This window comes from Alphaproteobacteria bacterium US3C007 (assembly GCA_034423775.1).
Classification (GTDB): domain Bacteria; phylum Pseudomonadota; class Alphaproteobacteria; order Rhodobacterales; family Rhodobacteraceae; genus Thalassovivens; species Thalassovivens spotae.
Genome location: CP139918.1, coordinates 2,595,219 through 2,651,611, shown reverse-complemented (window position 1 = coordinate 2,651,611; position 56,393 = coordinate 2,595,219). Strand labels below are relative to the sequence as shown.

61 protein-coding genes and 1 pseudogene (2 of these 62 cut by a window edge) are annotated in these 56,393 nt (G+C 53.1%); 17 read left to right on the top strand and 45 right to left on the bottom strand.

The window, feature by feature from the left end:
• Positions 1 to 192, bottom strand: partial view of an RNA methyltransferase gene (locus tag UM181_12680; protein ID WQC62171.1) — the 5' end (the start) only. 555 nt of this gene lie to the left of the window's left edge; the window shows 192 of its 747 coding nt (coding positions 1-192); its start codon is at positions 190 to 192; the stop codon falls past the left edge of the window.
• Positions 193 to 326: 134 nt separating this feature from the next.
• Here UM181_12680 and UM181_12675 point away from each other — a divergent pair, with 134 nt between their 5' ends.
• Positions 327 to 956, top strand: a complete 630-nt coding sequence (locus tag UM181_12675; GenBank protein WQC62170.1) for a thiamine phosphate synthase — start codon at positions 327 to 329, stop codon at positions 954 to 956.
• Here UM181_12675 and UM181_12670 read toward each other — a convergent pair.
• From UM181_12670 to UM181_12660, 3 genes are all read right to left on the bottom strand, one after another.
• On the bottom strand, positions 928 to 1,779 hold the full coding sequence (locus UM181_12670) for a lysophospholipid acyltransferase family protein (protein ID WQC62169.1): 852 nt from the start codon (positions 1,777 to 1,779) through the stop codon (positions 928 to 930). The two genes, UM181_12675 and UM181_12670, sit on opposite strands and share 29 nt — an antisense overlap.
• The gene (locus tag UM181_12665) at positions 1,776 to 2,558 is read right to left on the bottom strand and encodes a GNAT family N-acyltransferase (GenBank protein WQC64754.1); all 783 of its coding nucleotides are present in this window, start codon (positions 2,556 to 2,558) and stop codon (positions 1,776 to 1,778) included. Before UM181_12665 ends, UM181_12670 begins: the two co-directional genes overlap by 4 nt.
• Positions 2,559 to 2,673: 115 nt before the next feature.
• Entirely contained in the window at positions 2,674 to 2,859 is a 186-nt protein-coding gene (locus UM181_12660) for a DUF3553 domain-containing protein (protein WQC62168.1), read from the bottom strand.
• A gap of 30 nt (positions 2,860 to 2,889) precedes the next feature.
• Between UM181_12660 and UM181_12655 the strand changes: the two genes are divergently transcribed.
• Complete coding sequence (locus UM181_12655) at positions 2,890 to 3,498, top strand: histidine phosphotransferase family protein (GenBank protein ID WQC62167.1); 609 nt, start codon at positions 2,890 to 2,892, stop codon at positions 3,496 to 3,498.
• Here UM181_12655 and UM181_12650 read toward each other — a convergent pair.
• The 8 genes from UM181_12650 to UM181_12615 form a co-directional block, all read right to left on the bottom strand.
• A complete protein-coding gene (locus UM181_12650) occupies positions 3,488 to 4,744 on the bottom strand; it encodes a glutamate-5-semialdehyde dehydrogenase (GenBank protein WQC62166.1) in 1,257 nt (418 codons plus the stop codon). The genes UM181_12655 and UM181_12650 overlap by 11 nt on opposite strands.
• A gap of 15 nt (positions 4,745 to 4,759) precedes the next feature.
• A complete protein-coding gene (gene proB / locus UM181_12645; protein ID WQC62165.1) occupies positions 4,760 to 5,866 on the bottom strand; it encodes a glutamate 5-kinase in 1,107 nt (368 codons plus the stop codon).
• Positions 5,854 to 6,891 (bottom strand): GTPase ObgE, encoded by a 1,038-nt coding sequence (gene obgE / locus UM181_12640; GenBank protein WQC62164.1) that lies wholly within the window; start codon positions 6,889 to 6,891, stop codon positions 5,854 to 5,856. Before obgE ends, proB begins: the two co-directional genes overlap by 13 nt.
• Positions 6,892 to 6,902: 11 nt before the next feature.
• Positions 6,903 to 7,925 (bottom strand): GNAT family N-acetyltransferase, encoded by a 1,023-nt coding sequence (locus UM181_12635; GenBank protein ID WQC64753.1) that lies wholly within the window; start codon positions 7,923 to 7,925, stop codon positions 6,903 to 6,905.
• A 172-nt stretch (positions 7,926 to 8,097) separates the two neighbouring features.
• Complete coding sequence (locus UM181_12630; GenBank protein WQC62163.1) at positions 8,098 to 8,697, bottom strand: LysE family translocator; 600 nt, start codon at positions 8,695 to 8,697, stop codon at positions 8,098 to 8,100.
• Between the two features lie 92 nt (positions 8,698 to 8,789).
• Positions 8,790 to 9,059, bottom strand: coding sequence for a 50S ribosomal protein L27 (rpmA, locus tag UM181_12625; GenBank protein ID WQC62162.1), 270 nt, complete (start codon positions 9,057 to 9,059; stop codon positions 8,790 to 8,792).
• An 18-nt stretch (positions 9,060 to 9,077) separates the two neighbouring features.
• Positions 9,078 to 9,743 (bottom strand): 50S ribosomal protein L21, encoded by a 666-nt coding sequence (locus UM181_12620; GenBank protein WQC62161.1) that lies wholly within the window; start codon positions 9,741 to 9,743, stop codon positions 9,078 to 9,080.
• Between the two features lie 177 nt (positions 9,744 to 9,920).
• The gene (locus UM181_12615; protein WQC62160.1) at positions 9,921 to 10,730 is read right to left on the bottom strand and encodes a DUF2059 domain-containing protein; all 810 of its coding nucleotides are present in this window, start codon (positions 10,728 to 10,730) and stop codon (positions 9,921 to 9,923) included.
• A gap of 400 nt (positions 10,731 to 11,130) precedes the next feature.
• On the opposite strand from UM181_12615, the gene UM181_12610 reads away from it, so the two are divergent.
• Complete coding sequence (locus tag UM181_12610; GenBank protein WQC62159.1) at positions 11,131 to 12,207, top strand: 2'-deoxycytidine 5'-triphosphate deaminase; 1,077 nt, start codon at positions 11,131 to 11,133, stop codon at positions 12,205 to 12,207.
• A gap of 8 nt (positions 12,208 to 12,215) precedes the next feature.
• On the opposite strand, the gene scpB is transcribed toward UM181_12610, so the two are convergent.
• The 6 genes from scpB to UM181_12580 form a co-directional block, all read right to left on the bottom strand.
• Entirely contained in the window at positions 12,216 to 12,887 is a 672-nt protein-coding gene (scpB, locus tag UM181_12605; protein WQC62158.1) for an SMC-Scp complex subunit ScpB, read from the bottom strand.
• Complete coding sequence (locus UM181_12600; GenBank protein ID WQC62157.1) at positions 12,877 to 13,680, bottom strand: ScpA family protein; 804 nt, start codon at positions 13,678 to 13,680, stop codon at positions 12,877 to 12,879. The genes scpB and UM181_12600 overlap by 11 nt, the downstream gene beginning before the upstream one ends.
• A gap of 50 nt (positions 13,681 to 13,730) precedes the next feature.
• The gene (locus tag UM181_12595) at positions 13,731 to 14,726 is read right to left on the bottom strand and encodes a glycoside hydrolase family 3 N-terminal domain-containing protein (GenBank protein ID WQC62156.1); all 996 of its coding nucleotides are present in this window, start codon (positions 14,724 to 14,726) and stop codon (positions 13,731 to 13,733) included.
• Positions 14,702 to 15,625: an SPOR domain-containing protein gene (locus UM181_12590; GenBank protein WQC62155.1), complete on the bottom strand. Its 924-nt coding sequence runs from the start codon at positions 15,623 to 15,625 to the stop codon at positions 14,702 to 14,704. Before UM181_12590 ends, UM181_12595 begins: the two co-directional genes overlap by 25 nt.
• 69 nt (positions 15,626 to 15,694) lie before the next feature.
• Positions 15,695 to 17,440, bottom strand: a complete 1,746-nt coding sequence (argS, locus tag UM181_12585) for an arginine--tRNA ligase (GenBank protein ID WQC62154.1) — start codon at positions 17,438 to 17,440, stop codon at positions 15,695 to 15,697.
• Positions 17,441 to 17,530: 90 nt separating this feature from the next.
• The gene (locus UM181_12580) at positions 17,531 to 18,718 is read right to left on the bottom strand and encodes a deoxyguanosinetriphosphate triphosphohydrolase (GenBank protein WQC62153.1); all 1,188 of its coding nucleotides are present in this window, start codon (positions 18,716 to 18,718) and stop codon (positions 17,531 to 17,533) included.
• Between the two features lie 82 nt (positions 18,719 to 18,800).
• On the opposite strand from UM181_12580, the gene UM181_12575 reads away from it, so the two are divergent.
• Positions 18,801 to 19,124 carry an iron-sulfur cluster assembly accessory protein gene (locus tag UM181_12575; GenBank protein ID WQC62152.1) on the top strand — a complete coding sequence of 108 codons (324 nt, stop codon included), beginning with the start codon at positions 18,801 to 18,803 and terminating at the stop codon, positions 19,122 to 19,124.
• Between the two features lie 106 nt (positions 19,125 to 19,230).
• Here UM181_12575 and UM181_12570 read toward each other — a convergent pair whose 3' ends face one another.
• Positions 19,231 to 20,310, bottom strand: coding sequence for a hypothetical protein (locus UM181_12570; GenBank protein WQC62151.1), 1,080 nt, complete (start codon positions 20,308 to 20,310; stop codon positions 19,231 to 19,233).
• A gap of 122 nt (positions 20,311 to 20,432) precedes the next feature.
• Entirely contained in the window at positions 20,433 to 20,849 is a 417-nt protein-coding gene (locus UM181_12565) for a DUF6749 family protein (protein WQC62150.1), read from the bottom strand.
• Positions 20,850 to 21,145: 296 nt separating this feature from the next.
• Here UM181_12565 and xth point away from each other — a divergent pair, with 296 nt between their 5' ends.
• Positions 21,146 to 21,925: an exodeoxyribonuclease III gene (gene xth / locus UM181_12560; protein ID WQC62149.1), complete on the top strand. Its 780-nt coding sequence runs from the start codon at positions 21,146 to 21,148 to the stop codon at positions 21,923 to 21,925.
• Here the strand turns inward: xth and UM181_12555 are convergent.
• Both UM181_12555 and dksA read right to left on the bottom strand, forming a co-directional pair.
• Positions 21,922 to 23,079: an FAD-dependent monooxygenase gene (locus tag UM181_12555; protein WQC62148.1), complete on the bottom strand. Its 1,158-nt coding sequence runs from the start codon at positions 23,077 to 23,079 to the stop codon at positions 21,922 to 21,924. The two genes, xth and UM181_12555, sit on opposite strands and share 4 nt — an antisense overlap.
• Before the next feature lie 63 nt (positions 23,080 to 23,142).
• On the bottom strand, positions 23,143 to 23,565 hold the full coding sequence (gene dksA / locus UM181_12550) for an RNA polymerase-binding protein DksA (GenBank protein ID WQC64752.1): 423 nt from the start codon (positions 23,563 to 23,565) through the stop codon (positions 23,143 to 23,145).
• 179 nt (positions 23,566 to 23,744) lie between these two features.
• On the opposite strand from dksA, the gene UM181_12545 reads away from it, so the two are divergent.
• The 4 genes from UM181_12545 to UM181_12530 all read left to right on the top strand — a co-directional run bounded on the left by UM181_12545 (position 23,745) and on the right by UM181_12530 (position 26,789).
• Entirely contained in the window at positions 23,745 to 24,584 is an 840-nt protein-coding gene (locus UM181_12545; GenBank protein WQC62147.1) for a MoxR family ATPase, read from the top strand.
• A gap of 129 nt (positions 24,585 to 24,713) precedes the next feature.
• Positions 24,714 to 24,878 carry a hypothetical protein gene (locus UM181_12540; GenBank protein WQC62146.1) on the top strand — a complete coding sequence of 55 codons (165 nt, stop codon included), beginning with the start codon at positions 24,714 to 24,716 and terminating at the stop codon, positions 24,876 to 24,878.
• A gap of 4 nt (positions 24,879 to 24,882) precedes the next feature.
• The gene (locus UM181_12535) at positions 24,883 to 26,067 is read left to right on the top strand and encodes a VWA domain-containing protein (protein WQC62145.1); all 1,185 of its coding nucleotides are present in this window, start codon (positions 24,883 to 24,885) and stop codon (positions 26,065 to 26,067) included.
• Positions 26,068 to 26,105: 38 nt separating this feature from the next.
• Positions 26,106 to 26,789 carry a M48 family metallopeptidase gene (locus tag UM181_12530; protein ID WQC62144.1) on the top strand — a complete coding sequence of 228 codons (684 nt, stop codon included), beginning with the start codon at positions 26,106 to 26,108 and terminating at the stop codon, positions 26,787 to 26,789.
• A 35-nt stretch (positions 26,790 to 26,824) separates the two neighbouring features.
• Here the strand turns inward: UM181_12530 and pgi are convergent, their stop codons facing one another.
• From pgi to UM181_12510, 4 genes are all read right to left on the bottom strand, one after another.
• Complete coding sequence (pgi, locus tag UM181_12525) at positions 26,825 to 28,429, bottom strand: glucose-6-phosphate isomerase (protein WQC62143.1); 1,605 nt, start codon at positions 28,427 to 28,429, stop codon at positions 26,825 to 26,827.
• Between the two features lie 35 nt (positions 28,430 to 28,464).
• The gene (pgl, locus tag UM181_12520) at positions 28,465 to 29,142 is read right to left on the bottom strand and encodes a 6-phosphogluconolactonase (protein WQC62142.1); all 678 of its coding nucleotides are present in this window, start codon (positions 29,140 to 29,142) and stop codon (positions 28,465 to 28,467) included.
• The gene (zwf, locus tag UM181_12515; protein ID WQC62141.1) at positions 29,139 to 30,587 is read right to left on the bottom strand and encodes a glucose-6-phosphate dehydrogenase; all 1,449 of its coding nucleotides are present in this window, start codon (positions 30,585 to 30,587) and stop codon (positions 29,139 to 29,141) included. Before zwf ends, pgl begins: the two co-directional genes overlap by 4 nt.
• A gap of 194 nt (positions 30,588 to 30,781) precedes the next feature.
• The gene (locus UM181_12510; protein ID WQC62140.1) at positions 30,782 to 31,876 is read right to left on the bottom strand and encodes an anhydro-N-acetylmuramic acid kinase; all 1,095 of its coding nucleotides are present in this window, start codon (positions 31,874 to 31,876) and stop codon (positions 30,782 to 30,784) included.
• 69 nt (positions 31,877 to 31,945) lie between these two features.
• On the opposite strand from UM181_12510, the gene tyrS reads away from it, so the two are divergent.
• On the top strand, positions 31,946 to 33,199 hold the full coding sequence (gene tyrS / locus UM181_12505; protein ID WQC62139.1) for a tyrosine--tRNA ligase: 1,254 nt from the start codon (positions 31,946 to 31,948) through the stop codon (positions 33,197 to 33,199).
• 61 nt (positions 33,200 to 33,260) lie between these two features.
• On the opposite strand, the gene UM181_12500 is transcribed toward tyrS, so the two are convergent.
• Positions 33,261 to 33,809: a peptidylprolyl isomerase gene (locus UM181_12500; GenBank protein WQC62138.1), complete on the bottom strand. Its 549-nt coding sequence runs from the start codon at positions 33,807 to 33,809 to the stop codon at positions 33,261 to 33,263.
• On the bottom strand, positions 33,802 to 34,386 hold the full coding sequence (locus UM181_12495; GenBank protein ID WQC62137.1) for a peptidylprolyl isomerase: 585 nt from the start codon (positions 34,384 to 34,386) through the stop codon (positions 33,802 to 33,804). Before UM181_12495 ends, UM181_12500 begins: the two co-directional genes overlap by 8 nt.
• 130 nt (positions 34,387 to 34,516) lie before the next feature.
• Between UM181_12495 and UM181_12490 the strand changes: the two genes are divergently transcribed.
• The 6 genes from UM181_12490 (at position 34,517) to UM181_12465 (ending at position 41,085) form a co-directional block, all read left to right on the top strand.
• The gene (locus tag UM181_12490) at positions 34,517 to 35,710 is read left to right on the top strand and encodes a phosphoglycerate kinase (protein WQC62136.1); all 1,194 of its coding nucleotides are present in this window, start codon (positions 34,517 to 34,519) and stop codon (positions 35,708 to 35,710) included.
• Positions 35,711 to 35,874: 164 nt separating this feature from the next.
• Entirely contained in the window at positions 35,875 to 36,786 is a 912-nt protein-coding gene (locus UM181_12485) for a fructose bisphosphate aldolase (GenBank protein ID WQC62135.1), read from the top strand.
• Between the two features lie 145 nt (positions 36,787 to 36,931).
• On the top strand, positions 36,932 to 37,234 hold the full coding sequence (locus UM181_12480; protein WQC62134.1) for a septum formation initiator family protein: 303 nt from the start codon (positions 36,932 to 36,934) through the stop codon (positions 37,232 to 37,234).
• Between the two features lie 125 nt (positions 37,235 to 37,359).
• Positions 37,360 to 38,349, top strand: coding sequence for a pyruvate dehydrogenase (acetyl-transferring) E1 component subunit alpha (pdhA, locus tag UM181_12475; GenBank protein ID WQC62133.1), 990 nt, complete (start codon positions 37,360 to 37,362; stop codon positions 38,347 to 38,349).
• A gap of 18 nt (positions 38,350 to 38,367) precedes the next feature.
• A complete protein-coding gene (locus UM181_12470; protein WQC62132.1) occupies positions 38,368 to 39,744 on the top strand; it encodes a pyruvate dehydrogenase complex E1 component subunit beta in 1,377 nt (458 codons plus the stop codon).
• Between the two features lie 12 nt (positions 39,745 to 39,756).
• Positions 39,757 to 41,085 carry a pyruvate dehydrogenase complex dihydrolipoamide acetyltransferase gene (locus tag UM181_12465; protein ID WQC62131.1) on the top strand — a complete coding sequence of 443 codons (1,329 nt, stop codon included), beginning with the start codon at positions 39,757 to 39,759 and terminating at the stop codon, positions 41,083 to 41,085.
• A gap of 103 nt (positions 41,086 to 41,188) precedes the next feature.
• On the opposite strand, the gene cysE is transcribed toward UM181_12465, so the two are convergent.
• The 17 genes and pseudogenes from cysE to UM181_12380 form a co-directional block, all read right to left on the bottom strand.
• Positions 41,189 to 42,007: a serine O-acetyltransferase gene (gene cysE / locus UM181_12460; protein ID WQC62130.1), complete on the bottom strand. Its 819-nt coding sequence runs from the start codon at positions 42,005 to 42,007 to the stop codon at positions 41,189 to 41,191.
• A 260-nt stretch (positions 42,008 to 42,267) separates the two neighbouring features.
• Positions 42,268 to 46,173: a glycoside hydrolase TIM-barrel-like domain-containing protein gene (locus UM181_12455; protein ID WQC62129.1), complete on the bottom strand. Its 3,906-nt coding sequence runs from the start codon at positions 46,171 to 46,173 to the stop codon at positions 42,268 to 42,270.
• On the bottom strand, positions 46,122 to 46,601 hold the full coding sequence (locus tag UM181_12450) for a peptidase (GenBank protein ID WQC62128.1): 480 nt from the start codon (positions 46,599 to 46,601) through the stop codon (positions 46,122 to 46,124). The genes UM181_12455 and UM181_12450 overlap by 52 nt, the downstream gene beginning before the upstream one ends.
• Positions 46,598 to 47,479: a DUF2163 domain-containing protein gene (locus UM181_12445; protein WQC62127.1), complete on the bottom strand. Its 882-nt coding sequence runs from the start codon at positions 47,477 to 47,479 to the stop codon at positions 46,598 to 46,600. The genes UM181_12450 and UM181_12445 overlap by 4 nt, the downstream gene beginning before the upstream one ends.
• Entirely contained in the window at positions 47,476 to 48,108 is a 633-nt protein-coding gene (locus tag UM181_12440) for a DUF2460 domain-containing protein (GenBank protein ID WQC62126.1), read from the bottom strand. Before UM181_12440 ends, UM181_12445 begins: the two co-directional genes overlap by 4 nt.
• Before the next feature lie 16 nt (positions 48,109 to 48,124).
• Entirely contained in the window at positions 48,125 to 48,793 is a 669-nt protein-coding gene (locus UM181_12435; GenBank protein WQC62125.1) for a phage tail tape measure protein, read from the bottom strand.
• Complete coding sequence (locus tag UM181_12430) at positions 48,780 to 48,980, bottom strand: rcc01693 family protein (GenBank protein ID WQC62124.1); 201 nt, start codon at positions 48,978 to 48,980, stop codon at positions 48,780 to 48,782. The genes UM181_12435 and UM181_12430 overlap by 14 nt, the downstream gene beginning before the upstream one ends.
• Complete coding sequence (locus UM181_12425) at positions 48,973 to 49,311, bottom strand: gene transfer agent family protein (GenBank protein WQC62123.1); 339 nt, start codon at positions 49,309 to 49,311, stop codon at positions 48,973 to 48,975. The genes UM181_12430 and UM181_12425 overlap by 8 nt, the downstream gene beginning before the upstream one ends.
• Before the next feature lies 1 nt (position 49,312).
• Positions 49,313 to 49,726 carry a phage major tail protein, TP901-1 family gene (locus UM181_12420; protein ID WQC62122.1) on the bottom strand — a complete coding sequence of 138 codons (414 nt, stop codon included), beginning with the start codon at positions 49,724 to 49,726 and terminating at the stop codon, positions 49,313 to 49,315.
• A 12-nt stretch (positions 49,727 to 49,738) separates the two neighbouring features.
• A complete protein-coding gene (locus UM181_12415) occupies positions 49,739 to 50,158 on the bottom strand; it encodes a DUF3168 domain-containing protein (protein ID WQC62121.1) in 420 nt (139 codons plus the stop codon).
• A complete protein-coding gene (locus tag UM181_12410; protein WQC62120.1) occupies positions 50,155 to 50,499 on the bottom strand; it encodes a head-tail adaptor protein in 345 nt (114 codons plus the stop codon). The genes UM181_12415 and UM181_12410 overlap by 4 nt, the downstream gene beginning before the upstream one ends.
• A complete protein-coding gene (locus tag UM181_12405) occupies positions 50,496 to 51,080 on the bottom strand; it encodes a head-tail connector protein (protein WQC62119.1) in 585 nt (194 codons plus the stop codon). Before UM181_12405 ends, UM181_12410 begins: the two co-directional genes overlap by 4 nt.
• A gap of 90 nt (positions 51,081 to 51,170) precedes the next feature.
• Positions 51,171 to 52,361: pseudogene (locus tag UM181_12400) on the bottom strand (phage major capsid protein).
• Positions 52,358 to 52,972, bottom strand: a complete 615-nt coding sequence (locus tag UM181_12395) for an HK97 family phage prohead protease (protein WQC62118.1) — start codon at positions 52,970 to 52,972, stop codon at positions 52,358 to 52,360. The pseudogene UM181_12400 and the gene UM181_12395 overlap by 4 nt, the downstream one beginning before the upstream one ends.
• Before the next feature lie 72 nt (positions 52,973 to 53,044).
• Positions 53,045 to 54,235 (bottom strand): phage portal protein, encoded by a 1,191-nt coding sequence (locus UM181_12390; GenBank protein WQC62117.1) that lies wholly within the window; start codon positions 54,233 to 54,235, stop codon positions 53,045 to 53,047.
• A 116-nt stretch (positions 54,236 to 54,351) separates the two neighbouring features.
• The gene (locus UM181_12385) at positions 54,352 to 55,695 is read right to left on the bottom strand and encodes a terminase family protein (GenBank protein WQC64751.1); all 1,344 of its coding nucleotides are present in this window, start codon (positions 55,693 to 55,695) and stop codon (positions 54,352 to 54,354) included.
• A complete protein-coding gene (locus tag UM181_12380) occupies positions 55,631 to 55,972 on the bottom strand; it encodes a hypothetical protein (GenBank protein WQC62116.1) in 342 nt (113 codons plus the stop codon). Before UM181_12380 ends, UM181_12385 begins: the two co-directional genes overlap by 65 nt.
• A 333-nt stretch (positions 55,973 to 56,305) precedes the next feature.
• On the opposite strand from UM181_12380, the gene UM181_12375 reads away from it, so the two are divergent.
• Positions 56,306 to 56,393 carry the start of a hypothetical protein gene (locus UM181_12375; GenBank protein WQC62115.1) on the top strand. It continues 1,088 nt past the right edge of the window, so the window shows 88 of its 1,176 coding nt (coding positions 1-88); it begins with the start codon at positions 56,306 to 56,308; its stop codon lies off the right edge, out of view.

Below are 56,393 nucleotides of genomic sequence, written 5' to 3'. Positions count from 1 at the left end.
CGCCGCATCCAGCAACCGGCCCGCGCCACTGGCCATCGCCACCGCGCGCGTGCTGGGCCAACCATCGCGCGGCGCAACCACGCGCATTTGCTCCAAACCAAAATTCCACATCGCGCGGGCGGATGCGCCGATATTTTCGCCCATTTGCGGGCGGACCAAAACAAAATAGGGTTGACGCTGTGACTCAGGCACGGCTTAAGCCTCCTTAAATAATGGCCTTGCTCTACGCCAGAAAGACCGGGGTTTAAAGCCCCCTAGCAAAGATCAGCCATAGTCAACGCAGGCAAATCGCGTTAGCCTGACGAAAAACACTTGGAGCCCAAAACATGGCCGAAATCGAGCAGCCCCAGACCTACCTGATTAGCCCGCCCGAATTTGAACTGAGCAGCTATGCAGATTTACTATCACGAATGCTGGATCTGCATGAGATCGCTTGCGTGCGCTTGGCAATGAGCACGCGAGATGAAGGCATGATTGGCAAGGCTGCCGATACGTTGCGCGAGATTTGTCACAGCCGCGATGTGCCGTTGCTGCTGCAAAGCCATTTTTTTCTGGTTGAACGTTTCGGCCTTGATGGTGTGCATCTAACCGATGGCGCCCGCTCAATACGCTCGGCGCGCACCGAGCTGGGCAAAGACGCAATCGTTGGCGCCTTTTGCGGTATCTCGCGGCATGAAGGGTTGAATGCAGGCGAGGCCGGCGCAGATTACGTCTGTTTCGGCCCGTTAAACGAAAATGACCTGAACGCAGGAGATATCGCCGATCCAGAGCTCTTCGCGTGGTGGAGCGAAATGGTTGAAGTACCGATAGTGGCAGAAGGCGGGCTGGACACCACGAAAATTCTTCAACTCAAATCCTGCGCTGATTTCGTTGCCTATGCCGAAGAAATTTGGCAGCAGGAGGATCCAATTGCGGCCTTAGGAGCGCTTATTCACGCGCAGCACGCGCAAGGCTGAGCGCGCGCTCCTGCGTATTGCGGATATCCGCCTCTAATGTGACAGCCAAATCTTTGCGAGATGAAAAATCCGCGACGCGGCGCGGTGCATTGAAACACAGCTCAACGCGCCCATGCCGCCAAACGCTCAGCGTTTTGATGAAATGAGTGGCAAATTCCATATCACCCCACCAGCCATAAAACGCCGCTGGGCGCTGTGATGGCGCAAAGAAAGTTACGCTCACGGGTTGAATCCATAGATCTGTGCATGTGTCATCAGACGCAAAAAAAGCCTCAAACAAGCTTGACTTAAAAGGTAAAACGCGCAGCCCATCCGTTGAGGTTCCTTCGGGAAAGAACAGTAAACGATGGCCACTTCGCAATCTGGCGCGAAACATTTCTGTTTGTTGCGCAGCATCCTGCCGGCTGCGGCGAATAAAAACGGTGCCGGTGGCCCGCGCCAACCAACCAATTAAAGGCCAGGCCGAGACTTCTGCTTTAGAGACAAAATAAACCCGCGCGCAGCTGTTCAATACGAAGATATCCAGCCATGAACTGTGATTGGCAACAAAAGCGCCCGGGCTGCGCATTGGCGTGCCTGTTACGCGGCAAGGCAAACCAATAATACGCAGCGCAAACTGGCAAACAGCCACCGTAATATATGGCGTTACAGGGCGATTTTGACCAAAAATCGGGCGTTCCAGACCTCGGAGCAGCACGCTCAGCAGCAGCCCGCTTAAAACGATCGGCGCCAAGCCAAGAAGCCGCACACCAACAAGGCACCAACCGGCAAAAGAAACACCCGTTAGTGCCTCAGAATCTTCTGATCCATACCAAGTGTTCATGACTTTAAAAGATCACCCGAATAAAGCATTTTCTGCCGTGTACTGATACTGTCTCGATCAAGAATAAGGCAAACATCAACGGTCTTAAACGCGAAATCGACAAAAGCCCCCTCACCGATATACCCGCCCAACCGAAGATAGGCTTTGATCAGCGCCGGCATGGCCAACATGGCCGCGCGCCGGTCAATCCTTGCGGGTGCGATCAGATCCATCGCCTGAAACGCGCCTGGCCTTGCGGCGACCCGCAGCGCTTCGGGGGCCAAGTGGCGCGCGTGAAGCCAACTTAGTGGTTCCGCCAATTTCTGCAGATCAGTACCATGAAAACTGGCCACCCCGAACAAAACTTCGACCTTGTGCTCTGCCACATAGCGCTGCAAGGCCTGCCATAAATGATACATTGCGAGGCCACCGCGATACGCCGGATGTACGCAAGAGCGTCCAAGTTCAAGCAGGTTACGCCCAGTGGCGTATAATCTTTGTAGGTCATATTCATCTTCTGAATAGAATTGTCCGATCCGCGCCGCTTGTTCCGAACGCAAAAGCCTATAGACCCCTATAATCCCATCAAAAGGGCAGTTTTTTCGAGCCTTATCCTTCAAGATAAGGTGATCGCAGAAGGGATCAAACCGGTCCATTTCCAGCTCGTTTTGATGATCTATCTCGGCTCCAGAAGCGCCCAGCTCTTTCACAAATACAGCGTAGCGCAACCGTTGCGCCGCGCGCAAATCAGGCCTGGTTTCAGCCAATTCCACGACCAAATCAGTGTCACTCTGTAGCATCATCTAGTCGTATCTTTCGCTTATTATGCAAGTTTTGATACAATTTCGTTTCAATTTGACCGGAATCCGGCCCTTATTGATTACAACTATAGGTTTAATGCAGCTCTGATAATCGCTATTCTTGATCATAGACCTGCACAAGCGCAATTTTGGATCCATCAATGACCAACTTACCCATTTCAGAAAAATTCACGGTAATGCGACCGTTAATACGAGACTGTACTTGCCCAATACCCCAATCTGGCTGGCTGGGATGGCGTACCAGCATGCCGGGCTCTAAGAAAAGATTTAAGTCCTCCACCACACCACTCCTGACGCTGAGGCATTACCAATGATACAATCGGCATCTCATCTTGCAAGCTTGATTGGCTCGCGCATATGCCATGACCTGATAAGCCCAATTGGCGCAATACACAACGGGTTAGAGCTGATATCGCTGTCCGGTGCGGTGCAACATGAAGCCGAGATATCTTTAATCACCCAAAGCTGCCAAAATGCGGCCAGCCGAATTAAGTTTTTTCGCGTTGCCTTTGGCGTAAGCGGCAGTGACCGCCAGCTTTCAACCGATACTCTACTGGACATCTTAATACCGCTGATCAACGGGCCCCGACAAAATTTACACTGGAAAATCCATCGAAGCCTCACCCGCCGCGAAGCACAAGCGCTTTTTCTGGCGATTTTATGCATCGAAACGGCCTTGCCGCTTGGCGGCGAAATATCGGTGACCGAGCGCGGCCCACGGTTAAGCGTTGAGGGTCATTCAACCAAGATCATTGTAGATGCGGCTATTTGGGACCATTTGACAAACATGTGCCCCAAACACGCCTCGCTTCCAGAGCATGTGCAATTTCTGTTTTTGCCCAGCATCGTTCATGAAATCGGCCGCGAATTGAACGTCTGCGTACAGCCAAGCCTGATCACGATCAATCTTAGCGCCTGACAGCGCCATCCCCGCTCACCAAATATTTAAAGCTGGTCAATTGGGCCGCACCAACGGGGCCGCGAGCGTGCATTTTTCCCGTCGCGATGCCAATCTCTGCCCCCATGCCAAATTCCCCTCCATCAGCGAATTGCGTCGACGCGTTATGCATCAAAATCGCGCTATCAACCTGCGCAAAGAACCGCTGTTTCGCCGTGTTATCTTCGGTCATAATACAATCAGTATGGTCCGAGCCGAATTGGCGAATATGAGCAATAGCAGCTTCCATATCGACAACTGATTTGGCGGCAATTATGCTGGAAAGATATTCTTTTCCCCAATCCTCTGCGCTTGCGACTTGCGTTCCGGAAAACCCATCAACGCCGGCGCCAGCGCGCACCTCAACCCCTGCCTTAATGAGCGCTTGAACAACCTCAAACCCAATGGTGTCTACCACATCCTGATGGATCAACAGGCATTCCGCAGCCCCGCAAATGCCCGTGCGGCGGGTTTTCGAATTCAACACGACATCCAGCGTTTTGGCCAAATCAGCTGCCGCATCGATATAGATATGCACGATGCCTTCAAGATGGGCGAAAACCGGTACGCGGGCCTCGCGTTGCACCAAACCAACCAGGCCTTTGCCACCCCTTGGCACCACGACATCAATATAATCGGTCATGGTTAATAAAGCGGCCACCGCCGCACGATCGCGCGTGGGTACGGTTTGTATTGCCTCTTTAGGCAGCCCTGCCGCAACCAAGCCTTTGGCCAAACACGCATGGATCGCCGCCGTGCTGTGATGGCTTTCCGAGCCACCACGTAAAATCACCGCATTGCCAGATTTCAAGCACAAAGCGCCCGCATCCGCCGTTACATTCGGGCGGCTTTCATAAATCACCCCGATCACGCCAAGCGGCGTTGCCACTTTTTGAATGGACAAGCCGTTCGGACGCTCCCATTCTTCCAAGATGCGCCCAACAGGATCTTCTTGCTGCGCCACGTTCCGAAGCCCCTCGGCCATTGCCTCGATGCGCGCAGGATCCAACATCAAACGATCAAGCAACGCGTCAGACAGCCCCTTTTCACGACCAAAGACGATATCCAGTTTATTGGCTTCGATAATCTTTGATTGCGCCGCTATTACAGCATCCGCTGCCGCCATCAGGGCTGCGGTTTTTTGCGCGGCGGGCGCATAGGCCAAACTGGCCGCAGCCGTTTTCGCGCGCCGCCCCAGATCTTGCATCATTTGCTGAACTTCACTCATCGCTTGGTCCTTTCCTTACACAGCCATATCGTTGCGATGCACCAGCGCGGCGCGGGCCGGATACCCTAAAACAGCTTCAATTTCAGAGGTTTTCAAACCGATCAAAGCCGCCGCCTCTGTCGAAGAATACGAGCTTATTCCAAGCGCCACCGCAGCGCCATTGACCAGCGTAATGGCCACGCAATCGCCGCGCTCAAAACTGCCAGACACGCCAGAAATACCCGCTGGCAGTAAACTCTTTCCGCTTTTCAACGCCCTGTTTGCCCCCTCATCGATCACGATCTGCCCCAACGGTTTCATCGAAGCAATCCAGCGTTTGCGCGCCGATTGCGGATCCATTTGCGGTGCGAACCACGTGCCGGAATTGCCTGCATCAAAGCTGGTCAGCGGGTGATCCACAAAGCCTGCAGCAATGAGCATAGCGCAGCCTGAGCCTGTTGCGGTTTTGGCGGCCATCAGCTTGGTTTTCATGCCACCTTTGGACAGGCCAGAGGTGCCCTCGCCTGCCATCTCTTCAATTTGCGGCGTGATCTCTTTCACCATTTCAAAGCGCCTCGCCGATGGATCACGCTGCGGGTTGGCCGAATAAAACCCATCCACATCGGATAGCAAAACCAATTGATCCGCACCCACCGTAACCGCCACTTGCGCGGCCAGTCGATCATTATCGCCATAGCGAATTTCATCAGTTGCCACGGTATCGTTTTCATTCACGATGGGCACAACGCCTAAGCTGAGCAGAGTTTCCAACGTTGCGCGTGAGTTCAGATAACGTCGCCGATCGGCGCTATCCTCTAAGGTCACCAAAATTTGGGCTGTGGTTATGCCATGCGGACCCAATGCCTCTTCATAAGCGCGGGCCAGTTGAATTTGCCCCACAGCGGCGGCCGCCTGCGATTGTTCAAGCGCAACATCCCCCACCGACAACCCCAAGACTTTGCGCCCCAAGGCGATCGAGCCCGAGGACACCAAAACCACATCACAGCCCCGGGCCTTGAACGCAGCAACATCTGTTGCCAATGATTTGAGCCACGCGCTGCGCAAAGCGCCAGTGGTTGGATCCACCAGCAAAGCCGATCCAATTTTAACCACAATGCGTTTTGCAGCGCTTAGGGACGCCATTCCAAATCTTCCTGTTCCACTCTTGTTTCTTGCTTGCGCCCTGCGTCAATTTCATGGCGCAAGACGCGCAACACCGCCTCAACCCCCTCACGGCTGACACCCGACATTAAAAAAACAGGCCCGCCAGCAATTGCTTCCAGCTCAGCTTTAAAAAACGCACGCTCTTCATCATCCAATGCGTCAACCTTATTCAGCACGGTCACTCTTGGCTTTTGCGCCAAAGCGCCGCCATATGCCTCAAGCTCATCTATGATCGTCTTGTAATCATTTAGAAAATCACCCGAGGTTCCATCGATCAAATGCAAAAGAACCGCGCAGCGTTCCACATGCCCCAGAAACAAATCCCCCAAACCACGCCCCTCATGTGCGCCAGCAATCAGTCCTGGAATATCAGCCACAACGAACTCGGTATTATCAATCCCAACAACCCCAAGGTTTGGATAAAGCGTGGTGAACGGATAATCTGCGATTTTGGGCCGCGCATTCGATGTGGCCGCCAAAAAGGTTGACTTGCCTGCATTGGGCAGGCCCAAAAGACCTGCATCCGCGATGAGCTTCAGCCGCAACCAGATTGTGCGCTCAATCCCCTCTTGCCCGGGATTGGCGCGGCGCGGCGCTTGGTTGGTTGAGGATTTGAAATGCAGGTTTCCAAAACCGCCATTGCCGCCTTTTGCCAAAACAATCCGATCACCCACTTCGGTAAGATCAGCAATCACCGTTTCTTGATCTTCATCCAAAATTTCCGTGCCGGCAGGCACCCGCAGCAGGATATCATCGCCCGACGCCCCCGAGCGTTGTTGCCCCATGCCAGCGCCGCCATTATTGGCAAAGAAATGCTGCTGATAACGAAAATCGATCAAGGTGTTCAGCCCGTCAACCGCCTCGGCAATCACGGATCCGCCTTTGCCACCATCACCGCCATCAGGCCCGCCATATTCGATGTATTTTTCCCGCCGGAAGCTTACGCAACCACCGCCACCCGAGCCAGAGCGGATATAGACTTTCGTCAGATCTAGAAATTTCATGTGCTGGGTCCTTATGCGGGTCGCATAAGGCGATATCGGGTTATGGGCGCAGGCTCAAGCCTTGCCGCCGATTTTCCCATCTCGCTGGGATGTGACTGCACCGGTATTGGCATAAAACCCGTTTTTTGCAACACGCGCCCCGAGCCGGGATTATCCTTAAAATGATCTGTAGTGATGGCCTCAAGCGGATAGCGCCGGAATAAAAAGGCACAAAAGGCATTTACAGCCTCGCTCATAAGCCCCTGCCCCCATTGCTTTGGATGTATCGCATATACAAGATCTGCCGCAACCGGTGCGCTCAATGGGGCCGCGCGAAAGCCGATCATCCCGATCACGTTCTGGGTTTTATCCGCAAGCGCAAACAGTCCATTCCACGCGCCTTTCCAGCGCGCCGCCTCAATAAACCGCCCCACGAAGCCGCGCGGCAAAGGATGTGGAACAATCGCGAGGTTCCGTGCAACTTGCTTTTGAGCAAGGCAGCCAAACAACGCATCTTGATGTACTTGGGCAAGCGGAAAGATTTGCAACCGCTGCGTTTCGATGAAAACAGGGTTTAAAAAATGCCATTGATCAGGGGTCAGCGCCATCGGTTGCAACGGAACCGATTGGCGCAAGGCTTTTGAATAGCTTGCCACCGGCAGACCATTTGGCGCAAAGCCATTTTTTGCCAATACACGCATAGAACGCTGGTTTTGCAATCGCACGCTTGCCAAGAGCGGGCTGGCCTGCGGATCAGAAAAGTATTTTTTCAAAACCAAATCTGCCGCTTCAGAGATCAGGCCTTGGCCCCAAAAGGCCGGATCTAACCAAAATCCAAAATTTGGATACTCTTCAATCAGACCAATAAATTCTTCCTTCAGCGTGATCGCCCAAACCTGCCGATGTGGATTATCCTGCAGAAGATTGAAAAACCCTTTGGCATCACTTGCGGTATAAGGAAACGGCAAAATCGGCACCCAATAAGAGATCGCCGGATCAGCAAGAATACGCACCATCTCAGCGCAATCCCTAAGCTCCAAAGATCGTAAAACCAAACGGTTTCCGGTCAAACATAAACCCAACGCCTAACTCCAAACCAACACACAAAAAGATAAAACACGTCGATTGCAGCCTATACCATAAGTCCAAAAAATCCAATCTCTGCGTTAGAAGCGGGGGACAGAAAAACCTTGCGCGATTGCAGGCTTTTTCTCTTCTTGACCAGGGCTAGCCGCCAAGTAGCAGCGCATAACCCACAAAGCCCACCGTCAGCGCCGCAAGAGCGCGCATAAACCAACGTTCGGCGCGCTGGCCTGAGATCAGAGAGGCGATACGATCGCCAAAAAACGTCCAGATTGGGTGGCATATCAACTGAATACCCATCAACGTAATGGCAATCCAAAACGTGGCTTGCAGACTGGGCGTTCCGGGATCGACAAAACTGGTAAACCCCGCCACGATCATCGCCCAAGCTTTAGGGTTCAGCGGATGTACCCATAAACCGGCGATAAAACCTGGCGCCGCCCCAGCGCCTCCGTTTGTCGATAACCGCATATTCGCCACCCGCCATGCGAGCCAAATAATGTAAGCCGCCGAGATGAATTTAAGCGCCACAAACAGGCCAGGCAACGTATCAGATAAGCGCATGAGGCCAAACCCAATCGGCCAAATGATCAGCTGCTTGCCAAGCACCACGCCCGCCACAAACGGCAGCGCCGCGCGGAACCCATAGGCGGCCCCTGTGCTGAGCATGGCCATATTTGCCGGACCCGGCGTTGCAATTTGTGAGGCGGCAAAGGCCGCAAAGGCGCCCAGAGAAACTGCCATTTTTATCCTTCCAAACGCCTCACGATAAAACCAAAAAAAGGGACCGGCAATGCCGATCCCTAAATCATCAAAATGTAAGGCAGCGATGCCGTTTATTCAGCCGCTTTAGCCGCTGGCAAAACAGAAATAAACGTGCGGCCTTTGAACCCTTTGTGGAAGGTTACATTGCCTTCAGTGGTTGCAAAGATCGTGTGATCCTTGCCTTCACCGACGCCCTCACCCGGCCACCATTTATTGCCGCGCTGACGCACGATAATATTGCCAGGGATCGCCAATTGACCACCGTAAAGTTTCACACCAAGGCGACGTCCGTCTGAGTCGCGACCGTTGCGGGATGAACCGCCTGCTTTTTTATGTGCCATCTGATCGTGCTCCTTTTCTTATGCCAAATCTTTGGCTTGGGCGATCCAGCCCTCTTTTTCGATCTTGCCCTTCAACGCCAGTTCGGCATCCACGGAGGCAACATCTTCTGGGCTCCAGCCGGCGATCTGTGCAAAGCTGGTAACGCCACCGGCAACCAATTTCTTTTCAAGCGCTGGGCCAACTCCGGATAATTTTTTCAAATCATCGGCAGCTTTATCAGCGGCAGGCGCGGCGGCTTTCGCAGGTGCCGCTTTCGCCGGGGCCGCTTTGGCTGCTGCCTTTGCGGGCGCTTTTGCGGCTTTCGGGGCCGCAGTCGCCGCCGGTGCAGACCCTGCGCCTAAGGCCGCTTTTACGCCAGACTTGCCGGCGCCTGAGGCCAGAATTTCAGTGATCCGCAACAGCGTAAGCTGCTGGCGATGCCCTTTGGTGCGCTGCGAGCTATGCTTCCGGCGACGCTTCACAAAGTTAATCGTCTTGTCGCCTTTGATCTGATCGACCACATCCGCTTGCACAGCAGCATCTGCCACCATAGGCGCCCCAACAACCGGGCTTTCGCCACCAATCATCAGTATATCGTTAAATTGAACTGTCTCTCCAGCATCTGCAGCCAGTTTTTCAACGCGGAGCATATCGCCCGATTGAACTTTATACTGCTTACCACCGGTTTTAAGAACCGCAAACATATAGTCTTCCTTTTATTGCCGCGTTCTTTGGCCTCCCTTTCGGGACGTTTTGGCTGGCAGCCACCTCGAACAGCGCGCCCGATCAGGCGAATGTGAGATCAAATGCAAATGCATCCAATGAAGCCGCGCTTATTGAGCAGTTGTTGTGCAAAGTCAAGGCCCTTGCAGCGGGCTTTTCTATAAATCCTGCGCCGAAAGCGCAGAGGCCGTAAATTGCCCCAGCTGCTCTGCATTTTCAGTGGTTAATTTATTAAACGTGTCAAACAAGGCCGCGTTCAAGGCCATTCCCTCGGGCGATGTTTGAAACGCAAGATAAGCGGTTAGCTCAGCATCGGAAAGCGGCGAATACGCCATATGCATATATCCCAAAAGCCACTCTTCAATTTCTTTGCTCAAGGCTTCTTGATCCGATTGCATCAATGTAAAAATTTGCCCCTGATCAAGCTTTAAAGCCTCGGCCTGTGAAAGGGCCTCCAGAAAGGCAAACCGCGCTTCGAATGCGCCGGCAAGGTTTTGTTTGACCCAATCCATCTCTTTGATCGCAGAGCGCAAAACCTGTGGCCGCCGTTTGCCCTGAGCTTCGGCCTCAAGCACCAGCTCGATCACATATTCTTCAATGGAAGGATCGGTGATCGCCCGACGCGCGCTTACCTCTAGCTGGCTTACCTGCACCCCCAAATCGCTGTTGTAAAACGCAATGAGCCTATCAGCTGAGGTTGCAGGCAAGGCCTTTGCAAACATCGCCTTGACCCGCGAGGTCAGGCTGTTTTTATCATAAATCTTGGCAATCGAGGCCCCAAAGCTGCCCCGTGTAACGCCCTGCAGATAGGCGTCTGCCGTAGCATTTGCATCGGCAAGCCCTTCTTCGCTGACAATCTCGACCAGCTCATCTAAATGCAGCAATTGATAAAGCTGCTCAGAGGGCTGCGCAATCAGCGCCGCACAACTGCTCCAAAACAGCAATAAACTTACCTGAATGATCCGCATCACAGCCCCCTTACCTCTTTAGAGAAAGCTAATCTAATCAGCGCAAATGGCAATGCTTGCACTTTCATAGATGTTAAAAGAGCATTTAAATTAAGCGATCTTAAACCCCGCGCCATTGACCCGCTGCCGCGTTGGTTTGTTTTGCATTACCAAACAAAAGTGACATAAGGGCTATGATCTACGCGCTGCTGCATTGCATGGCGTGATCCAGAAATTTGCTAAGCTTTACAGCTTGTAAAAAGCCACGGCGCAAAATATTTCCGTCCAGCGCCAAAACCCTTCCGAAACAGTTTCTTTCAGCCGAGAGGTTGAACAGAAAAGAAAAGCCCATTGAGCAGTGGTTCTTTGTGACATATTCTGATTAAAGAGTTTGACTGAAAACCGCGTTAAAGGAAAAGACATGTCCGGTGTGCTAGCTTGCCAAGAAATTGCGGATTTGATTGAGCGGGGCGAGATTGCATCAGAGCCTGACATTATCCCTGCGCAAATCCAACCGGCAAGCCTTGACCTGCGGTTGGGAAACACTGCATGGCGGGTGCGCGCCTCGTTTTTGGCGGGAAAAAACGCCAAGGTTGAGCAGCGCCTAGCAGATTTTGAAATGCACCAAATAGATTTAAGCGCTGGCTATGTATTGGAAAAGGGCTGCGTGTATGTGGTGCCGTTAATGGAGCGGTTGAACCTGCCCCAAGACGTGCAAGCCGTCACCAACGCCAAAAGCTCGACCGGTCGCCTTGACCTGTTAACGCGCGTGATCACCGACCAAGGCACCGAATTTGACCGGATACCCCCGGGATATCAAGGCCAGCTTTACGCCGAAATTTGCCCCAGATCGTTTTCCGTCCTGGTGCGCCCCGGAATGCGCTTGAACCAGATAAGATTTCGAAGCGGCCAGGCCATTTTATCGGACAGCCAGTTGCTAGAGCTGCATAAGGCTGAAACATTGGTAAATGGTCCGGCGATCATCGATGATGGGTTGGGGTTTTCGGTCGACTTAAAACCGCGTCACGGCAGTTTGGTCGGATATCGTGCCAAGCCGCATACGGGCGTAATCGATTTGGAACAGATCGGAGCCTATGAACCGGCAGATTTTTGGGAAGAATTACACAGCGGCAACGGCCAAATTATTTTGGACCCGGGCGCATTTTATATTCTTGTCAGCCAAGAAGCGGTTCATATCCCGCCTGATTATGCCGCCGAAATGGCCCCGTTTCTGGCCATGGTGGGCGAATTTCGGGTGCATTATGCCGGTTTTTTCGATCCGGGCTTTGGCCATGACGCAGCCGGTGGCGGCGGCTCGCGTGGCGTTTTAGAAGTACGCTGCCATGAGGCCCCGTTTGTGCTTGAACATGGGCAAATCGTGGGGCGGTTGATTTACGAAAGAATGCGCTGCCGGCCCAGCCAGATTTATGGTGCCGGCATTGCATCGAATTACCAGGGCCAAGGGTTGAAACTTTCCAAACATTTCAAAGCCGCTTGACCGGCGAATTACTCTTCCTCGAACAATTCGCTTTGCTCTTCGGGCTCTTCGCTCATGTCATACTCATCCTCTGACGGACCAGATGGATCAAGCCCCATGCCTGGCCGGCTTTCGAGCAATCCGGCGGCGCGTAATTCTTTAAGTCCGGGCAAGTCACGGGCGCTTTCCAAACCAAAATGATCGAGGAAATGCGGTGTCACCACGAATGTGGTTGGCCGGCCCGGCGTCATGCGCCGCCGCCCAAATCGAATCCATTCCATTTCGAGCAATTGATCAACCGTGCCCCGCGAAACGCTGACACCGCGAATTTCCTCGATTTCCGCCCGCGTGACAGGTTGATGATAGGATATAATCGCCAAGGTTTCGATTGCCGCACGGCTCAGCTTGCGGGTTTCAACGGTTTCTTTTTGCATCAAAAAACCAAGATCAGCGGCGGTGCGAATGGCCCAGGCATCGCCAATTTTGACAACATGCACCCCGCGCCCCTCGTAGCGTTTTCTTATCCGAAGCAAAGCCTCGGCAGAATCGCAACCATGGGGCATGCGATCATTCAGTTGTTTCACCGTAATTGGCTCTGCACTGGCAAATAAAATAGCCTCAACCATCCGCTCTTGCTCGCCCATCGGGGGGGCCTCGAACAAACTTTCTGAAGGGTGGTCATCACTCAGATCAGAGGTCATTTGCAGCTCCGTCTTTCTTTCTTAATTCAATCGCGGCAAAATTCTCTTCTTGCCGAATTTCAACATGGCCGGCCTTGGCCAGTTCGAGCGTGGCCGCAAATGTTGCGGCAGTGGCGGCGCGCCGGCGCTGAGGGTCAGCCAGCCAATCATTCGGGATATAACTGGCGATATCCGTCCATTTTGCCGCGTATCCGATCAGTCCATGCATGCGTTCCAGCGCCTCTTCCATCGTGAACACGTTGTTGCGATCCATCACAAAGGGGCGGAATTCATCGCGCGTGCGGATCCGCGAATAGGCTTGCATCAAATCCAATAAGGTTGCCGTATAATTCACTTTTTTAACGCGCTCTACGGTCTCAGGCAGGCCGCGCACAAAAAAATCGCGGCCCTTTTGATCCCGCGCCATTAAGCGCGCTGCCGCGTCTCGCATGGCTTGCAAACGCTCCAATTGAAAGGCCAAATGCGCGGCAAGCTCTTCCCCGCTGGGGGCTTCATCCGAAGGGTCAGGCGGCAGCAAGAGCCGCGATTTCAAAAAAGCCAGCCAAGCCGCCATCACAAGATAATCGGCCGCCAATTCTAAACGCAACGTTTTGGCGCGCTCGACAAAGGCCAGATATTGCCGCGCCAAGGTCAAAATGGAGATTTTCATCAAATCCACTTTCTGCGAGCGCGACAGCGTTAACAACAAATCTAACGGCCCTTCAAACCCATCCACATCCACGATCAAAGCTTCCGCGGCGAGGCGGTCTTCAACCGAAAGCGTGGCGTTACTTTGAGAGAATAGGTTTTGCATAAAGATCCTGCTAACTTACGCTCACAAGCTGCGCATTGGCGGCGGTGATGTCAACCATCCTTGGCTAAGGGTGCGCTGCGTCTGTGCAAGGCCGCGAAGGCACGCCGTTGTCCCTCCGGGCTTAAAACGCCGCTTGCCGCAGCGATTTGTTGCATGTCATCCAGCCCCCCATTACAATGCAAAATCACATCGCAGCCAGCGGCCAAAGCAGCCGTGCTGCGTTCTGCCAAGCTGCCCCCGAGCGCGTCCATAGAGATATCATCCGTCATCAAAAGGCCGTCAAACCCTATTTCTTCACGGATTAACGTGATCATTTTTGGGGAAATTGTAGCCGCAAGATCGTCAATCACCTCATAAACCACATGCGCACTCATTGCCATTGGCCAGTCTTTTAAAGCAGCAAAAGGCTTGAAATCATTATCGCGCAATTCGGCCAATGACGCGCCCACCCGTGGCAGCTGCAAATGGCTATCAACACGCGCCAAGCCATGACCAGGCATATGTTTTAGAACGGGCAAAACGCATTCATCGGCCAAGCCCTGGGCCGCGGCAGCCCCCATCATAGCCACCTGTGCCGCCTCATTGGAAAAACAACGATTTTGCAAAATAGGATGTGTTTCAGCGCGCGCAATATCCAGACAGGGCGCGCAATTCACATCAATCCCGTAGCCGCTTAATTCTCGTGCGATCGCTTGATAGCGGTCTTGAATATGCGCGGCGCGCTGTTCAGCCGGCAAATCGCGGCCATCTTCAAGCGGTGGCGGCCAATCGCGCGCCAAGGGGGGGCGCAATCGTTGAACCCGCCCGCCTTCTTGATCGATCAAAATCGGCGCGTGCCAACCGACGGCAGCGCGCAAGGATGCGCAGAGCGTTTTCAACTGATCGGCGCTGGTGATATTTCGCGCAAAGAGGATGAATCCAAATGGATTGGCGCGTTGAAAAAAACGTTCTTCTTCTGGATTAAGAACCGGCCCTGCGCAGCCAAAAATAAAGGGACCAAATTCGAGTTCTTGGCCTGCCATCACCGAGCAAGAATAGGAATACAATCCACATCGCCCGCCACCATCGTTGCACAAAAGCGCTTTGCATCATCGATATCGGCAAATCCTACAGCGCGCAGGCGATAAAAATCGCGGCCGCCACTGGTGGCTTTCACGATTAAACGATCCCGCCCGCGCATAAAGCTTGAAAACCTTTTGTCCAAGCGCTGCCATTCGGCCTTCGCAACCGCTTCACTGTCAAACGCGCCCAATTGCACCAACGCTGACCCTGCTGAGATATCCGACGGGCTCAAATCACGCACTGAGGCCACTTGCGCGGCGCGCGCTGAACCGATGGGCGCCAGGTTTGATGGGCGTTTGGGTGGCCGGATTGCTTGCGCCAGCCCCACAGAGCTCTCATTGTTCTGCAATGCAAGCTTCAGCGCGTCTTCAATCGAGTCTGATTGCTTTCGTATCGTACCATCAGCCGGTAATGCTATACCGTCGCGTGCGCTGCTATCGTTCAAAAGATCATCGGGTAAATTGTTAATATCAAGCGGTATCGGCGCATTCAAAACCACGCCGGAATTTTCTGAATTTTGGGCCCGTAAGGCCCCGCTCGCCAGATCATCTTCTGACAACGAAACCGGGCTTGGCGCCAGCATCACTTGATCGGGGGCTTTCGAGGCAACTTCTTCTGCAACCCGATTGACCGATAGGCCTTTGTTCTGCGCGGAAAGCCCGCCGGGATTTTCCGGCGCCACCCGCATCGGATCTGAAGACGCCTTAATCACCGGAACACCGCTGACATCGCGCATGATTGTTTGATAGGCCCACATTCCAATGGCAATCGCCAAAGCCAAGCTAAGCCCGGCCCCGATCCAGCTGGCAAACATGCCCACGCCCAATCCTGGGCGCTGGTCGGTCTGCGCGGTCGGCGCCTCTAAATGCTCGTACTCTGCCATTATGCCCTCCGATGAAAACGCTAAACGCCTCTCCGGTCTCTCTTTTGCTCGCCGGCAGCGATGGCTTTTCTAGCGCATTTCTTCTGCCGGATTTACGCCTAGAATACCAAGACCGGCAGAAATAACAACCGCTACGGCGCGTGCGAGGGCGATTTTTGATTGCGATGCTGCAGGATTGTCTTCCTGTAAAAAGCGCAGAGCTTCAACTTCATTGCCTTTATTCCAAAGACTGTGCAGATCGCTCGACAGTTCATAAAGGTAAAAGGCCACCCGATGCGGCTCATTTCCTTTCGCTGCAACCTCAACCAAACGCGGCCATTCGGCGATTTTGCGCGCGACGCTCAATTCTGAGGGGTGTTCCATTCCGCTTAGATTGGCGCGTAGCAACGTGGCATCGTCAACCGCGATCCCTGCCGCCGTTGCGCGGCGCAAAACACTGCACACGCGCGCATGGGCATATTGCACGTAAAACACCGGATTTTCGCGGGATTGTTCAAGGACTTTGTCAAAATCAAAATCAAGCGGCGCGTCATTTTTGCGCGTTAGCATGACAAACCGCGCCACTTCTGCGCCCACCTGATCAATCACATCGCGAAGTGTCACAAAAGTTCCGGCGCGCTTTGACATCTTGAACGGCGCGCCGTCTTTATACAGTTTGACCAATTGCGTCAGTTTGACATCAAACCCCGTTTGAGCATCCGATAACGCCGATACCGCCGCTTTCATCCGCTTGACATAACCACCATGATCCGCGCCGAACACGTCAATCAATTGATCATAGCCGCGCATGACCTTATCATAATGATAGGCAATATCGGGGGCAAAATAGGTCCAACTGCCATCGGATTTCATTACCGGGCGATCCACGTCATCGCCATGTTCGGTCGATTTGAACAGCGTTTGCTTACGCGGCTCCCAATCTTCGGGCGTTTTACCTTTCGGGGGCTCAAGCACGCCTTCATAGATCAACCCTTTGGCGCGCAAACTTTCGATTGCCGCTTCGATTTTTCCAGTACCATAAAGCGATTTTTCGCTGAAGAAACTGTCCATCGTGACGCCCAGCGCGGCCAGATCATCTTTGATCAATTGCATCATCGCTTGGGTGGCAAAGGCGCGAATTTCGGCCAGCCAAATATCTTCGGGTTGCTCCAGATAGGCATCGCCAACTTCATCTTTCAGCGCCTGACCAACAGGCACCAAATAATCCCCCGGATATGTGCCATCTTCAAAGGCAACCTCTTGGCCATGCGCCTCGAGATAGCGCAAGTAAACCGAGCGCGCCAAAACATCGACCTGCGCGCCGCCATCATTGATATAATATTCGCGCGTCACATCAAAGTCCGCATAATCTAACAAATTGGCCAGCGCATCGCCAAACACGGCGCCACGCGTATGCCCCACATGCAACGGGCCCGTGGGGTTGGCGCTGACAAATTCAACATTTACCGACCGTTTGTTTCCCAAATCGCTGCGGCCATAGGCAGCGCCATTTTCCAGCACCTGCCCCACAAGCCCTTGCCAAACACTTGTGCAAAGCGACAGATTGAGAAACCCTGGCCCCGCCACATCTGCCCCGGCAATCCTTGGATCAGCCCTTAACAGAGGCGCCAATGCTTCGGCGATGGCGCGTGGCGATTGCCCCGAAGGCTTGGCCAAAACCATCGCCGCATTGGTGGCCATATCCCCATGCAGCGGATCGCGGGGCGGCTCAACGGTGACGTTTGCATAGCTTAAGCCCTGCGGAAGCTGATCGGCTGCCACCATTTGATCCAGCGCGTGCACAACCAAAAGTCGAATATCGTGAAATAGGTTCATCTGAAGCCTTCCTCTGTCTTGGCGGGGGTGTAGCACGCGCTCCGGCTAGGTCAATCGCTGTTTCGCCGCGGATCTGCGCTCTGGCCCCGTTTACAGCCGCGTCAATGCGCCTGAAAGCGCAGAAATTCGCCTTGGAGTTGCCCCAGTGACCAAACGCGCATGTTCTTGCAGGGCAAACCGGTCCGTCATGCCAGCGATATAATCGGCCACAAGCCGGGCCCGTTTGGTTTCGTCGGTGGCCTCCAAAATATCCTTGCGCCACTGTTTTGGAAGCAAATCGGTGCGCTCTAAAAATAAAGGAAACAAATCATTCAGCGTTTCTGTCACCTCTTGACGCACCAGCACCACGCTAGGCGCTCGATACATACGCTCAAACAAAAATTGACGGATAACTTTCAAATCCGTCCAAACCGCTGGTGAAAATTGTACCATTGGGCGCCCTGCGCGGCGGATATCTTCAACGTTTTGTGGGTTTAAGTCTGCCAAATTATCTGACGAAACAGCGATCACATCTTCCACCAATATTCCAAAGAAGCGTCGCAGAGCTTCATGCCGGCGCCGATAATAATTCAAATTTGGGTATTTTGCATCTACCGCAGCAAAACAGCTGTTTAACATTGGCAGATCCGCCAATTCATCGGTTGAAAACAGTTCGGCACGCAATCCATCATGCAAATCATGGTTGTTATAGGCGATATCATCGGCCAAGGCGGCCACCTGCGCCTCGGCGCTGGCAAAGCCAGACAATTCTAAATCATGCAGGCGGTTATAGTCCGCCAATGCGTAATGCAACGCTCCGGTGACCGGTCCATTATGCTTGGCAATCCCCTCAAGCGTTTCCCAGGTTAGGTTCAACCCGTCAAATTGGGCATAATGGCGTTCAAGATTTGTGACGATGCGAACCGCTTGAGCGTTATGATCAAACCCCCCAAAAGGCGCCATCAATGCATCCAAAGCCTCTTCGCCCGTATGGCCAAATGGCGGATGCCCCAGATCATGCGCCAACGCCACCGTTTCCGTCAGTTCCGCGTTTAAACCCAAAACCCCCGCAATCGTGCGCGCCACCTGCGCAACTTCGATCGAATGCGTCAGGCGGGTGCGAAAATAATCGCCCTCATGTTCCAAAAAGACCTGCGTTTTATGCTTTAAGCGGCGAAAAGCGCTGCAATGCACAATCCGGTCGCGATCACGCTGAAAGCAGGATCGAAACGTGCTGCTATCCTCTGCAAACCGGCGCCCGCGGCTTTGCGCGGGATCACAACTAAATTTTTCACCCATCGGTTTGCCTTTCTTGCCGTATCCAAAGCGAATGCCTATACTCTTATCGTACGGCCAGATCACCTCGATGGAGAGTAACATAATGAACCTGCCCCCAAAAGTCACCGAACGCGCTTTTTCTCGGTTGTCAGAAATCAAAGCCTCTGCGCAGGGTCAAGCTTTACGCGTGGCCGTTGAAGGTGGTGGATGCTCGGGATTTCAATACGAGATCAAGCTGGATACAGCCCAAGATGATGATCTTGTGCTTGGCAGCGGCCCTGAAAAAGTGATCATCGACAGCGCGTCGCTGCCCTTTTTGGAAAATGCAGTTATCGATTTTTCACAAGAATTAATCGGCGCTCGCTTCATCATTGAAAACCCAAATGCCACAAGCTCTTGTGGCTGCGGAACCAGCTTTTCAATGTAATCGGCGTGACAACCCGCAATTTCAACCAGCGACCAAACAGACCGACGCAGACAGCCTATTCGGGCTTTCTGCGCGGGCCTGCATAAAAGGCTGGATATGGAACGGGTTATTTTAAAACGGGCGTGCAGCGCGCGAAGCCGTGAAAAAACTCATCAAACTTATCGCTCGAAGCTTCGGCCAATTGCAGATCACGATAAGCTTGGGGCGATAAATCTACAGTCAAAGTACCACGCATCTTAAACCAATCAGCGCTTCTTGCATTGTCCATTTGAAAAATACTTTCGGACATTCCGCGCAGCGCTGAAACCGGTTTGGGCGCGGGGTGAAACGATAGGGTGGCGGGCTCATTCGCGCCTTCAAACAGCGGCGTCCCTGATAAGGCCGCGAGCCAACTGCACATCAAATAACTGTGATATTCATCGCCCGGCAGAATTTTCCGGGGAAACTCGGTTTTTACGGCCTTAAACCCGGCCAGCTGTTCGAACACCCAATCCTCCCAGCCCAACGGTGGTGTTTGGCCGGCAAAGCGTAACGCAATGCAAATCTCGGCAAGAAGGTCCGTGTTGTGATCCAGCAGCGCCAACAAGCCTGCAAATTCCAATGAACGGACCGCATCGGCGCTGATACCGGGGTCTTTACGCCCATATTCACTCAGATAAAAAACGATATGGGTTAATTCATACGCCGCCTTTTTATTCGGAATTGAAAAAGTCTCGGATTGATCGATAAAACCATGTAAGCGGTCAACCAAGGTCGGATCATCTCGCTGTGCGCGGCCAAGACCGCGTTTCAATAAACGCGCCGCTTCTGCGCGTTGCAAATCTGATAATTCCGCACCCACCAAATTGTGGTCTACAACCCACTCGCACAGCTTCGCAGATTTACCCTGCCCAAGCCCCAAAGCTTCCAGATCAAGCGCAAGCGATAAGATGAACCGATAATATTGCGGGAAAAAGCATAATCTATGCTCTAAACTGTCATAAAAATTTTGGTAATGGGTTAAATCGCTGGTGTTCAGCGTCACCTTGCTGGTTTCAAGCAAATTGAGCAGTTCGGCGTTTTCTTTCAGCCAAAACACATCCTCCGTGGTGCGACGGCGATTGCAAAAGCAATCTATTAAAATGCCAATACGGCCAGCCTCTTCCAAGGGGCGGATCCTTTGCGGGAAGCTAATGATGTTTGACATTTTCTTACTCCTATTTGGTCAAGGAAGATAAAGAAGCCCCGTTTTAATCTGGTTAGGTGAGGTCGCGAGGCTTCTTTAATGGGGCATTTCGGGTGGGTGAGCAAAATCGATGCGTACGGCCTTCACGATGCAGACGTGAATAAGTGAACACCATTGCCACTGTCCAAATCTGAATTTTGGCTGGGAGCTGAGGCAGAGGTGAAAAGATGCACATTATCGCCCTGAATTGCATCGCTCGCATGCTCTGGAGACGAGGCTGAGGTAAACATTTCAACGCCCTCGCCTTGAAACGTATCTCTCGCGTTTACGGGGGCTGAAGCAGAGGTGAACATTTCAACAGCTTCACCGTGAAGCGTATCATGGGCGCTGGCGGGCGCTGAGGCAGAGGTGAACATTTCAACACCTTCTCCAAGATACGCCTGCATCGGACCAAAAGGCTCTGAGGCGGATGTGAACAAATGGGTGCCCTCGCCACTATGCATGCTGGCAGTTTCTTGAGTGGCGGAAGCGGCTTGGATTTCGAATTTTTGGGCTAACATGTTTTTTTCCTCTCTAGGTTGTATAATCTATTAATTACATCTTTAGGTTGTATTGCAAGTTTTTTTTCTTGCTATTGAAGAAAATTCCTAAAATTTAGCCCGAAAACATATTTAAACCTCTGTTATATATAAATTTAAATTTTTACTTAGTTTGAAGGAATTTATAAAAAACCTACTCTTCCCGGCTCAATTTACAACTTTTAAGTGTATTAAGTGATTCTTACATCGCAGTTTCGCTTGCGAAAAACCGCAAGACACCGCTAAAGGCTCAGGGCAAGGGTAGCTTGGGGGTGAAGATGAAATTAGCAACGTTCAACATCAATGGCGTTAAAGCCAGAACGCCGGCCTTATGCGATTGGCTTGACAGCAGCGCGCCGGACATTGCTCTTCTGCAAGAGATTAAATCTGTCGATGAAGGATTTCCGCGCGATCTCTTTGAGGATCGTGGCTACCAAGTGGTGACCCATGGGCAAAAATCATTCAATGGCGTGGCTATTTTGTCGAAACTGCCGCTGGAAGATATTTCCTTTGGCCTGCCCGGGGATCCCGAAGATGTGCAAGCCCGCTGGATTGAAGCCACTGTCATCGGCAAGCACGCGCTCAAAATCTGCGGCCTATATTTGCCCAATGGCAACCCGGCCCCCGGCCCCAAATATGAATACAAACTTGCCTGGATGAAACGCCTGCGCCAACGCGCCATAGAGCTTATGGCCGCAGAAATGCCCGCCTTGATGGCCGGGGATTACAATATCATCCCTCAACCAGAGGACGCCGCCCGCCCCGAAATTTGGACAGATGACGCGTTGTTTTTACCGCAAAGCCGCGCAGCCTACCAAGCAATCACCCATTTGGGCTTCACAGATGCGTTTCGGTGCAAGCACGCAGAACCCGGCCATTATAGTTTTTGGGATTATCAAGCCGGAGCATGGAACCGCAATGACGGAATCAGGATCGATCATATTCTCATGACGCCTGCCTGCGCCGACCTGCTGCTTGACGCCGGCATCGACAAAGACATCCGCGGCTTTGAAAAACCATCAGATCACGTGCCGGTTTGGGCGCAATTAGATCTTTAGGACAGCCCCGTATCGGGGTTAAAGCGATATAACCAATCAAAACGTTTTAACATTGCGCTTGGGGCGACCGCCCCCAAACCGCGCAATGCGCTATGCGCGACCCACCGGGTCAGCGGGGCACTGAGATGATAGTTGCGGGCATTGCTTTGGGCCGTTGCAACAACCTTTTTCACGCGGGCTTGCCGCAAAAACTGATAGCGCTGAAAGCCTTGCCGCGTTGCACCATGAAGATGCAATGCCCGGCTCAACACCCAAGCATCTTCCAAGGCCATATTGGCCCCTTGAGCCAAGAAAGGGAGCATCGGATGCGCGGCGTCTCCGATTAAAACGCTGCGATCCTGAAACCAACACTCGGCCACAGGATGACGGAATAAACCCCATAAATACACCTCGGAAAGCGCGTTCAGCAACACATGTGCAAGCCCGCCAAAATCAGCAAAAGCAGCTCGAACATGCGCAGGATCATCGCGATGAGACCAACCTTCGCCCGCCCATAGGCTGCGTTCTTGTACCATCACCAAATTCACCAGGCTGCCGCCACGCAGCGGATAGCTCACAATATGCCGCCCGGGCCCCATATGCACCATCACCTTATTGGGATGATCCATGCTATTGGAGACCAGCGCGCGCCACGCCACCTGCCCGGTAAAAAACGGCGCAGATGGACCCAGCAAAGCCGTTCGCATGTTTGAGCGCACCCCATCCGCCCCAATCACCAAATCCACGGGGCTCGCTGCCGCCTCGCGGCCGAAAGCGCCAGATAAAAGATCTTGGCTGGAAAGGCTTTGCGAAAAGGCAAAGCGCACCCCCTGCGCTTTGCAGGCTTGAAAGAGGGTTTGGATAAGATCGGCGCGATGCACCAGCAAGAAATCCAGATCCGACGCGTGGGCTTTCAAATCAAGACGGCAGACCAATTTTCCGTCTTTGTAATCGCGCAAATCCACCGTTTCGGCGCGATCTGCAATATCCGCAACCGCGTCCTTCAGCCCCAAGCGGCTGAGCACGGCCAGCCCATTGGGAGAAATTTGCAAACCGGCCCCAACCTCTTTGATCGCCGCAGCCTGCTCGCAGAGGTGAACATTGGCGCCGGTTTGAGCACAGGCTAGCGCCGCGGCCAAACCCGCGATACCGCCCCCTACGACCTGGACCTGCAAGCCGTTCTCCATGTTTCACCTCAATAAAAAAGCCGATCTAGCGGATCGGCTTTTCAGGTTTCCTCAGTCGTCGCGGTGCACTTTTTCGCGCCGCTCATGGCGCTCTTGAGCTTCCAAACTCATCGTCGCGATAGGCCGTGCATCAAGCCGTTTAAGCGAAATAGGCTCACCCGTGACCTCACAATAGCCATATTCGCCCTCGTCAATGCGGCGCAGCGCGGCGTCAATTTTCGACACGAGCTTACGCTGGCGGTCCCGCGTGCGCAATTCCAGCGCGCGATCAGTTTCTTCGCTGGCGCGATCTGCAATATCTGGGATATTGCGCGTGCCGTCTTGAAGCCCTTCGATCGTTTCCTTGCTGTCGCTCATCAGATCATTTTTCCAATCCAACAGCTTTCTTCTAAAATATTCCACCTGACGCTCATTCATGAATGGCTCGTCTTCGGCAGGAGTATAGCTATCCGGAATAAAACTCTCTTGCTTCATTACTACCCCTTGGCTTGGATCAGAGTATGACATGCATGTCTCCTTCCACAACTTTTCGTTCCCATTGGCACGCACCTACCGTAACAAGACGGGCTTGTCACTACTCAATAGCAACAGATTGCAGCAAAATGATTAACCCGCTAAGTTCCGCGCAACTTGGCAAGAATATGGGCAAAAGAATGAAATTTACCGGAACCAAAAACTATGTAGCGACGGAAGATCTCACTATCGCTGTGAACGCCGCGGTCACGCTGGAACGGCCGCTTTTGATCAAAGGTGAGCCTGGCACAGGTAAAACCGAACTGGCGAAACAAGTCGCCAGCGGGCTTGGCCTGGAGATGCTTGAATGGAATATAAAATCCACCACCAAAGCCCAGCAAGGCCTGTATGAATATGATGCGGTCAGCCGATTGCGCGACAGCCAATTGGGCGAAGAACGCGTGCACGATGTGGCCAATTACATCCGCAAAGGCAAGTTATGGCAGGCCTTTGAAGCCAATAAAAAAGTGGTTTTGTTGATCGATGAGGTCGATAAAGCGGATATAGAATTCCCAAATGATCTCCTTCAGGAATTGGATAAAATGGAATTCCACGTCTATGAGACTGGGGAAACGGTGCGCGCCACAAACCGCCCTATCGTGATCATCACATCAAATAACGAAAAAGAATTGCCCGATGCGTTTTTGCGCCGTTGCTTTTTCCACTATATTCAATTTCCCAATCCCGAGACCTTGAAACAAATCGTTCAGGTGCATCATGGAGACATCAAGGAATCACTACTTGCCGCCGCGCTCACCCAATTTTACGAACTCAGAGAGCAACCCGGGCTGAAAAAGAAACCCTCGACCTCCGAGGTTTTGGATTGGTTGAAACTTTTATTGGCTGAAGATCTCAGCGCCGAGGATCTTCAGCGGGATGGTGCCAATGCCCTGCCAAAACTGCACGGGGCTTTGCTGAAAAACGAGCAAGATGTGCATTTATTTGAACGCTTGGCCTTTATGGCGCGCAGCGGCCGTTGATCGCAGCGCGCGAAAGTTTTACTTGAAATCAGCAGAGCGCGTGACTTTTACAAATAAAGGGGCTAGATCAAAGCCAGCGGAGCCTTGGCTTTTATCCTGAAAGCAACCCCCATAAAACAGAGTGTAATTATGTATCTATTGAGCGGATTATTTGGTGCCATTTTAGGCGCGGCGATCGCGCGAAAGCGCAGAGGAAAAGGGCTGGATATGGCGCAATATGCCGCTGGCTATGGAATTTTATTTGCACTGATCGGCTTGATCATCACCATCATTATTGATCGTACGGTGATCTGACGCGATGTTTCTGCCCTTTTTCGAAACGCTCAGAAAAACCGGCATTCCAGTTTCATTGCGCGAATTCATCAGTTTTCTAGATGCGGTGCAAACCGGCATGGTGATCTATGATTTAGAGGGGTTTTACTATTTGGCCCGGACCATCATGGTGAAGGATGAGCGCCATCTTGACCGGTTCGATCGCGCCTTTCAAACCAGCTTCAAAGGCTTAGAAAGCCTCAGCGATGCAGATGTCCTGAACGCGGTGGATATTCCCTCTGACTGGCTGAAAAAAATGGCGGAAAAGCATCTCAGCCCGGAAGAAAAAGCCGAAATCGAAGCTTTGGGCGGCTTTGACAAGCTTATGGAGACTTTAAAGCAGCGGCTGAAGGAACAAGAGAAACGCCATCAAGGCGGCAGCAAATGGATTGGTACGGCAGGCACTTCGCCCTTTGGCGCCTATGGATATAACCCTGAAGGGGTGCGCATAGGTCAAAGCGAAAGCCGCAATCAGCGCGCGGTTAAAGTTTGGGATAAGCGCGAATTTAAAAATCTTGATGACAGCGTTGAGCTGGGAACCCGCAACATCAAAGTGGCTTTAAAACGCCTGCGTCGCTGGGCCCGCGATGGGGCTGCGGATGAATTGGACATTGATGGCACCATCCGCTCAACAGCCGAAAATGGATATCTTGACGTGCAAACCCGGCCCGAACGCCGCAACGCGATCAAGGTGCTGCTATTTTTGGATGTGGGCGGCTCGATGGATCCTTATATCAAATTAGTAGAAGAATTATTTTCAGCTGCTCGCGCCGAATTCAAACATTTGGAATATTTTTACTTTCACAATTGCCTTTATGAGGGGGTCTGGCGCGACAATGCACGACGTTGGAACGATCAAACCCAAACCCATGAGATTTTGCGCACCTATGGTTCTGATTATAAATGCATTTTCGTCGGAGATGCGAGTATGTCGCCCTATGAAGTGGCCTATGCAGGCGGCGCGAATGAGCATTGGAATGCAGAGCCAGGGCAAACTTGGCTGATGCGCGCGCGCGCGCAATGGCCGTCGAATATTTGGATCAATCCGGTGCCAGACACGCATTGGCGTTACACCCAATCCATTCAAATGATCCAAGAGATTTTTGAAGACCAAATGGTCCCGATGACCTTGGCCGGGCTAGAGCGTGGCATGAAAGAGTTGGTGCGATAGGGCTTGTCAAGGCGGCAGCCTGAGGCCATATCACAGTCATGTTGCGATTTTCTCCTATCCTTCTGGCTCTGATCTATGGGCTGGTGATGTATAAATTTTCTGCCTGGCGCACTGCAAAAACCTTGGATCAGCAATCTGTTACCTTAATGGATCCCGCGCTGAGCCCTCTGTTGCAACGCATGGCAAAAGCGCTGGATATTCCAAAGCTAAACGTTCAAATCTATGAGATCGACCCGATCAACGGCCTGGCCGCGCCGGATGGACGGATTTTTATCACCCGTGGATTTTACAATAAATACAAGGCGGGCGATGTCAGCGGAGAAGAGTTGGCCTCGGTGATCGCGCATGAACTTGGCCATGTTGCGCTGGGACATGCACGTCGGCGTATGATCGATTTTTCCGGCCAAAATGCCGTAAGAGCCGCGTTGGGGATGGTGCTGGGGCGGGTTTTGCCTGGGATAGGCCCATGGATTGCCGGCTTGGTGGCAAATTTATTGATGGCGCGTCTGTCGCGCGGCGATGAATACGAGGCAGATGAATATGCCGCAGCTCTGATGGTCAAATCGGGATTGGGAACCGACGCGCAAAAAACGTTATTTCTGAAATTGGAAGAGCTGACAGGGCAAATAGGCAGTCTTCCCGCATGGTTGATGAGCCATCCCAAAACAGCGGATCGGATCGCGGCTATTGAAACGCTTGAACAAAAATGGGGTCTTGGGTGACAAACGGGTGCGCCGGCGCGCAGGCAGTGCTGGCTTTAACTTTGTGCGGTGCGAATATAATCAAGCAAGCGCTGCGTTGATCCATCCTTATCCGCGGCCGATGCCGCGCCACTGAGCAACTGCTCCATATCGCGGGCCAGTTCTTTTCCCAGTTCGACCCCCCATTGGTCAAAACTATTGATTCCCAAAATAACCCCCTCGGCAAATACGCGATGTTCATAAAGAGCAATAATCTGCCCCAAAACAAACGGGCTAAGCCGAGGATAGATGAGCGTGGTTGAAGGACGGTTGCCGGGAAAGACGCGATGCCGCGCCTGCCGCTCCAATTCATCGCCAATTAACCCCTGCGCTATCATCAATTGGCGGGCTTGCTCCAATGTGCGGCCGCGCATCAAGGCCTCTGACTGGGCCAAGCAATTGGCGATTAAAAGCCGGTGATGCGTGTCAAGCGATGCTTCATGGCCTTCCCGCGCAACCATAAACTCACAGGGCACAACCGCGGTGCCTTGGTGAATCAGTTGATAAAAAGCGTGCTGGCCATTGGTGCCAGGTTCGCCCCAGACAACCGGACCTGACGGATATGGCAAATCTTGACCGTTCATATCAACGCGCTTGCCATTACTTTCCATTTCGAGCTGCTGCAGATAGGCAGGCAAACGGCTCAAGCGCTGTTCATAGGGCAGCACGGCGCGGGTGGCAAAGCCGCAAACCTGATGATGCCACAGCCCCACAAGCGCGAGCATAACTGGCATATTTTGCGATAGCTCTGCGGTGCAAAAATGCCGGTCCATGGATTGCGCACCGCGCAGAAAATCGCGAAATGCATTTGGGCCAATCGCCAGCATTAAACTCAGCCCAATAGGGCCCCAAAGCGAATAGCGCCCACCGACCCAATCGGCAAAGCCAAACACCCGCTCGGCGGCAATCCCAAAAGCTTTGGTTTTTTCCTGCGCGGTGGAAAGCGCCACAAATTGCGCCCCTGGATCCGTCACATGCTGGGCCAACCACGCTTTCGCAGTTTGCGCATTGGTCATGGTTTCGATCGTGGTAAAGGTTTTTGACGCTATGATAAATAAACTGCGCGTTGGGTCCAGATTTTGTAAAATATCATGCAAATGGGCTCCATCGACGTTTGAAACGAAATGGCATTTGGGGCCATCATGATAGGGTGCCAAGGCCAAACAAGCCATGGCGGGGCCCAAATCTGACCCTCCAATCCCGATGTTTACGATATCGGTGATTGGCCCTCCGGGCCCCTGAAATCGCCCCCTCCTCAGGTCTTCGGAAAAATGGGTCATCCGCTGCAACGCCTCTTGCACATCGGGCATCACGTTATGGCCGTTCACAAAGACATCTGGCCCGTCTAAATTGCGCAATGCGCTGTGCAACACGGCCCGTCCTTCGGTTTCATTGAGCGCGGCGCCCTGAAACATGTCTAGGCGGCGCTCTTCTAATCCGCGCGCTTGCGCCAAATCCAGCAAGCCGTTGCGCGCAATCGCATCGATCCGAGTTTTAGAGTAATCCAACAGCAAATCATCGGCCTGAACTGAAAATTGTTCTGCCCGGTTTTTGGCCTCAAAAAGCGCCATAATGGGCTGTTGTTTTTGCGCATCCCAATGGCGCTTTAACGCATCAAACATCCTTATCCCCTTGCTTTTGCCTAGCGCTATGCTTGTCAGTCGGCCCAATGCACCGTGGTGCCGGCAAGCACGGCCATAATAGGTGCCTCTTGCGCAGGCAAGCTTTGCGCCTGTTCTAATGCTTGGCGTTTTTCAGCCCCAAAAATAACCAAATGTTTGTATTGCGCAGCGTTCAAAACCGCAGCAGAGAGGGTGACACGAGGCTCAGGCGCATCCGGCGCGCGCATCGCGACCAAAGGCGGCGCGCTATCGCCCAGCGCAAAGGACAGTTGATCGCCGCCCGGAAACAGCGAGGCCGTATGCATATCCGCCCCCATTCCAAGCAGCAAAACCGACAGTGGTAAACAGGCTTTTAGCTGGTGCGATAACGGCTCCATCGCGTCTTCCGGCGTTGCATAATCGGCGTAAAGCGGCACATAGCTGGCTGCCTCAACCGGGCCCACCAGCAAACGGTTGCGCAATAAGGCGGTATTCGAGCGCGGGCTATCGCTGGGCACCCAGCGTTCATCGCTCAGTAAAATATTCACCCGCGCCCAGTCCAGATCGCTTTGGCAGAGTTGGTCAAAAATTGGCCCAGGTGTGGTGCCGCCCGGAACCGCAAAACTGATCGTCGATTGGCGGGACAGCGCCTTGCGTAAATCGGCGATCAAGGCCTGACTAAGCTTTTCGACCAGCGCCGCGCGCGTGGGGTATTCTTCGAACTGATAGGTCATTTTATATCCCGCCATTTGCGACCATCACGATGCATCAGCATCAGCGCATCCTCGGGGCCAGAACTGCCACTTTCATAAGGTTTGGGCACATCATTGCGCTTTTCCCAATCTTCAATGATCGGATCGGTCCATTGCCAAGCCGCCTCCACTTCATCCCCGCGCATGAACAGCGTTTGATTGCCCCGAATAACATCCATGATCAAGCGCTCATACGCATCTGGCACTTCTTCGGCCTCAGGGCCCAACGCCTCGGCAAAGGTCATATCCAACGGAACGTCAACCAAGCGCATGCCGCCCGGGCCCGGCTCTTTGATCGTAACATCCATTGTGATGCCTTCATCCGGTTGTAGGCGAATCACCAACGCGTTGCGATGGCTGCCCGCTTCTGGGCCAAAAATAGAATGTGGCGTCTCTTTGAACACCACAGCAATTTCCGAACTGCGGGCGCGCAAGCGTTTGCCCGTGCGCAAATAAAAGGGGGTACCGGCCCAACGCCAATTCCCGATATGGGTTTTCAAAGCCAAAAAGCTTTCGCTGAAAGAGCGCGGATTATTCACATCCTGGCGATAGTTTTCTTGACCGTCTGGGCTGGCATATTGCCCCCGCACAATATGATGCGCTGGTACGGCGTCCAAGGCTCTGATCACCTTCAGCTTTTCATCGCGCACCGCATCGGGATTGAATTGTGCGGGCGGCTCCATCGCGATCAAGCATAGCAGCTGCATCAAATGGTTTTGCACCATATCGCGCATCGCGCCGGATTTATCATAATATTCGCCGCGCCCGCCCACGCCCACGGTTTCCGCAACAGTGATTTGAATATGATCAACATATTGCGCATTCCAGAGCGGCTCAAACAGCATATTTCCAAAACGGATCGCCATCAAATTTTGTACGGTTTCTTTGCCCAAATAATGATCAATACGATAGATCTGCTTTTCGCTGAAATGTTCTGACAATGTGGCGTTCAATTGCTGCGAACTTTTTAAATCACGGCCAAACGGCTTTTCGACCACGATCCGACTATCCGAAAGGGCGATGCCGCGCTTGTGCAACCGTTCGGCCAAGGCGCCAAACAGGCTTGGCGCAACCGAAAAGTAAAACGCACGCACCGTATCGGGTCGCATTTTCTTCGCCAGCTCTTCCCAGCCAGCCTCCCCCATCGCGTCGATTGCAACATAATCAAAGCGCTCTAAAAACCCGGCCAAAACATCCGCATCTGGGTTTTTGACCCCAAATTCAAGAATCGCGTCCCGCAGCATCGCCCGGTAAGTCGGCGTGTCCAAATTGGCGCGCGCCGCCCCAATAATGCGGGCCTCAGCCGGGATTTGACCCGCCGCAAAACGCCGAAACAAACCAGGAATAATTTTTCGTTTTGCAAGATCACCTGTGCCACCAAATATCACCAAATCAAACGGATCAACGGGAATAACGCGTGAAACCATGTCAGCACCTCTTTTCGTTGGGCTTTTATAACCGGCTGCCAGCCACCATCAAATAAAACAATTGTTAGCGCTAACGTAAGCCGCTTTTAGGTAAATAATCGGGCAAAGTCTATGCTGTTTTTTGACCCGCCCCGTCCGGGATCTTCAGCCCGCTTTGTTCAAAGCCCACAGGGAATATTTTTTAAACTTTCAGATTAAAAATCAAGACCCGCGATGCGCCCCCCCGAGATAGGTTGAGGCACCCCGGTTGTCATTGGAGCAGAAATGGGCAGCCCTCGAAGCACCCGCACCGCCAAATACGCAAAAGCCTGGGCCTCCAACATATCTCCGTTCAGACCAATCGCTTCTACAGGCTGCACAGGACAGGCCACTTGCGCGCAAATCGCATCACAAAGCGCCAAATTGTGGCGACCACCGCCGCAAAGGTAAAGTGCAGCGGGCGCAATTGGGCAGCGCTCAACCGCCTCCGCCACGCCAAATGCGGCAAAGGCCACCGCGGTGGCCAAAGCATCTGGCAAAGACATATCTGCCAGTTCTGCAAGCTCTGCCGAAAACGCGTCGCGATCCAAGGATTTTGGAACATTTTGAAAAAAATAAGGATGCATTTTCCAACGCGACAGCAATTTTGGATCAACCTGCCCCGTGGTGGCCAAGCGCCCCTCTTGATCGACGGGTTGCCCCAAACGATGATGCATCAGATCGTTCAGCGGGGCATTGGCCGGGCCCGTATCAAAGGCGAGCAGGGCAGCTTTTTCTTCAGGTGCCGCGCAGCTTGGGTTGAGCCATGTGAGATTGCCGACACCGCCCAAGTTTAAAAACGCCACTGGCGTGTTCAAACCCGCCCATTGCGCGCAGGCAAAATGAAAAAACGGGGCCAAAGGCGCGCCCTGTCCGCCCAGCGCCACATCCTTGCTGCGAAAATCCCAAACAACGGGCTTGCCAAGCCTTTGCGCCAAAACGTGCCCATCGCCCAATTGGTGAGTTCCCCTTCCCCTTGGATCATGGGCCAGAGTTTGCCCATGAAACCCATATAGCTCAGCCACATCAAGCATCTGATAGGCCTCTAAATGCCGCTGATGAATAAGCCCGCGCGCTGTCTCTAGCCCCTGTGCCTCGGGCCACTTCCCAAGCACCAAAGACAAAATATTATGATCAGCCGCGCTATAAGGGTGATAGGCGCTTGCCCCAAACGAGGCGATTTTCTGACCATCCGTGGTGATTTCCGCCACATCCACCCCATCCAAAGATGTACCAGACATCGCGCCAACCGCCGTTACAAGCTTTTCCACGAAGATCCCTTTTCCTTGCCCGGCTTCCGCAGTATAGAAGCGCTTAAAAATAACTATGTGAGGCCACCCATGAGCTTTCAACCCAAATCTGATTTTCTTGACATCATGATGTCTCGTGGATTTTTGGCCGATTGCACGGATTATGAGGGCTTAGACAAAGCCTTACTGGCGGGCGGGATGCCCGGTTATATTGGCTTTGATGCAACTGCCCAATCGTTGCATGTGGGCAGTCTCATTCAAATTATGATGTTGCGCTGGTTGCAAAAAACCGGCGGGCGCCCGATTACGCTGATGGGTGGTGGCACGACGAAAGTGGGCGATCCCAGCTTTCGGGCGGATGAACGCCCATTGCTGACACCCGCCAAGATTGACGAAAATATAGCCGGCATCAAAAACGCGTTTTCTTCTTATATCACATATGGTGATGGGCCTTCCGATGCGCTGATGATCAATAATGCCGAATGGTTGGATGAATTGAACTATTTGGGATTTCTAAGAGATATTGGACGGCATTTTTCGGTGAATCGCATGCTCAGTTTTGAAAGCGTGAAATCACGGCTGGATCGTGAACAATCACTATCCTTTCTTGAGTTCAATTACATGATCCTACAAGCCTATGATTTTCTAGAGCTCAACCAGCGCTATGGGTGCCTGCTGCAGATGGGGGGATCGGATCAGTGGGGCAATATCGTCAATGGAATCGATCTGACGCGCCGCGTGGTTGACAACGCGGTGTTCGGCTTAACCTCACCGCTTCTGACCACCTCAGACGGAAAGAAAATGGGCAAATCTCTTGATGGGGCGGTTTGGCTGAATGCAGATATGCGCAGCCCTTATGACTTTTGGCAATTTTGGCGCAACACCACAGATGCGGATGTGGGGCGATTTTTAAAACTTTACACAGAGCTGCCGGTCGGTGAATGTGAGAGGCTGGGCGCGCTGGAAGGCTCTGAGATCAATGAAGCAAAAGCCATTTTAGCGCATGAAGTAACCAAGCTGTTACACGGCGCAGATGCCGCCGAGAAAGCCCAAGCCACGGCGCGTGAAGTGTTTGAAAAAGGCGGCATTGGCGATGATTTACCAACCGTGAAGTTAACCGCAGAAGATCTGGGCGCTGGAATTTCGATTGTACAGTTGATCGTCAAAGCAGGATTGGTGAAATCGGGCAAAGAAGCCAAACGTTTGATCGCAGAAAATGGCGCCAAACTGGATGATAAGCCGCTCACCGATGCTGGCCTAATGCTGGATGCGGCTGCATTTGGCAGCCCAATCAAGCTGAGCGCTGGTAAAAAGCGCCACGCACTGGTGCAATTGGTGACATAAAAAACGCGCCTCAGGCAGAGGCTGAGCCCGAGGCGCGTTTAAATGTTCAAAACCGGCTGATTTAATCGGTCACTGTGACTTTCGACATACGATCGGGCACGCCCAAAACCGCGCCATTGGCGCCTTTGCCCAGCTTGATCGCATCCACCACATCCATTCCGTCAGTGACTTTGCCCACCACCGTATATTGCCCGTTCAGAAAATATCCTTCGGCAAACATGATGAAAAACTGGCTATTGGCGCTGTTGGGGTTCTGCGCACGCGCCATCCCAATTACCCCGCGATCATAGGGCGTATCGGAAAATTCTGCAGGCAGATCTGGCAAATCAGACCCGCCCCGCCCTGCCATGGAGGTGTTGCCTCCGGCTTTTCCGAATTCCACATCCCCAGTTTGCGCCATAAACCCTTCGATCACACGGTGAAACACCACGTCATCATAGGCACCCGCGCTTGCCAGCGTGGTGAGGCGCTCAACATGTTGCGGGGCGATCTCTTCAAACAAATCAATGGTAACTGTTCCCTTGCTTTGCTCGCCTGCGACCTCAATCACCAAACCCGCCGCCAAGGCCGGCCCGCTTAAAACGGCGCATAACGCGCTTAGTTTAAACATCGGCCGCCACTTTCATGCTAATCATACGATCCGGGGTCATCGGCGGCTCACCGCGCTCGATCTCATCCACCAATTCCATTCCGGTCAACACGCGCCCATAGACCGTATATTGCCGGTTCAAAAAGTGATTATCGCCGAAATTTATAAAAAACTGACTGTTTGCGCTGTCAGGATTGGCGCTGCGCGCTGCTCCGATCGTGCCACGATCATGCGGGATGCCTGAAAATTCAGCTTTCAAATTGGGCAATTCAGAACCGCCCGTTCCCGCCATCCGCAGATCAAAATCGGCTTCCATATTGCCATTTTTAACATCCCCGGTTTGCGCCATAAAACCATCAATCACGCGGTGAAAGCACACATTGTCATAGGCACCGCTGCGCGCCAATTCTTTCATACGATCGCAATGTCCAGGCGCGATATCGGGTAAAAGTTCAATCACAACGGTTCCCGATTTCAATTCAATCAAGATTGTATTCTCAGGATCTTTATAAGGGCTAGATTTTGCCGCTGTTTTCTTTGCAGCAGGCTTTTTTGCCGCCGGTTTCGCCTTCGCTTTAGATGCCTTTTTCTCGGCCATGATCGATCCTTTCTGATAACTGGTGCAGCTTCCTATGCTGGATTCCTTTGGGGAACAAGGTGCACCGCGCGTCAGATCATTTATACAGAGCTTGAATCGAATCAATTTAGTGAAAGAAAGCGGGAAATAGATGGGCTGGAAAACCTTAGATAATATGGACATATCGGGTAAAAAGGTGCTTCTGCGCGTCGATATCAACGTTCCGATGAAGGCCGACAAAGTCAGCGACGCCACGCGGATCGAAAAAATTGTTCCAACCGTGAAAGACATATTAGCGGCTAAAGCCATGCCCATTCTAATGGCCCATTTTGGCCGGCCCAAAGGCGTTGCCAGCGCCGCACTAAGTCTGAAACAGCTGATCCCCGCATTGGAAACCGCGCTTGGACAATCCGTAATTTGGGCCGATGCCACAATCGGAGCCAAAGCCGAAGCCGCCAGCGCGGCGTTGCGAGAAGGGCAAATTCTCATGTTAGAAAACACCCGCTTTCACGCAGATGAAGAAGCCAATACTACAGAATTTGCCGCCGCCCTGGCCGCGTTGGGGGATATCTTCTGCAATGATGCGTTTTCCGCAGCGCATCGCGCGCATGCCAGCACCGAAGGCCTGACCCACCATCTTCCAGCCTGCGCAGGACGTTTGATGCAAGCTGAGCTGCAAGCCCTAGAGGCGGCTTTGGGCGCGCCGCGGCGCCCAGTGGTGGCCGTGGTGGGCGGTGCAAAAGTTTCAACCAAGCTCGATCTTCTGGGCAATTTGGTCACTAAAGTGGATCATTTGGTGATCGGCGGGGGAATGGCCAACACGTTTCTAGCCGCTCAAGGCCATGCAATCGGCGCGTCTTTGGCCGAACATGAAATGACAGATACAGCGCAAAACATCTTGGCGAAAGCCAAGGCTGCCGGCTGCGAAATCATCTTGCCTTCGGATATTGTGGTCGCCCGCGCCTTTGCAGCCCATGCGCCCCATGAAACCCTGCCCGCCGCGTCCTGCCCAAAAGACGCGATGATCTTAGATGCTGGGCCCGATACGGTTGACACCATCGCTTCCGTATTCGAGGCAGCCAAAACACTGGTTTGGAACGGCCCATTGGGCGCCTTTGAATTAGAGCCTTTCGATCGCGCGACCAACGCCGCAGCGCGCAAAGCCGCAGCGCTGAGCGCAGCTGGCAAGCTTATCTCGGTGGCGGGCGGTGGAGACACCGTTGCTGCCTTGAACAAAGCCGGTGCTGCGCAGGATTTCAGCTATATTTCAACCGCAGGGGGCGCTTTCTTGGAATGGATGGAAGGCAAAACATTGCCTGGCGTCGCTGCGCTCACGCAAAAGTAAGCGAGCATCCGTATCAGGCACCCTTTTTTTTAAAAAATAATCACTTTTTTCAATATGTTGGCGCTATCATATTTGCGCTGCCACCTTTCCCTAAGATAGAAGGTGGCAGTCTGCCTGCGTTTTGAGCGGGCAGGACAACGCATTTTGAAAAAAAGGATGGCGCATTGAGCACTCTTACGCAAATGGACCAAATTTCCACGGGGCAGGGTTTTATCGCTGCGCTCGATCAAAGCGGTGGCTCCTCGCCCAAGGCGCTTGCTGAATACGGAATTTCAACCAACGCCTACCAATCCGACGCAGAGATGTTCACCCTGATCCACGAGATGCGTTGCCGGCTGATGACCGCGCCCGCATTTGATGGACGCAAAATCATTGGGGCGATCCTCTTTGAAGACACCATGATGCGGCAGGTCGGTGAGATCAGCGTTGCCGATTATTTATGGAGCACGCGCAACGTGGTGCCGTTTCTGAAAATCGATAAGGGCTTGGAAGAGGCGCAAAACGGCGTGCAAATCTTAAAGCCGATACCGGGCTTAGACGCGCTGCTGAGGCGCGCCACGGATGCTGGGATTTTTGGCACCAAAATGCGCTCTGTAATCCATTCTGCGAACGCAAAGGGCATTGCCGCAATTGTCGCGCAACAATTTGACGTCGCGCTAACGATCCTTAAACATGGTTTGATTCCAATCATCGAACCTGAAATTAATATTCAAAGCGCGGATAAAGCCGTGTCAGAAACACTGTTATGCGACGAAATTTTAACCCAACTGGGTCGGTTAAACCCTGATCAATCTGTTATTTTGAAACTGACCCTGCCAGAAGTGAACAACAGCTATGCACCCTTGATTGCGCATCAAAATGTTCTGCGCGTGGTGGCGCTTTCCGGCGGTTACACCCGCCCCATCGCCAATCAACGCCTCCGCCAAAATGCAGGGATGATCGCAAGTTTTTCGCGGGCGCTGCTAGATGGCCTGTCGGCAGCTCAAACCGACGCTGAATTCAACCAAAGGCTTTCGCAATCAATTCAGGAAATATACGACGCCTCTGTCGCGGGAGAAGACGCGAGTCTTTGCTGAAACCGGCGGCACACCCACCTTTTGCCTAGGCGCACTGCCGCCCTAGGAAACAAAATCTCGTCAAAAGTAACTTTGGGGATTCACAAGGCGAATCACCTGTGTCATAATCCGATCAAGTCCAAACATATGGGCATGACAGGCAGGTATGACGCAAACAAGAACATATTCCGGTTGGGGCCTCTTGGCCGTGGTTTCGCTGGCCACCGGCTTGGGCAGTTATTTTGCCTTTGCAGCCATTCAAGGGGAATATGGCGTATTGCGCCGCGCCGAAATAACCAGTTTCTCAGACAATTTAAGCAGCGAATTGATGCGCTTAAACACCGAGGTCGTCCAGATGGAAAACCTCACGCAACGCTTGTCGGACGAATATCTTGATATCGATCTTTTAGACGAACGTGTACGAGAAATTTTGGGCTATGTCCGCAGCTCAGAGCTGGTTGTCAACTAACGTTTCGTCAGCCAAAACCCAGTAAACACATCGTAAACACACCGTAAAAAGATTTTGCTCGCAACTTTTTTTATTTTACTGTAAGGAATGGTTTAACATTAAACTAATTTATTCGGAGGCGCGACATGGCGGCACGAAAGGCGGCAGCTAAACCCAATATCTCACCCGAAGAACTTTTGGGCTATTACAAAGACATGCTGCTGATACGGCGGTTCGAAGAAAAAGCAGGGCAACTTTACGGGATGGGCCTGATTGGCGGGTTTTGCCACTTGTATATTGGCCAAGAAGCCGTGGTTGTCGGGCTCGAAGCTGCTGCCGAAGACGGGGATAAACGTATTACGTCTTATCGCGATCACGGCCATATGCTTGCCGCAGGCATGGATCCAAACGGAGTTATGGCCGAATTAACCGGGCGCAGCGGTGGCTATTCCAAAGGCAAAGGCGGCTCCATGCACATGTTCAGTAAAGAAAAGCATTTTTACGGCGGGCATGGCATCGTTGGGGCGCAAGTGCCGCTGGGGGCAGGCTTAGCCTTTGCGGATAAATATCTTGATAATGGGCGCGTCACATTTGCCTATTTTGGCGATGGCGCCGCGAACCAAGGGCAAATTTACGAAACCTTCAATATGGCGGCACTTTGGGATTTACCCGTGATCTTTGTGATCGAAAACAACCAATATGCGATGGGAACCGCGCAAAAGCGTTCGACCTCAACGCCGGATCTATACACCCGCGGTGAGGCTTTTGGTATCAAAGGTCAGGCCGTGGATGGTATGGATGTATTAGAAGTGAAAGCCGCCGGCGAAAAAGCGGTTGCGCATTGCCGCAGCGGCAAAGGCCCATATATTTTAGAAATCAAAACCTATCGCTATCGCGGCCATTCCATGTCTGATCCGGCCAAATACCGCACCCGTGAAGAGGTTCAGAAAATGCGCGAAGAGCGCGATGCGATCGAATCTGTGCGCAGCCTTTTGTTAACGGGCAAACACACCACAGAAGAGGCGCTAAAGGCGATCGATAAAGACGTCAAAGACATCGTCAACGCATCCGCCGAATTTGCAAAGACCAGCCCAGAGCCCGACTTAGACGAGCTTTGGACGGATATCTACGCCTAAAGCATAAGGAGATTTATGATGGCAATTGAAATTCTTATGCCCGCCCTTTCCCCCACAATGGAAGAGGGCACATTGGCAAAATGGATGGTCAAAGAAGGCGATGTTGTGGCCGCTGGCGATATCATTGCAGAAATTGAAACCGATAAGGCAACAATGGAATTTGAGGCCGTTGACGAAGGTATAATTGGGCAAATTATCGTGGCAGAGGGCAGCGAAAACGTAAAAGTGAACAGCCCGATTGCAACCATACTGGCTGAAGGCGAACCCGCTGCAGCACAGCCCAGCGCCGCGCCGCCCGCCCCGTCGCAAGCAGAGGCGCCTGCGCCGGCAGCCGTGCCGGCAGCTGCGCCGGCAAAAGCGGCAACGGCCGCGCTGGCTCCGAATACCGCGCCCGATTGGCCCGAAGGCACAACGCTGAAACAACAAACGGTGCGCGAGGCTTTGCGCGACGCGATGGCCGAGGAAATGCGGCAAGATCAAAACGTATTTTTGATGGGCGAAGAAGTAGGCGAATATCAAGGGGCCTATAAAATTTCGCAGGGCCTGCTTGACGAGTTTGGAGAAAAGCGCGTGATCGACACGCCGATCACCGAACATGGTTTTGCAGGAATAGCGGTTGGTGCAGCCTTTGGCGGGCTACGGCCAATCGTTGAGTTTATGACGTTTAATTTTGCCATGCAGGCGATGGATCAAATCATCAATTCCGCGGCGAAAACGCTATACATGTCGGGCGGTCAAATGGGGGCACCAATGGTGTTTCGTGGCCCCAATGGTGCGGCGGCGCGCGTTGGCGCGCAGCATAGCCAAGATTACGCAGCCTGGTATGCGCATATTCCCGGGCTTAAAGTGGCGATGCCCTATTCGGCTTCGGATGCTAAGGGCCTGCTGAAAAGCGCCATTCGCGATAACAATCCGGTGATATTCTTGGAAAATGAAATCTTATATGGCCGCAGTTTCGACGTGCCAGACATAGAAGATTTCACGGTTCCATTCGGCAAAGCCCGAGTCTGGCGCGAAGGGACAGATGTTACCATCGTGAGCTTTGGCATCGGCATGCAATACGCGTTAGAAGCGGCTGATAAACTGACAGAGCAGGGCATAAGCGCCGAAGTGATTGATCTGCGCACCTTGCGGCCGATCGATTACGATACGGTGTTGGCCTCGGTTCAAAAAACCAACCGCTGCGTCACGGTGGAAGAAGGCTTCCCCGTTGGAGCGATTGGCAACCATCTTTCCGCTGTGATTATGCAGCGCGCCTTTGACTATCTGGACGCGCCTGTGATCAATTGCACCGGCAAAGATGTGCCGATGCCATATGCGGCAAATTTGGAGCGTCATGCCCTGATCACCACCGATGAGGTCATCGCCGCCGTTCATTCTGTTACCTACCGCTAAGGAGATCGGATCATGCCTATAGAAATTTTGATGCCAGCGCTATCTCCGACGATGGAAGAAGGCACACTTGCCAAATGGTTGGTAAAAGAGGGCGATGCTGTTGCCTCGGGAGATTTGCTGGCTGAAATCGAAACTGACAAAGCCACGATGGAGTTTGAAGCAGTTGACGAAGGCATCATTGGCAAACTTTTGGTCGCGGAAGGCACTGAGAATGTGGCCGTGAATAGCGCGATTGCCGTTTTACTGGAAGATGGTGAATCCTCCTCAGAGGTCGACGCAGCGCCCAGCGCGCCTGCAAGCCCTGCCCCGGCCGCCGAAGCAGCCACATCAAGCCCAACAAAGTCCGCAACGCTCGCCTCCTCTCCCGCATCGGCGCCCCCCGCCGCCGCAGATAAGGCAGCGGAGGGGGTACGCATTTTTGCAACGCCTTTGGCGCGCAAATTGGCAGCGCAGAACAATGTTGATTTAACCAGATTATCGGGTAGCGGGCCGCGTGGGCGGATCGTAAAAGCCGATATTGAAGCGGCAGGGAGCGCTGTGTCTGCCGACATAACAGTGGCTTCAATGGCCAGTGCGGCAAGCACAAGCGGCGCGGCCTCTGCGCCCCAATCGGCTAATTTTGAAACCATCTCTAAACTATATGCTGAGCGTGCCTATGAAGAAATCTCATTGGATCGTATGCGCAAGACCATCGCGGCCAGATTAACCGAAGCCAAGCAAACGGTCCCGCATTTCTATCTTCGCCGTGATGTTATGCTTGATAATTTGCTCGGCTTTCGCGGTGAGATGAACGCCGCGCTTGCAGAACGTGACGTGAAGTTATCGGTCAATGATTTTGTGATCAAAGCCTGCGCGCTGGCCCTAACGACGGTGCCAACCGCCAATGCCATTTGGGCCGGTGATCGTATATTGCAATTCACCCCTGCTGATATTGCGGTGGCTGTGGCCATCGATGGGGGGCTGATCACGCCCGTGCTAAAAGATGCGGATCAAAAAAGCCTCTCCGTTCTCAGCACCGAGATGAAAGATCTCGCAACACGGGCAAAGGGGCGAAAGTTGGCCCCGGATGAGTATCAGGGGGGCAGCTTTGCGATTTCAAACCTTGGAATGTTTGGCATTGATAATTTTGATGCCGTGATCAATCCCCCCCATGGCGCGATCTTAGCCGTGGGCGCGGGCAAGAAAAAGCCCGTCGTAACCGCGTCGGGCGAGTTGGGCGTAGCAACCGTGATGTCCTTGACATTATCGGTGGATCATCGGGTGATTGATGGGGCTTTGGGCGCCGAACTTTTAAATGTAATCGTCAAAAACCTTGAAAACCCAATGGCGATGCTGGCCTAACCGCCGCACGGGCTCACGCCACATTAAAAAAGCCCCGCTTTATCAGCCGGGGCTTTTTACATCTCAACCATATAGGCCCTCAAAACCCTAAGGTTTTACACTATCAGTCCAGGCTCGCCTCGCCCGAAAGCAATTGATCCATCGATATTGAAGGCGTGCTGCACCCTGCGGTGCCAACAACTTTTGCAGGCACGCCGGCAACGGTGGATTTTTCGGGAACATTATCCAGCACGACCGACCCTGCGGCGATGCGCGAGCAGCGCCCAACGTGAATATTGCCCAGCACTTTCGCACCGGCGCCAATCAACACCCCATCACCAATCTTTGGATGCCGATCTTGCTCTTCCTTGCCGGTCCCGCCCAAGGTAACGGCATGCAGCATTGAGACATTATCGCCCACCACCGCCGTTTCCCCGATCACGACCGAATGCGCGTGATCAATCATCAGACCTTTTCCAATCCGGGCATTCGGGTGGATATCGATCCCAAACACTTCGGATGTTCGAGATTGCATAACATAGGCCAGATCAATCCGGCCATCTTTCCACAGATAATGCGCAACGCGATAGGCTTGCACAGCCTGAAAGCCTTTGAAGTAGAGCAGCGGTTGCATATATCTGTGACAGGCCGGATCTCTGTCATAGCTTGCCATAATATCTGCCCGCGCCGCCAGCGCCAATTCTGGCTCATTCGCATAGGCCAGCGCACACATATCATGCAGCGCCTGTTCAGACATCTGCGCCGAGGCCAGTTTTTGCGCCAAACTATGAGAAAGCGCAGATTCAATATCTGAATGTTGCAAAATTATCTGATGCATGAAGCCGCCCAGAAGCGCTTCGCGCTGAATTGATTGTTCGGCTTCTTGTCGAATACGCTCCCAAACCGGATCTAGCTTGGCAAGATGGTGTTGTGGATCCCTCATTCGGCGCCTCCCGTTAATATGGGCCTTAAGTATAAATTTAATCCACAGCGTCAACCAAAGCAAGTCAAATGCAATACTTAAGGATGGCTAAATAATATTCTTTTTTGAATGCTTAGTACAGAATAATTAGCCGCGCAAAGATCACACGAACAGCAAAAACCCCTAACCGCTAACCTCAAGATTTTCTGAAATTGTTATATAGCCGCTCGGGCCTGGTCCAAAACGATCGGATAATTGGGCAACCTCAAATCTCAACCCATTCATATTATTTGTTTTAAATCAGAAACATACCACGCCTTTTCATAGGTCCAAACCGGTCGCTCTGGATAGGCCTCGCGCAGAACCACGCTCTGTGCCAAAATGCGAACGCGATAGCGCTCTGCAGCTTCGGCAAGCGGAATTTCACCCTCTTGCCACAAATCCGCGTCAACGCGACCGCGGCGCAGCCATGTAAATTCAATCACCGCGGGCTTGATGCGTATTTCTATATGACAGGGGCGGTAGGGCCTTAATACATTATTGAGAAATACCTGTGAGGAGCTCTGAAAAATAGGATCATCAAATGGCTTGGCAGCGGGGCCGATGCGAAAATGACGCTCTATCCCCCTTTTGATGGGTGAAACCGAAAGTTGGGGCGGCGCTTGATCAAGCGTTACAAGCAAGCTGCCACTTGGCCATTCATCGGGCATGATCGCATCGCTGCCGTGTAATCCGCGCAACAGTCCTGATAGCTGATAAACCCCGCGCCGCCGAAGCGCGGCAAATTGAAATTGTACGATTTCCCAATTGCCAGCAGATCCATCGCCAATCGCCATTTTGTTTTGCCCAGCCAAGAAGGCCTCGAGTTTTATCGAGCTTAAGGGCAGGCTTGGCATTTCAACCAAAAGCTGCGTGCCCCTATCAATCAAACCCAAAGGCCCTGCGGGCAAGGGCGAGCATAACCGTCCAATGTAACTTTGCCGCGTGATCACCTGCGCCAACGCGTAATCGTCTAAGCTATATGACGCATATACCGCGACCCGCCCAGGCCATGGTTCTGCCGAGGCTGCCACATAAGGGGCTTGGGGCTGCTCATCACCGCTAAGCGACGGCAAATCAAGAAAAGTTGCAAAGACCGGCAGCGGCGGTACAAAGCGATCAAGGCGCAGGCGATCTGCCTGATAGGGCTGCGGTTGATATAATTTGGCATCGCTGCGCACGCCCGTCAAAGTTTGAAAACTCCCCAACTCCACCCGGTCAATCCGATAGCTGTCAGACCGCCCACCCACCTCAATTCGAACCCTGTCTCCCGCACTGACCTGGCGCTGCGAAGGAGGCAAGGCAAAGCGGATAGTATCTTTTGCCAAACGCGCCTCGACAAGCCAGCGCCGCATCGCCTGACGCGCCTCAGCACGGGTTAACACCAGCCCAGTTTCGGTTTGCGACACACTCAGTTCCGAATCTGAGGCAAGCTGAACCTCTTCGCTGACCACATCATAAACGCCTTGCGCCAAAACAAAGCTTTGTTGCAGACGCCCCACCCGTTCCGTCGCGCCATCGCGGCGCCATTCAATCGGGGCTTCTAGCGCTTTACTGTCAACCAAGCTTTCAAGATCAAGCGGCCGCTCCAGACCGGCCCCGCGCTGCAAAAACCGAACAACGCCCTGCCGCTCAACCGCATCGAAGCCAAAATGCAGTGCCAAGGGCTGTAACAACCCGCGCGCGCTTTCCTCTCCATTGGTTTTATAACCGCGCACATAGCCATGCAGATCGGATACATCATAATCAAACAAACCAGAGCGCTCGCAGATTTCAGCCACCACCGCCGCCAAAGACACCCCCGACACTCGGCCTGTGATCCAATGCCCTCGTGCATAATTCTCCCCATCGGCCCACAGATCCTCTGCAGCGGGAAAGTACGGGAAGGGCCGCGCATCCCAGGTCCACACAAACATCCGTGAGCGATCCAGCATCCGCCCAGAATAGACATCGGATTCTGGATTATGTTCGGGCTTCGCCCAATATAAATGCAGCGCCCTCAAATATTGCATCTGAATATAATCATCCCGCTGGCCCACCGAAAAATAGGGCAAAGCGGATTCCGATGATTTTGGATCAAAGAATACATTTGGCTGATTGGTTGCTTTATCAACCGCAGCCACCCCCAATTCGGTAAACCAGATCGGCTTTGATTTGGGCTGCCACTGGGTTGGCTCTGGGCTGCGCAGGCCGTTAATGCGGTTATAATGTTTCTGCGACCACCAGCTTTTCAGATCTTTGTAGCGCCAAATCCAAGCCTCATCATGCGCCGTATCTTCGATCGGCGTGCGCGATTGTACGTTTCGAGCCTCGCTTGTGGGATAATACCAATCATACCCTTCTCCACCCGCGATATTAGAGGTCAAATAGGCCAGATCGTATAAACTGCCCCAGGCCGCATCTTTATGCGCGATGCCGTCCCGCCAATCCGACAGGGGCATGTAATTATCGATCCCGATGAAATCTATGTCGGAACTCGACCAAAGCGGATCAAGATGGAAAATCATATCACCGTCGGCCTCTGCCGGGCGATAACCAAAATATTCACTCCAATCTGCGGCATAGCCCAGCTTTACCTCGGGGCCCAAAAGCCGGCGCACCTGTTGCGCCAGATCCTGTAAATGCGCGACAGCCAGAAAACTATCTGATTGATCTCGTACCGCGCTCAGGCCGCGCATTTCAGACCCGATGCAAAAAGCAGCGACCCCGCCCGCCCGCGCGCACAGGGCAGCATAATGCAATATAAAGCGATTATAGCCCCAATCATCGGCGGGGCCGCTATAGCTTACTGCATCACGCGAGACGGTAAAATCAGCCGCCTGTGCCTGCCCGAAAAAGGCAGCAATTTCTTCCGCCGCGCCCGGGCCACGATCCGGGCTACCGGGTTGGTTTGGGGCTTTTGACAGCGTGATGCGGCCTCGCCATGGATAGGCAGCTTGCCCCGTTTGATCAGAATAGGGATCCGGCAACAAATTATCAGGCCCCTGATCCATCAGAATAAACGGATAAAACATCACGGCTTGACCCGCCTCTTTTAGCGCCTCAATCGCCTCAAGAACCGACGCATCTGCAGGTGTACCGCCATAGACAGAGCGGCCCTGGCGCAGCGGGATCTGCGCGGCTTGCGCGCGCGCCAGACCAGAGACCTGCCAAGGCATCGGCACGCCATCATGCACAGCTTGTTCAACCTTGGGGCGCAAGCGGCAGTGAGCACAGCGCAGATCGCTGCCAAACCAGCTGACCACCAGTGATACGGCTTTGCATTTTGGCAGCTCTTGTTCCAACATCGTGAGCGACGTTTGAAAATCAGAAAGCCCCGAGGGGGTATTTTCATTGGCGCTGCGGTTCTTGCCCAACCCTTGTGCATAATAGACCGATGAGCGCGCCAGAGCATATTCACCGGTTCCCGGAATAAGCGAGACGCCCGTGATCAACGCCGCGGGCTCGGCAGGAGTTTTTGTAGTAATCTGCGCCGGGCGGCAAATTTCAAAACTAAATTGCGGCACCCGATTGCCAAAAGGCGCCAAGGATAGGTTTTCTATTACAACATAGGCAAGGCCGCGATAAGCCGGGACTTGACCCATGCCTTCGATCGCTTCCAAAGCGGGATCAGGCCTTTGGGTTTCAGAGCCTTTATAAACCTGCATTGACAGCTGTTCGGGCGATATTTTCACCCCATCCGCCCAAATTTGCGCGATATGCGTGATCTCACCCCAGCAGAGCGCAATCGCAAGACTCACCGAATACTGATATTCAATGACATCTGGGCTGGCGGGGCGGCTTTTGCTGGAAGCTTGCCCATGTGTCACCAGTTTATTTTCAAAAAACTGCGAGGCCCAAATCACCTGTCCGCCAACGCGCGTGCGCCCAAAGACATGCGCGATCGGCAGCCCTTCACCACTTTGCGTGATTTGCGCCCGTTCAAGCCGCCCCCTCTCAACCGCCTCAGAGCCCTGCCCCAGCACCGCTGCATCAAGACTACGCCCAATGACAGCGCCGGCAAAGCGGCCAACGCTGGTCATTGAAAACCCCAAAAAGCTGCCCCCGACCGAACTGCCAATACCAGCCCCAAGGCCAGCCAGAACCAATGTTGCCATTAAAAACCTCGCTTTGGGAAACGAAAGATCGCCACCGCGCGGCGGCGCCATTTAAGCGTTAAATCTACTTCGCAGACGCCTTTCACGTGGCAAGCATGAATGAAGCTTGGCCGGCCGGCGCGCTGCGCGGCAATACCCAAATGATTGGCGGCCCCTTTTGCCATCAGGCGAAACAACAAAAGGCTGCCATCCGGGATCACGGCCCCGTTTTGCAAACGGCCATCTGGTTGCATTTCAATCGTCATGCTAGAGAAATATTTTTGCAAATGTTGCCAGAGCAATTCTTGGGGCTGCAAGGCTCCCCAAGCCGGCGAGTAGGGCGGAATTCGCGCAGGCTCTGCGCCAATCTGCGCCCGCCAGACCCCTCGGATCAGCCCCAAGCAATCTGCGCCAACGCCGCGGCACGAGGCTTGATGATGAAAGGGGGTGCCCAGCCAACCACGCGCCGTAGATACAATCATATTGGGCTTCAACATCATCTGCGGCTGCCATGATCCGATGCGGCTTGCTGGGCAGGATTAATAAGCAGCCAGTCGCCTGAGGGAATATCGGGAAAGCCGCGGAAATTAAGCGCATTGTCAAATTTTATCCGGCAGGTTTCAAAACGTTTATCGCAGCCCATGGTAAGCTCGAGCAGATCCCCTTCCTCAAAGCCCAGGCTTGGCGGCTCCCAAAGCTCGATCAAACGATGCGCGCCCAAACGCTGATCGCGCTTCACCAAGCCCTGATAGCCCTGCGCTTTGCCGTTCACAGCCTTCAGCGTGCCATGTTCGAAACACCCGTCTTCAAATGCGGGCAGATCAAACAGCTCTAGCGCGCCCTGCTCCGTGACCCGCGACAACGCCACCGAAGTCACGAACCCCGGCGTTGTCAAATCAAAACCGCAGGCTTGATCTCCCAAAAGCGCGCTACAACCGGCGCTGTAGACCCGCGCCACAGGCTTATTCAACAAAGCGGTCAGGCCGCGTAATTCGGCCTGAAACGCGCCCCCTTTACGTTGAATCTCGCCAATCAGCCCCGAGAATTCCAGCTGATATTGCAGTGGGTTGGCCCAATTCACCAGCCATACCTCTACCTTGGCTTCATCAAACTTGCCGGCCGCGATATCCGCTTCGCTCACCCCGTCATCCCATAAGACCCCCAAGGCTTCGGTATTATCAACCGACAGCCCTGTCGTTTGGGATAGGTTCATCGCAGACAACCCGCTTTCGGCGCGAAATTCCAACCCCGCAAAAAAGAGCGGTCGATCATGATCGGTAAAGCCAAACCGCACCCCGTCGCGTCTTGTGATCGCCCAAGCTCTGCAAATACTGGTGAGGCCGTGTTGCAAGGCCTGATAAAGCGTCGGCTGCGTCATAGGCGCAGCTCAACAACTGGCACGCGTGGCAATTCGCCCGCCTCAAAATGTGCCAGACTGGTTTCGATTATATCTGCGTCAAAGCGCACGGGCACATCAAATTCGAATCCCGCTGTTACATCCAAACCGGAGGCGGGTGGACGAAGAAAGTTCAAAAGGCCCGTGCGCGACTCCACCTCAAAATGCCGCGCTTCAAATTGCGGCTCGCCTTGAATGGCGGCCACGACCGATCCGATTACAGGTTTGCAAATGGGGCGCGTATAGCGGCCCTCGCCAGAAATATAAGATTTTGATAAGGCAAATTCCCGCTGTTGCCCGTCGCCGATCCCGATTACTTGGTCATTAAACCCGACTTCCTGACTGGGCAGGCAAGATTTGAAATCACCCCAATCTTTCCAACGAAACCCGTGTAGACGCCCGGCGCGGGCTTCAAAAAACGCGATTAAATCGGCTATATCGTCAAGCGATCGCATCCCCAAACCCGCGTCGTAGCGTCGCTTTGAATGGGCCCAAGGCGTGCTCCGTTCTTCATAACCATTGCTCAGCGTGACAATTTCGGTACGCCGTTCGGGGCCGCCAAATGAGCCAAAACTGATCGTTGTCGGAAATTGCACTTCATGAAATGACATAGGCTTCTGCCCTTTTTTACCGGTTGCGTTGAGCGCGCGAAATCACCTGTCCAATCTGCGCAGAAATTTGCGATTGGGTGCGGCGAAACCCTTCGACATCCGGGGTTGTTACATGTATCGAAACGTGGACCGGTGCAGAAAATCCACCCTGCCCTTTGATACCAAGACGGCCATCTTTGCCGCGGGCAAGCGGCAAAATAGCCTCTGGACCGGCTTCTCCGGCCAACCCTAATCCACCGCGCATGGGAAAATAGGTGGGCGAAGACACAATACCTCCGTCTGCGAATGGCATGACCCGCGTATTGGTAAAGCCAGCGCCGCCTGAAATCGGTGAAAAGGCGCCCAAAACAGATTGAGCATTGTTCACCAGTGAGCTTGCCAAATGCGCCGTTACGGGTTTGACTGCGGCGTTGAATGTGGCGTCGATTAACGATTTTCGAATATGCCCAATCACATCGCTGAACTGCTCGCCATTTCGCACAGCGCCATCCAAAGCCTGTCTCAACCCCTTGCTGAGCGATCGTTGAAGCCCGGCTGCGCCGCTTTGTGTGTCTGAAAAGCTGTGCCTTAAACGCTGTAATTCTCGCCTGAAAGAAGCAGCAGCATCTTGCGTATCGCTCAGCGACTGTTCACCCAGAGGCGCCGCAAAGCCAGCGGTGGTTCCTTTGGCATTATACGTCATCATCAAAGGCTTTCTGCACGTCGGGATATTGTTCTAATAAAGTTTGCAACTCGCGCTGACCAAACCGCGCCTGCAGGCTGTGCGGCCGCGCCATCAAAGACAGCTCTTTTGGTGTTAACTGCCAAAACTCGGACGGAGAAAGGCGCAATCGAGACAACCCAAACCGCAAGAGTGCGCTCCAATCAAACATTGGCGCCATCGCTGTGGTCTGCGGGATCTCCAAACCCCAGCACCAAAAGCCGCGCCGCGGTTTCACTGGCCGTCACAAGCCCACCCTCAATATGCGCATCCGCCAAATCACCGAAGCCGCCCGTCCAGCCAGCGCCGCGCAAACCGCAAATCAGCAAATCCATCACATCTTTGCTACGAAACGCACCCGTCTCAAAACGCTGGATCAAATCCACCAAACTTTCTGCTTCAAGGCGATCTTCCAGCTCGGCCAGCGCACCCAGCGAAAGCCGCAGCACATGCCGTGTTCCATCAATCACCAATTCAACCTCGCCGCGCTGGGGATTCACCATTCTACAGCTCCGCAAAACTTAAAACGCCCGCGGAGGCCAGAGATAACTCGTAAGTTGCCTCTGCATTATACGTGCCCGCATAGTCCAAACTGGTAATCTGAAATGGCCCTTGCAGCGTTCCAAACCCGGGTAAGATAATTTGAAAATCTGGGGTTTTAGCATCGAAAAAAATTTGCCGGACGCGCATATCGGAATGGGAATCTTTGAACACACCCGAGCCCGTAAGCGAAGCTGTTTTGACACCCGCTCCCGCCAAAATTTCCCGCCAGCCACCCTGGCTGTCAAGCGAGGTGACATCCACCGTTTCTGCATTAAAACTTAGCCGCGTGGCGCGCAGCCCGGCCAAGGTTTCAAATTGCCCATCCGAGGTCATATCGACCTTGATCAAAAGCGCTTTGCCAGCTTGTGCAGTCATTTTAAAATCCCTTTATAAAGCGTCATCTTGCGCGCAACGAAGCAGAAAAGTGACGTCAACACGGCGGGCATCCAACTGAGGGTCACGCCATGCATTCGCCTTTGAAAAATGGACGAAAACCACGCGCCCTTGGTCTAAATTAGGCGGTTTGGCGTGCAACGCGTTCACAACAAAGCCAGCCAGCCGTTTCGCCTCTTTGAAGCCATGCCCCCGAGACAGCGCGGAAATCAGCAGCTGATGCTCGCTGCCAGAGTGTGTAAAATCGGATTTATCAATCACCAGTTCCGGGCCGATGAGCAGATAAAGATCTGGAACGACGCCCGGGGGAACCCCATCAAAAATATGCGCGCCAATCAGGGCTTTGATATCAGGGTCAGCGCTGATCTGCGCGAAAACCCCAGCCTGAACAGCTGCAAAATCAACGTGGCTCATTCTGCCACCCAGGTTAACGATGTCGACAAAAGATACTTCCCAGAGGCATCATAGGGAACAGTGGTGTAAATGGGATATAGCGCGTCTTTCAGGCGAAACCGACGGCCTGGATGGGGGTAAAGCTTCGCGCTTGGAGGCAGCGCGCGCAAGGTTATTTGCCAGTTTATACGGCGTAAAATTCCCCCTTGTGACGCGCTGCGCGGATGCGAAGATACTTCAAGCCGTGCCCAAAGCGTACCTAATTTTTGCCATTTCTTTTGGCTGCCCCCCGCGCCATCAGCCAGGCTCACGCAATCTTCCAATGTCAAAAGATGCGATAGTTTTGGGATCTTATTTCTCATAATAACCGCCCTGCACGAAGGCGTGGCCGCTTGTGCGGCTCGAGCAGGCTGAGAATTCCAAACGGCATTGAGCTTTGGGCAAGCCCAGATTCATCACGGTTTTCATAATAATGGCTGCACAATAACAACACCGCTTGCTGTAAATCTGCAGGGATACCCGCCCAGTTGACATATTGGCCCGCCATTATGCTAATCCGACAAAATCCACCATTCAGCAATTTGGGAAAACAACCGTGAACCTGCGCGCGCCCCTTTTCGAGATTTAAATTAAAGCCTTCCTTTGGCAGATGCCTCACGTTATGCGCCATATGAAGCGATACGCTTAAAAGCTGTTTCACGGGCCATAGCGGCAAGCTGAGCATTTGCGTTTCTGGACTCTCAAACGCGTCATAGCCAAATTGCCTTTGTAACATCACCAGCGATAATCGGCGCTCAATCACGGTTATCGCGGCACGCAGAAACCCAGCCAAAACAGGCTCTTGAACAGCAGCATCTTCAAAGGTCGAGCCCAGCAGCAAATGCGATTTGGCGGCATCAAGCGGCAAATCAGAGGCCGGTATGGGCGCAAGTTCAAAATACATTTCAGCTATCCAAGATTAAGATCAATATACAAATTTAGTGAATTGTTTTTATTGGTAATTAACTATTTAAAAGCGCCAGATATACGCACTCTATGACGTGGAAAATTTCAACAATTTAATGGCTGAGAAATCCGTCACCGCACCGCCAACGCGCTTTGTTGCATAAAAAAGCACATGCGGTTTTGCGCTGAAAGGATCACGAAGAACGCGCAAATCTGGCCGCTCAACGATTGTGTAACCCGCGCTAAAATCGCCAAAGGCAATCGCATAGGCGTCGGGCTCGATATCCGGCATGTCTTCACAGATTACCACCGGATAACCCAATAAGCGCGCCGGCTCTTGCAGGGCCAACCCATCCGCCCATAGGAAGCGGCCATCGCTGTCCTTAAGCTTTCGAATGTGACCGGCAGTTTTTGAATTTAAAACGAAACGGGACTTAGCGCGATAGCGCGCGTCCAGCGCATAAACCAGATCAACCAATTTATCCGGTGCCATACCCTCTTTAAACTTCTCCGCGCCTCCGGTCGCAATATAGGCCAGTTGCCCCCAATTTTGAGCGCCATCGGCCGCTTTGTCATAGCTCAAAAAGCCCTTTGGTTGATCCTCGCCAGTTCCACGCAGGAATGCGCGCCCTTCAAACCGCGCGAACGTATCAGCGATGCGGCCGGCCAGCCAATTTTCGATGTCAAACGCGCTGTCTTCAAGCAAGCGTTGCGAAGCTTTTGGCATCGCGCTCAATTCATGCAGCGGAATACGAATACGATCCAATTTAGGGGTTGCGGTATCGTTGACAGCGTCCTGCTCGGTCGCCTAACCGGCATCCATCTCCCCGTGATCCATCAAAATATCATAGGCAGATGCCTCTACGGTGACCACATGCGCTATGCTGCGGATGGAGTGCGCCGCGCTAAGCGCGCTATCAACAAAATCCGCCGTTTTTCCATCTACAAGAAAGCCACCTTCGCTATTGACCGCGGCCAACATTCCCTTTTGTTCGATATCCAACCCATGCAGTTTGGTTTCATCCCCCGATTTCAAATAGGCCTTGAACGCTTTTTGGTGGCGGCACTCGGCCTGAGCATTGGGATCCAAGGCAGGTCGAAACAGCGCATGCGCCTTTTGATCCAACCGCTGCAACCGATCTTCTTGGCTGTCAATTTTCTCATAAGATTTCACCTTGAAATCATTGATACTGCTTATAAATTCATCTAAAGAGCCCTTTAGATCAGCCAGTGAAAATTCTGAGCTTTTTAAACCCGTTGGTCGTTGATCCTGCGTCATATGATACCTCTATCCGATACGTTAATTTGATCTGTTGATTTTAAGTTTCGCGCGGCTTGCCGAAACAGAGCGCAGACTTCACGGACCCGGTTCTCCTCGGCTGGCTCATCGGCTTTCGCGCTCACACGCGCCCCCGGCAGCATTGGAAATGTGACAAGTGAAATCTCCCACAGCTCGAGCTTGTTCAACAAGCGTGCGCCAGCGGCGTCAAACCCCGCCTCTTTGGTGGTATAGCCCACCGACAGCCCATCTAAAGCGCCGGCTGCGATCAAGGCAGCAGCCTCTCGAGCGCGCAAAATCGGCTCGAGCAGTCGGCCTTTTGCGTAGAGCCCATGCGCATCTTCACGCAGCTCATCCCAGATGCCAATGGGTTGCGCTGGATCATGCTGCCAAAGCATTTTAATCTTGCGGTTTGCGCGAACGGCCGCCTGCAGCGAATGTTGAAACGCCCCTTTTCGAACAATATCGCCGCCATGATCTCCAATGCCGAATAAGCTGGCATAGCCTTCAACGGCAAACCCGTCTGACAAAGACAACCCCTGCTCAGAAAGGCAAAATTTACGCTCAATATTTGGAAAGCTTGGGTTCATTTCTAGCCTCGCCGCATCCATAAGTTACTTCTAAAAATCAATTCACTCGTGGCTATGAGCCAAAACAGAGAGCCGCTTATCTGCAAGATCGTATCAACCATCGCGGGCGCCTGCTTTAGAGGATAAGCCCAAGAGGTGGCGCTTTTCATTATCGGTTAAGAACCCCGCATCGCTTACCCGGCGCCAAAGCGCATCGCGCTCTTGAGACAGCGCTTGTATAAGGTCAAGATCCGGTAATAGTTGAAAATCCTGCGGCCAAGAGGCCGATAACCAACGCGCCAAATGGGCTGTCACGCGTTGCACCAATGGCAAAACAGTCAAGCGCACAAAAGCCCGGTTTGCCTCTTGATAATTTGCATAAGTGGCATCGCCCGGAATGCCTAAAATCATCGGCGGCACCCCAAAGGCCGTCGCAATCTCGCGCGCGGCTAATTCTTTGGTTTTGTGAAACTCCATATCCGAAGGTGAAAACCCCATCTGGCGCCAATCAAGCCCGCCTTCCAGCAACATCGGACGCCCCGCATTGCGCGCGCCCTGATGATAGAGTTCGAGTTCATCTACCAACCGGTCATATTGCGCATCGGTTAGGCTGCCCTGCCCCTCTTGCCCGCGATACACAAGCGCTCCGGATGGGCGGGCGGCATTCTCAAGCAGCGCTTTTGACCAAGCAGAAGCACCATTATGAACATCAATCGCGCGTGCGGCTGCCTGCAAAGCAGAAAGACCAGAATGATCATTCTGCGGATGAAAACTGCGAATATGGCAGATATCGGGATGTGACCCCTCTGCGGTGAAGCGCTGCTTATGCGCGCCAACCGTATAGTCATAGGCCACTGGCCAGCCATCCTTACCCATCACTGCTGAAACACGTTCCGAACGCAGCGTGTAAAGCTCGGATGGATGCCCATCGCTGTTGAGAACCGCTTTGATATACCCATTTCCACTGAGCAGAATTTGCCCGTAAAGCGCTTCTAAAAAATCAGATTTGGTCTGCCCATGGTTGGGGGATTTGAGCACAGAGACCAGCGGATGCGTGTCAATTCGCTTGCCGCGCAGCACGCATATCAAAGGTACCGCAGCCGCCGCCTCAGCGATCAATTTAACCGCCCGAAACCCAATCGGATTACCAAGGAATCCCTGTTGGATTAAACTCGAATTATCCCGGCCACTCCAATGAAGCGCCGCAGTCAAGGCGCCAGATCCAAAGCTCGTAGGGCGTTTGGACGCCGGTTTAGCCGAAGCAACAGCTGTCTTTTTTTCAAACATCCGGTTGAAAAGGCTCATTAAAATATATTCCATCCTATGAATGCCCGCCCCATTGATCAAGCAAGGCGTTTGATTGGAAAAAACCACAAAGGGTTTAACAGGCCCGCATCGCAACGGGCGCTGGCGTTGCGAGGTTACAACAAACGCATTCGTGGCTTTATTGATTTAACATGGGGCTTCAGCATCAGCTCGCTCAAGGCCCAAACCAAAGCATCCACGCGGTCGGGGCTACCTTGCCCTTGAAACCCATGCAGCGTCATTTCACACATTTGGTGTTCAAGCGCGTTTAACCCAGGCAGGTGAAACACCCGCCCCTGTTCGTAAAGCGCAGCCACGGGTTCTGCGCGCATTGATTTGCCAAATTTTGCGCGCACCGCCTTATAGGGAACCATGGGCGCCACCTGCCGTAAAACCGCCTCGACCAAATCGCCCCCTTGGTTCACTTCGGCGATCACGCGTTGCGCGCCCCAGTGATGAAAAGCTTTGACCGCGATATTGGCCCAAGCGCTGGGGCTGCTGCCGGTTATTGTTGCATCATATAAAACATAAGCCTTCCAGCTCTGCTCAGGGCCTTTGGCTCGCAAGCCAGCCACAATAATTCCGCAGGCATTTGAGGCTTTGTGCCCAGTCACCGGGGGGTCAATTGCCACCACGATACGATCCAACTCGGGGGCTTGTTTGACTTGCGCAGCGTTAAGCGCAACATCCGTCCAAAGCGCGTTTTCAAGATCCTCAACCAGCAGTCCGTCCAGCTCTTGGCGCTCCAAGCGCGTGCCCGCGTAGCGGCGGCGTACCTCCTTTAGAAAACTGGCGGCAAGATGCGCTTTATTGGCCTCGGTTGGCGCATGGGTTATGCAACTGCTGGGCGCGGCCATAAGGGTTTTCAACAGCTGCATATTGCGCGGGGTCGTGCTCACACATTGGCGCGGGTTTTCACCCAGCCGCAGCGCAAATTGCAACATATCCCACGCCTCTTGGGCATGTTTCCACTTGGCCAATTCATCCGCCCAAGCCGCATCAAACTGGCGCCCGCGCAAGGCTTCATAATCATACGCCGAGCAGATTTCAGCAATCGCTCCGTTCGGCCATAATAAGCGCCGGCGCGAGGCCTGCCATAGCGGGCGCCGATCTGGTGGGCTGCACGCCAAGATGCCGCTTTCCCCATGCACCATCACGTCTCGGGCTTGCTCATATGTATCACTTATCAGCGCAATCCGTTTGGCAGCGCCCAAAGTTTCTGGCAGTGCACCCTCCGCTTGGCTGCGTACCCACTCTGCGCCAGCGCGGGTTTTACCCGCACCCCTTCCACCTAAAACAATCCATGTTTTCCAATAATTTAACGGAGGAATCTGATGCTCTAAAGCCCAAAATTCAAATAAATATGGCAGAGCCATTAACTCGCCATCCGACAACTCATCCAGAAATTTCTTCTTCAAACTCGGCTTGGCGCAAGCGATCCAAGCGGCGCCCAATTTGATGCCTTGCGGCTTCCAAGTCGAGGCTGTAACCGGCCTCTCCCGCACTGTTCGTTTGACGGTATTTTCCACTTAATCGCTCCAATTCATGGGCCCAAATCAGCCATTTCCTCAGCTCTAAAAACAGGCGGCGCATGTCGCCCCCTGAAGCGGGCGCATCGCTTGACAGGCGCTGCCTGAGATTTTCAATTTCTTCGATAAATTCCTCAAGAACCTGCGCCACCTTATGCAGCCGCGACTTTAAGGATCCGATATTGGCGTTCGGTGTGTTCAGGATCATCCAGCCCTCACAATGATAAGATCGACAGCGCCGCAAACAAAGCAATGCGGCGCTGGCTCAACCTTTTTGCTCGGCCCCCTTCATCTGGTTTTCATGTGCTGCGCGAACCAAGCATGGCGGGGCTTAATTAATAGCCAATCGAGCGTGTTCTACGGTAAGACTTTAAAAAGCTTTGCCACAACGGATACATAGCGCCGGCGATACTCGCAGCTATGCGGGAGCATCACGCCTCTATCCGGCCACATTTTCAACAAAGATTAATCGCTCTCAACGGCTAGTGAACATCCGTGCCAATGGCGCGCATGTTTCATTTTTAAAGAGGAGGGTATCGTTTTGTTCAAAGCCTCAGTTTACCAATTTTTCATTTTTTTATCATTTACTTTCAACGCCGTTGCGCAGGAGCGCAGTGATGTAAACGCTG

Bases quoted from the DNA above. Each gene is read 5' to 3' on its own strand.
- UM181_12495 (WQC62137.1), bottom strand. From the start codon at position 34,386: ATGGCCGAGAAAAAGGCATCTAAAGCGAAGGCGAAACCGGCGGCAAAA.
- UM181_12500 (WQC62138.1), bottom strand. From the start codon at position 33,809: ATGTTTAAACTAAGCGCGTTATGCGCCGTTTTAAGCGGGCCGGCCTTG.
- UM181_12655 (WQC62167.1), top strand. From the start codon at position 2,890: ATGATACAATCGGCATCTCATCTTGCAAGCTTGATTGGCTCGCGCATA.
- obgE (WQC62164.1), bottom strand. From the start codon at position 6,891: ATGAAATTTCTAGATCTGACGAAAGTCTATATCCGCTCTGGCTCGGGT.
- rpmA (WQC62162.1), bottom strand. From the start codon at position 9,059: ATGGCACATAAAAAAGCAGGCGGTTCATCCCGCAACGGTCGCGACTCA.
- UM181_12440 (WQC62126.1), bottom strand. From the start codon at position 48,108: ATGTCATTTCATGAAGTGCAATTTCCGACAACGATCAGTTTTGGCTCA.
- UM181_12620 (WQC62161.1), bottom strand. From the start codon at position 9,743: ATGTTTGCGGTTCTTAAAACCGGTGGTAAGCAGTATAAAGTTCAATCG.
- cysE (WQC62130.1), bottom strand. From the start codon at position 42,007: ATGAGGGATCCACAACACCATCTTGCCAAGCTAGATCCGGTTTGGGAG.
- UM181_12435 (WQC62125.1), bottom strand. From the start codon at position 48,793: ATGATGACGTATAATGCCAAAGGAACCACCGCTGGCTTTGCGGCGCCT.
- dksA (WQC64752.1), bottom strand. From the start codon at position 23,565: ATGAAGCAAGAGAGTTTTATTCCGGATAGCTATACTCCTGCCGAAGAC.
- UM181_12490 (WQC62136.1), top strand. From the start codon at position 34,517: ATGGGCTGGAAAACCTTAGATAATATGGACATATCGGGTAAAAAGGTG.
- UM181_12615 (WQC62160.1), bottom strand. From the start codon at position 10,730: ATGCGGATCATTCAGGTAAGTTTATTGCTGTTTTGGAGCAGTTGTGCG.
- UM181_12575 (WQC62152.1), top strand. From the start codon at position 18,801: ATGAACCTGCCCCCAAAAGTCACCGAACGCGCTTTTTCTCGGTTGTCA.
- UM181_12415 (WQC62121.1), bottom strand. From the start codon at position 50,158: ATGAGCCACGTTGATTTTGCAGCTGTTCAGGCTGGGGTTTTCGCGCAG.
- UM181_12465 (WQC62131.1), top strand. From the start codon at position 39,757: ATGCCTATAGAAATTTTGATGCCAGCGCTATCTCCGACGATGGAAGAA.
- argS (WQC62154.1), bottom strand. From the start codon at position 17,440: ATGAACCTATTTCACGATATTCGACTTTTGGTTGTGCACGCGCTGGAT.
- UM181_12600 (WQC62157.1), bottom strand. From the start codon at position 13,680: ATGCAAAACCTATTCTCTCAAAGTAACGCCACGCTTTCGGTTGAAGAC.
- UM181_12570 (WQC62151.1), bottom strand. From the start codon at position 20,310: ATGTCAAACATCATTAGCTTCCCGCAAAGGATCCGCCCCTTGGAAGAG.
- UM181_12420 (WQC62122.1), bottom strand. From the start codon at position 49,726: ATGACTGCACAAGCTGGCAAAGCGCTTTTGATCAAGGTCGATATGACC.
- UM181_12425 (WQC62123.1), bottom strand. From the start codon at position 49,311: ATGGTGAATCCCCAGCGCGGCGAGGTTGAATTGGTGATTGATGGAACA.
- UM181_12380 (WQC62116.1), bottom strand. From the start codon at position 55,972: ATGATCCTGAACACACCGAACGCCAATATCGGATCCTTAAAGTCGCGG.
- UM181_12630 (WQC62163.1), bottom strand. From the start codon at position 8,697: ATGGCAGTTTCTCTGGGCGCCTTTGCGGCCTTTGCCGCCTCACAAATT.
- pgl (WQC62142.1), bottom strand. From the start codon at position 29,142: ATGACCTATCAGTTCGAAGAATACCCCACGCGCGCGGCGCTGGTCGAA.
- zwf (WQC62141.1), bottom strand. From the start codon at position 30,587: ATGGTTTCACGCGTTATTCCCGTTGATCCGTTTGATTTGGTGATATTT.
- UM181_12540 (WQC62146.1), top strand. From the start codon at position 24,714: ATGTATCTATTGAGCGGATTATTTGGTGCCATTTTAGGCGCGGCGATC.
- UM181_12650 (WQC62166.1), bottom strand. From the start codon at position 4,744: ATGAGTGAAGTTCAGCAAATGATGCAAGATCTGGGGCGGCGCGCGAAA.
- UM181_12610 (WQC62159.1), top strand. From the start codon at position 11,131: ATGTCCGGTGTGCTAGCTTGCCAAGAAATTGCGGATTTGATTGAGCGG.
- tyrS (WQC62139.1), top strand. From the start codon at position 31,946: ATGAGCTTTCAACCCAAATCTGATTTTCTTGACATCATGATGTCTCGT.
- UM181_12530 (WQC62144.1), top strand. From the start codon at position 26,106: ATGTTGCGATTTTCTCCTATCCTTCTGGCTCTGATCTATGGGCTGGTG.
- UM181_12670 (WQC62169.1), bottom strand. From the start codon at position 1,779: ATGAACACTTGGTATGGATCAGAAGATTCTGAGGCACTAACGGGTGTT.
- pdhA (WQC62133.1), top strand. From the start codon at position 37,360: ATGGCGGCACGAAAGGCGGCAGCTAAACCCAATATCTCACCCGAAGAA.
- UM181_12395 (WQC62118.1), bottom strand. From the start codon at position 52,972: ATGGATGCGGCGAGGCTAGAAATGAACCCAAGCTTTCCAAATATTGAG.
- UM181_12410 (WQC62120.1), bottom strand. From the start codon at position 50,499: ATGAGAAATAAGATCCCAAAACTATCGCATCTTTTGACATTGGAAGAT.
- UM181_12665 (WQC64754.1), bottom strand. From the start codon at position 2,558: ATGCTACAGAGTGACACTGATTTGGTCGTGGAATTGGCTGAAACCAGG.
- UM181_12590 (WQC62155.1), bottom strand. From the start codon at position 15,625: ATGGCAGAGTACGAGCATTTAGAGGCGCCGACCGCGCAGACCGACCAG.
- UM181_12430 (WQC62124.1), bottom strand. From the start codon at position 48,980: ATGTTTGATTGGAGCGCACTCTTGCGGTTTGGGTTGTCTCGATTGCGC.
- UM181_12470 (WQC62132.1), top strand. From the start codon at position 38,368: ATGGCAATTGAAATTCTTATGCCCGCCCTTTCCCCCACAATGGAAGAG.
- scpB (WQC62158.1), bottom strand. From the start codon at position 12,887: ATGACCTCTGATCTGAGTGATGACCACCCTTCAGAAAGTTTGTTCGAG.
- UM181_12405 (WQC62119.1), bottom strand. From the start codon at position 51,080: ATGTATTTTGAACTTGCGCCCATACCGGCCTCTGATTTGCCGCTTGAT.
- UM181_12675 (WQC62170.1), top strand. From the start codon at position 327: ATGGCCGAAATCGAGCAGCCCCAGACCTACCTGATTAGCCCGCCCGAA.
- UM181_12480 (WQC62134.1), top strand. From the start codon at position 36,932: ATGACGCAAACAAGAACATATTCCGGTTGGGGCCTCTTGGCCGTGGTT.
- UM181_12455 (WQC62129.1), bottom strand. From the start codon at position 46,173: ATGGCGCCGCCGCGCGGTGGCGATCTTTCGTTTCCCAAAGCGAGGTTT.
- UM181_12445 (WQC62127.1), bottom strand. From the start codon at position 47,479: ATGACGCAGCCGACGCTTTATCAGGCCTTGCAACACGGCCTCACCAGT.
- xth (WQC62149.1), top strand. From the start codon at position 21,146: ATGAAATTAGCAACGTTCAACATCAATGGCGTTAAAGCCAGAACGCCG.
- UM181_12565 (WQC62150.1), bottom strand. From the start codon at position 20,849: ATGTTAGCCCAAAAATTCGAAATCCAAGCCGCTTCCGCCACTCAAGAA.
- UM181_12390 (WQC62117.1), bottom strand. From the start codon at position 54,235: ATGAGCCTTTTCAACCGGATGTTTGAAAAAAAGACAGCTGTTGCTTCG.
- proB (WQC62165.1), bottom strand. From the start codon at position 5,866: ATGGCGTCCCTAAGCGCTGCAAAACGCATTGTGGTTAAAATTGGATCG.
- UM181_12535 (WQC62145.1), top strand. From the start codon at position 24,883: ATGTTTCTGCCCTTTTTCGAAACGCTCAGAAAAACCGGCATTCCAGTT.
- pgi (WQC62143.1), bottom strand. From the start codon at position 28,429: ATGTTTGATGCGTTAAAGCGCCATTGGGATGCGCAAAAACAACAGCCC.
- UM181_12580 (WQC62153.1), bottom strand. From the start codon at position 18,718: ATGGGTGAAAAATTTAGTTGTGATCCCGCGCAAAGCCGCGGGCGCCGG.
- UM181_12545 (WQC62147.1), top strand. From the start codon at position 23,745: ATGAAATTTACCGGAACCAAAAACTATGTAGCGACGGAAGATCTCACT.
- UM181_12450 (WQC62128.1), bottom strand. From the start codon at position 46,601: ATGATGTTGAAGCCCAATATGATTGTATCTACGGCGCGTGGTTGGCTG.